Origin of the sequence: Paenarthrobacter sp. PAE-2, from assembly GCF_026013155.1 — a bacterium.
GTDB classification, from domain to species: domain Bacteria; phylum Actinomycetota; class Actinomycetes; order Actinomycetales; family Micrococcaceae; genus Arthrobacter; species Arthrobacter ureafaciens.
Genome location: NZ_JAPDNV010000011.1, coordinates 57,200 through 114,005, shown reverse-complemented (window position 1 = coordinate 114,005; position 56,806 = coordinate 57,200). Strand labels below are relative to the sequence as shown.

The following is a 56,806-nucleotide window of genomic DNA, read 5'->3' as shown; positions in this document are numbered from 1 at the left end:
AGGCATCGGTGTCCACCCATTCGACGATGCGCTCTACCTTTGCCTCCGGTCCCCCTTCCACGTAGGTGTCTTCGCGGACCAGGCGCGCTTTATCGGGCACCGATTGCGGCATTTCGGCCGTCCGGGTCCTCCGCGGCCACGGGCTGCTCCGGCTGCGGCTTGGGAATCAGTGCAACGGCGACCGCCGCCAGGACCGCGATACCTGCGAAGATGGCGAAGTTGGCTTCAAAGGGAAGTTTCGACCCGGCAATCCAGCCACCGATCAATGGTCCGGAGATGGCACCGAGACGGGCGAAGCTGAGGGCCCAGCCCGTGGCCGTACCGCGGACCTTCGCCGGGTAGTAGTCGGCGATGTAACCGGTGAGGACCAGCGACGTGGAGATGGAGCCGATGCCGGCGAAGGCCACGAACAGCAGGTTCACCACCATGGTGTTGGGGAACACCAGGAGCATGATGCCCAGGCCACCGAGGATGTAGAAGACCACCAGGATCAGCTTCTTGCCGTACTTGTCCGCAGCCCGGCCCAGGAGAAGGCCGCCGATTGCCGAGGCGAGGCTGAAGACCAGGAGGAAGGTCAGGGAGGAACCGAGGTCGTAGCCGGCCTTCTTCATGATGCTCGGAAGCCAGGTGTTCAGGCCGTAGACCAAAAGCAGGCCACAGAACAGCGAAATCCAGAAGAACACCGTGGAGCGGAGGTACCGCATGGAGAACATGGTGGTGATCGTCTTCCACCACGGGTCGGCGGCCTGGGCGGCAGTGGGTGCCACCGGGACGACGGGCTTGTAATCGGTGATCCCCAGTTTGGCGGCCAGGGCTTTTGCCTCGGATCCGCGACCCTTGGACTCCAGGTACTCCAGCGATTCCGGCAGGAACTTCCAGATCACCGGCAGCAGCACCACAGGGGCAGCGCCGATCGCGATGACCATCCGCCAACCACCCATGGGGAGGACGAGGAGCGCGGCAAGCGCAGCGGCCACGATCCCCAGCGAGTAGCCCGAGTACATGAGGCCGTAGTTGTAGGAGCGCTTGTTGGGTGCCGAGTATTCGATGGTCAAGGCTGCGGCAACGGGAATCACGCCGCCCATGCCGAGCCCTCCGACCAGGCGGAAGAACCCGAAGAGTTCCGGAGTCGGTGCCCAGGCGGCACCTGCCTGGGTGACGGTGAAGATGATCATGGAGGCGAGCAGCATCTTCTTGCGGCCCACCAGATCGCTCAGGGTGCCGATGAACAAGGCGCCGATCAGCATGCCGATCAGGGCGTAGGAACCCAAGCCGCCCAATGCCAGCGGGGAAAGGTTCCATTCCTTGTATTCGGCCAGTGCCGGGAGGACAGCTCCCAGCACGCCGACGTCGTAGCCTTCGGCGAGGATCGCCAGCCAGCAGCAGAAGAGCACTACGCCTGTGGTGCGCTTGGGCACGTTCCAGGTGTTGACGGGGGCGGCGGCCATGGCTACTTCACCAGGACCGATGCTGCAGCGGAAGCGGGCGTCCAGCGGAGGTGGCTGGTGGTTTCTTGGGCATCGGGCTCCTTCAAGAGAGATAGGCGGGGACGTACGGCATCGGTGCGTGAGCTCGGTGGCTTGCGGCGTCCGGCGCGGAATTGCGGAATCCACTGGGCGCCGGGGCCTTGGTATTCCTGCTCGGCTGCTGCGTGCAGGGTCCATTGGGGATCGTACAGGTGCGTGCGGCCAAGGGCGATGAGGTCGGCTCGGCCCGCAAGCAGGATCGAGTTCACGTCGTCGTAGCTGGAAATGGCGCCGACGGCGATCACTGCCACGCCTGCCGGAGCGGCGACTTCCTGCCGGATACGGTCGGCGAACGGGGTCTGGTAGCTGCGTCCGAAGGCGGGCTTTTCTTCCTTGGCCACCTGGCCGGTGGAGATGTCCAGGCCGGCAGCACCGTGGGCAACGAAGGCCCGGGCGATCTCCACCGAATCGTCGGAGGTGTTGCCGCCCTCGATCCAGTCGGTGGCGGAGATGCGCACGGTCAAAGGCTTGCCGGCAGGCCACGCCGCGCGAACGGCGTCGAATACTTCCAGCGGGAACCGCAGCCGGTTTTCCAGGCTGCCGCCGTATTCGTCGGTGCGCTGGTTGGAAACGGGCGACAGGAAGGAGGAGAGCAGGTAGCCGTGGGCTGCGTGGATCTCCAGGAGGTCGAAGCCGGCTTCGTCGGCCCGCTGCGTGGCAGCGACGAACTCGGCCTTGATGGCGTCCATCCCGGCACGGTCCAGTTCCACCGGGGTCTGGTTGTCGGGGCCGTACGGCAGGGCGGACGGCCCGACGGCGGTCCAGTTGCCGGACTCGAGCGGCTGGTCGATGCCCTCCCACATGAGCTTGGTGGAGCCCTTGCGGCCGGAGTGTCCCAGCTGGGCGCCGATTTTGGCGGTGGAGCGGGCGTGGACGAAGTCGACGATTTCCTTCCAGCTGTCCCGTTGCTCGTCGGTGTACAGGCCGCTGCAGCCCGGGGTGATGCGGCCGGTTTCGGAGACGCACACCATTTCGGTCATGACCAGTCCGGCGCCGCCCAGGGCCTTGGAGCCGAGGTGGACCTTGTGGAAATCGCCGGGGATGCCGTCCGTGGCGGAGTACATGTCCATCGGGGAGACGACGATGCGGTTCTTCAGTTCGAGTTCGCCAATACGGAACGGCTGGAACATGGCCGGGGCGACGTCGGTGAGCCCCTGGGACTCTGCGAAGTTGCGGTCCACGGCGTCGGCAAACTCAGGATCGCGCAGGCGCAGGTTTTCCTGGGTGATGCGCCGGCTGCGGGTGAGCAGGTTGAAGGCGAACTGCGTCGGGTCCTGGTCCTTGTACTGGCCGATGCGTTCGAACCACTCCAGCGAAGCCTGCGCGGCACGCTGCGTGGAAGCGACCACGGGTCGCCGCTCGGTTTCGTAGGCCTCCAGTGCCTCTGCCACCGTGGGGTGCTCGTGGAGGCAGGCAGCCAGGGCGAGGGAGTCCTCCATGGCCAGCTTGGTGCCGGAGCCAATGGAGAAGTGCGCCGTGTGGGCGGCATCGCCCACCAGGACCACGTTGCCCTTGCGCCAGCTCTGGTTGCGGACCGTGTTGAAGTTCAGCCACTTGGAGTTGTTGGAAAGGACCTCGTAGCCGGCGAGTTCCTCGGCGAAGATCTCACGGATCTTGGCGATGGCCTTCTCATCGGAAACACCCGGAGGGAAGACCTCGTTGGCGGTCTGATCGAAGCCCGCGGCGTGCCAGACGTCCTCATGCATCTCGACAATGAACGTGGAGCCTTCATCGGAGTACGGGTACCCGTGGATCTGCATGACGCCCCACTCGGTCTCCTTCACGAAGAACTTGAAGGCCTCAAACACCTGGTCCGTGCCGAGCCACATGTATTTATTGGTGCGGGGGTCCAGGTCCGGGCCGAACGCGTCAGCGTACTTGGCGCGGATCTGGGAGTTGACGCCATCGGCGGCCAGCACCAGGTCGTAGTTGGCCTCGAGCTCCTCGATGACGGGCGCCATGGTGCTGAAGCGGACGTCGACGTCGAGTTCGATGCAGCGGCGCTGGAGCAGTTCCAGCAGTTCCTTGCGGCTCATGGCGGCGAAACCCTGGCCGCCCACGGTGATCATTTCGCCGCGGAAGTGGATGTCGATGTCGGACCAGCGGGCGAACCGGCGGCTCATGTACTCGGCCACCACTGGGTCTGCGTTGCCGATTCCGCCCAAGGTTTCATCAGAGAATACGACGCCGAACCCGAAGGTGTCGGACGCGGCGTTCCGTTCCCAGAGGGTGATGTCATGGGACGGATCCAGTTGCTTCATCAATGCTGCGAAGTACAGGCCGCCCGGGCCGCCTCCGACGATTGCGATCTTCATGGTGTTTGCTCCTTCTACGCCTGGCTCTGGCCTGCGGCGGTGAGTTGTTGGGTGTTCCCCGCGGTGGAAACCCCTGAGGCGTCCTCTGCACGGACGCGATCGCGCAACTTGAAGTGCTGCAGCTTTCCACTGGGGTTCCGCGGCAGTTCGGTCACGAACCGGACGTCGCGCGGGTACTTGTAAGGGGCGATGGTGCGCTTGACGAAGTCCTGGATTTCCTTGCGCTTGCCGGCGTCGCCGGTGACGCCTTCACGCAGCACAACGAACGCGCAGACGATGCTGCCCCGCTGCTCATCCGGGATGCCGATGACTGCGTTCTCGACAACGTCAGGGTGCTGGTCAATGGCTGCTTCAACCTCGGGGCCGCCGATGTTGTACCCGGAGGAGACGATCATGTTGTCCGAGCGTGCCTGGTAGGTGAAGTACCCGTCCTCGTCCATGGAGAACGTGTCCCCCGTGACGTTCCAGCCGTTCACCACGTAGTTCAGCTGCCGCGGATCGTCCAGGTACCGGCAACCCGTGGGGCCGATGATGGCAAGGCGACCGGTCTGGCCGGGGCCAAGTTCCTTACCCTCTTGGTCCAGGATGGTGGCCCGGTAGCCCGGTACGGCTTTGCCCGTGGTGCCGGGGCGGATATCGTCCCCGGCCGCGGAGATGAAAACGTGCAGCATTTCCGTGGCACCGATTCCGTTGACCAGGCGCAGGCCGGTGGCCTCGTGAACGGCTTCCCAGGTTTCCTTGGACAGGTGCTCCCCCGCGGAGACGGCAACCCGGAGGCTCTTCAGGAGGTCGCCGCGGTTCTCCTTGAGGATCGCACGGTACGCGGTGGGGGCGGTGAACAGGACGGTTGCACCGGCCTCTGCTGCACGCTCGGCCAGTTCGACGGGCCCGGCTTTCTCGGTCAGCAGGGCCGACGCGCCGAACCGCAGCGGGAAGACCACGAGTCCGCCGAGGCCGAAAGTGAAAGCCAGCGGAGGCGAGCCGGCGAACACGTCATCCTCGGTAGGCTCCAGGATGTACCGGGCGAAGGTGTCCGCGTTGGCCAGGATGTCCCGGTGGAAATGCATGGTCACCTTGGGCACGCCCGTGGTGCCGGACGTCGGTCCCAGCAGGGCAACGTCGTCCGACGCGGTGTCCACTGCGGTGAACTCCCCGCTCTTGCGCAAGCAGCGGGAGGTGAGGTCGCCGTCGTCGTGCGTTTCCGTTTCAGCACCGTAGGTCAGGACGGTGACGTCCTCCCCTGCCGCGACCGCGAGTTCGTCCACGAACCGGTGATCCGAGATGGCGACCACCGGTTTGGTGAGCCCGATAATCGTGGCCACCTCGGTGGAGCGCAGCATGGGCATGGTGGTGACCACCACGGCGCCGGCCTTCAAGACACCGAGCCAGGCCGCGACGATCCACGGGTTGTTGGGTCCGCGCAGGAGCACCCGGTTGCCGGGGACCACACCGAGGTCCTCCGTGAGCACCTGGGCCACTTGGTTGGCGTGGGTCTGCAGCTCGCCGTAGGTCCAGACTTCGCCGTCGGGGGTACGGAGCGCCGGCCGCCCGGCACCGTACCGGGCGACGGCGTCGTCGATCAGTACGGCCGCGGCGTTGAGCCGTTCCGGGTAGTTCAGTTCGGGGAGGGTGAATTCGAACGCCGGCCAGGTATTGGCGGACGGCAGGTGGTCGCGGGTGAACGTGTCCACGTGGGCCGATGGCAACATGCTCATGGCCGTTCCTTTCAGTGGTGCGTCGTTGGGGCTGGGGTTGGTGGTGCGGGGGCTTATTACGCGCCCGCGCGGATCATGCCTTCCTGGGCGACGGTGGCCAGGAGCCGCCCTTGGCGGTCAAAGAAGCGGCCCATGGCGAGGCCGCGGTTGCTTTGGCCGGAGACGGCTTCCTGGGCGTAGAGCACCCAGTCGTCCACGCGTCCGTCGCGGTGGAACCACATGGAGTGGTCAAGGCTGGCGGTGGCGAGTCCGGGGCTGGACCAGTTGAGGCCGTTGACCCGGAGAAGCGGTTCCAGGATGGTGTAGTCGCAGACGTACGCGAGGGCGGTGCGCTGGAGGTTCGGGTCGTCGGGCAAGGCATCGAACGCCTTCACCCAGATCGCCTGCTGCGGAGCGGTGCCGCCTTCCAGCTGGACGTACAGCGGACCGGGAATGTGTCGCATGTCGAAGCTGCGCCCGGTTGCCCAGTACTCGGCTGCCTTGCCTTCCACGCCTGCCAGCGCATCTTCGGCTGTGCGCAGCGATTCAGGCTCGACGGCGGCAGGCGCCTCGGGCTGGAACCCGGGTCCGTCTTCGGGGACCTGGAACGATCCCATGGCAGCATAGACCGGCTTGCCGTTCTGGAAACCCCGCACGGTTCGGGTGGAGTAACCGCGGCCGTCCCGCAGCCGTTCCACCTCGTACCGGACGGTGGAACCGATATCCACGGGCCGCATGAAATAGCTGTGCATGGAATGCAACTGCCGGTCAGCGTCCACCGAGCGCATCATTGCGGCTGCGGCCTGGGCAACCATGTCCCCGCCATAGGCCTTGGGCCACGGCACGTACTGGGTGGTTGCCTCGTAGGCTTCATCGAAGACCTGCGCGTCCGTAGCGGTGAGGTCTACGGCGCGGAGGAAGGTTTCCGACGTCAGGGTTCCCGTGATCATGGTTATGCCCGGCGGTAGTCGGCGAGGGTCTCGTCCGGGACGTCGTCGAGGTTGACCACGAGGTTTTCCGGAGTGCGGGCGGTCAGCCACACAAGTTCCTCGGTGACCGACATGTTCGCCTCCACGTGGGGCATGAACGGGGGCACGAAGACCCAGTCGCCGGCCTTCATGTCGATGAACTCTGAGTAGTTTTCGCCGAAGTAGATCCGGCCGTGGCCGCGGAGGACGTAGCCGCCCGTTTCCGCTTCGCCGTGGTGGTGCGGGAGGGAACGGTAACCGGGAACGTTGGACACCTGGCCGAACCAGATCTTGGTTGCCGGGGTGTGCTGGATGCTGACGCCCGAAACACGGATGCAGTCACCGGACTGGGCCGTGTTGGTGTCCTCTTCTCCCGCGCGGGTGACGACAGGAACTACCTTGCCGTCCGCCTGGGCGTAGATGGAGTTGTCGCCTTCGAGGCGGTAGTCGGTGGTGGCCTGGCTCATGGAGTTCTCCTTCTGGGTTCTTTACAAGCTTCTGGGATTCAGGCTGTTGCAGTTCAGGCTGTTGCAGGGACGGGCGCGTGGATGCGGAACGTGTTCTCCAGCCGTCCGATCCCGTCGATTTCGGTGACCAGGGTGTCCCCGTCCTGCAGGAAGCGCGGCGGGTTCATGCCCATGCCCACTCCCCCTGGTGTCCCGGTGAGGACGAGGTCGCCGGGGCGAAGGACGGTGAATTGGGAAATGTAGGACAGCAGCTGCGCGGGACCGAAAACGAGCGTCCGGGTGTTGCCGTCCTGCACCAGCTCTCCGTTGACGTACCCGCGGACCTGGAATTCTTCACCGGTCTCGTCCGGGGTGACCATGACGGGCCCCACGGGAGTGGTGGCGTCCCAGGCCTTGCCTTGGAACCACTGCAGCGTCCGGCTCTGCCAGTCGCGCATGGACACGTCGTTGGCCACCGTGTACCCGGCGATCGCTTCGCGTGCCTGGTCAACGTCGGCCTGGTACAGCTCAGAACCGACGACGACGGCGAGCTCGGCTTCCCAGTCGACGCGGCCGCTGCCGCGGATCTCCACGGCGTCGTTTGCACCCAGGAGCGTGTCCGCGTACTTGGCGAACAGCGTGGGGTACTCGGGAAGCTCCCGGCCCATCTCCTGGATGTGGTCGCCATAGTTGAGCCCGCAGCAGATCACCTTGCCCGCATGGGGAAGAAGCGCTGCGAAGTCGGGTGCCGTCATGGCTTCCCCCTCCGCGGATTCCGCTAGGGCCCGCCAGTTTTCGAGGCCAAGGAATGCACCGACGTCACTGGCCGGAAGCGCCACGTAGGTGTCGTCGCCCGTAGCGAGTGCCGCCGTCGTACGTCCGCCGGAGGTTCGCAGGGTGGCAAGTTTCATGGATTCTGTCCCTTCGGGGTTTCGAGACGTGATGTGTCGACTTTTTTACGATCGTCACATATGCTCAACGTAGCACGGCGGAATTGATCTGCACAGGGGCTTTTCAGAAATTTTTGCGGCTGCCACAACGAGGAGGAACAGCATGGCGCACAAGACCATCAACCCGGAGTCATTGCCCAAACCATCAGGCTTCGCCCACGGCATTCTCGCCGGGAACGCCGTCTTCCTGGGCGGCCAGACCGCCTTGGACAAGGACATGAACATCGTCCCCGGCGGCATCGTCGAACAGTTCACCCAGGCGTTTTCGAACGTCCTCACCACCCTGCGGGAAGCCGGAGGGCAGCCCGAGGACCTGGTCAACGTCACCATCTACCTCACGGACGTGGACGACTACATGGCCAATGGCCGGGAGATCGGGCGTATCTGGCGGGAGATGGCCGGCTCGCAGTACCCTGCCATGGCAGGCATCGGCGTCACGCGCCTTTGGCAAAAAGAAGCAATGATCGAGATCCAGGCCATCGCCGTCATCGCCGACCGCTGAGGCACTGCACGGAAGATCCCGCACGACGGAAGATCCCGCACCACAAAGAGGATCCGGCAAGCCCTACGGCTTACCGGATCCTCTTTGTCGTGATTCAGGCCGCTTCGGCTTCTTCCACGAGGGACATCGCGTAGCTCTCGGCCATCGGCCCGATCAGGCGGTGAACGCCGAAGAAGATCCTGCGCGCCTCGGGACCCTGCCATCCAACCGGCAGGTACTCAAGGGGAAGCCCGGGATCCCGGTAGGGCAAACGCCGCCACAAGGTGAGCATCGGCACGTAGTAACGGAAGGCGTTCCGGCGCAGCTCCGGTGACGACGCAGCGAACGCCGCTCCGGGATCCTCGCCCACCAGCGCGGTCCATTCCTCCAGCGAACCGCCAAAGGTGTCCATGAACTGTGAAATCTGATTGCCCAAGGCCTCAAGATCCCACCATTGGGCCACCTTGGACCTCATGTCCGATTCCGAGGAGTAGTCGCCGGTGAAGAACTCCACATATTTGTCCAGCCCGCGGGCCTCGAGGCGCTGCTGCGCGCTTTCGCGCACCCCGGAAGGAGCAATCCACACTCCGGCTCCCATGGAGCCAAAACCGAGCCTGGTGAGCTCCGCACGCAATTGGTGGCGCCGTTCCCGCTTTGACTCGGGGACGGAGAATATGGCCAGGACCCACGGTGCGCCGGGATTGGCCCGGGCTGGAGCGAAGATGCGCTCGTCGCCTTCGCTGATCAGCTTCAGGGACGCGTCCGACAGCTCGTAACGGGCCAATCCCCCGCCCTTGACGCTGGCCAGCACGCCCTTGGCCTTGAGGCGGGAAACAGCAGATCGGACCGCAGGTGCGTCATGGCCGAGGTCGCCCAGCATCTGGATCAGGACGGAGATTGGCAGTTGCCCGCCTGCGCGGCGCCCGTAGAGACCATAGATGGTCAGGATGAGCTGCTGCTGGGGCAGCGCAGGTGCGGGAACCTCAATCACCGGAGTAGCTTTCGATTCTGTTGGGGCCGTGGTCCTCACCAGCATATTTCACACGCGCCGGTCTTGATGTTCAGTGGCCTTTGAACGCTTCCGCCAACCACCAGGCGCCTCCATCGGAAGCGATTTTAGCGTCGATCACCAAGGGCACATCCCGCGGCCCTGAAAGCCATTCCTCAACGCCGGCAAGGTCTCCGACGGTCCGGACCGTGATCGCTGCGGCGCCGTAGCCGCGGGCGATCGATGCAATGTCCACCGGCGGAAAACGCACGACGTCAAGGTCAGCGTCGTCCGCATCGAAGTGGTGCACCTCGGCGCCGTAGGCCGAATCGTTGTACACGACTGCCACGAGGGGAATGCGTTCCCTGACCAGGGTCTCCAATTCGGAGATTGCCATGAGGAACCCGCCATCGCCCGCGCCGAGGACCGGCAAGCGGTCCGGCCGGGCTTTGGCTGCTCCAATAGCCGTATAGAGGCCCAACCCGATCGACTGGAAGGCCTGCGTGAAGCAGAATCCGAACTCGTCCGGGACGGCGAGGTAAGCGCTGGGATAGCCCATGAAGTTACCGGAGTCGACCGAAACGATCCTGTCCGCGGGGAGGATTCCGTCCAACGCCCGGCTCAACACCCTGGGGTCAATGGCATCGGGCGTGGACAGGTCCTCCGTGCGTTCGGTGTTCCAGCGGGAGCGTTCGGCAATCTGCCGGGCCATGTCCGGGGTGCGCAGGCCAACCGCGTGGTATTGCGCCGACTGCAGCGTTGCAAGTACCGCAGCTGCGGTTTCCCCGCAGTCGCCGAGCACGCCAAGGTGGATGGGGCGGTTGGCGCCGAGGGCCCGGTCCTCCACGTCTACCTGGACCACCGTGGCCGCTTCCCCGATCAAGGACCCGTGCCGCATGGTCCACATGTTCAAGGCACACCCCCAGCCGACAATCAGGTCGGCGCCCGAAATGGTTTCGGCCGTGAACGGCGACGAAAAACCGCCGGAAATACCCAGGTTGTAAGGGTCGCCATGGAATAGCCCATGGGCGACGGCGGATGTCGCCACGAGTGCCCCTGACGCCTCCGCGAGGGCGGCAATTTCGGGACCGGCTCCGCGGGCGCCCCGACCGGCGACGAACACGGGCCGCTTTGCTTTGCGGATGAGAGCGGCGAGTTCCCCGGCAGCTGCCGCCGAGGGGGCAATGCGCTGGGGAAGGGGCAAGGGATCAACCTCGGCCAGTCCGTCCGGAACGGGTGCGGCCTGGATGTCCGTGGGAAGGGACAGGACCACCGTGCGGCGTTCATTGACGGCGGTCCTATAGGCGCGGACGGTGTCCGCGACAGCGCTGGCGGGTGAATGAATCCGCTCCGGCACAGCACCGACGCTCCGGGCCAACGCGTCCTGGTCAATCCTGAAGTTCGAGCCAATGGCGGAGCCTGCTGTGTCTGCCGTGACAACGATCATTGGCGTTCGACTCTTGGCCGCCTCTCCGATGCCGGTGGTGGCGTTGGTCAAACCGCACCCTTGGTGCGTGGAAACGACTCCTACCTTGCCGGACATGCGTCCATAGGCGTCGGCCATGGTTGCAGCGCCGCCCTCATGGCGGGCGGCGGTGTACGGAACACCCGCCCGGCGCAGCGCATTGGTCACCACGAAGTTTCCGCTGCCCACTACTCCAAAGACATGCCCGGCCCCAAGCCGGGCGAGCGTGTAGCCAACAAGCTCACTGACGTTCCGGGGTGCGGCCACTGGAAGGCCCACTGCTTGTGCGCCGTTCTCTTCCGGCCTGCTGGTCACAACAGTCATGGACTTTTCTCCTTTGAATAGCATGTGAAACTGGACAGCAAGTGGACTCCGGACAGGCGCCGGTCCGTGAAAGTCACCTCAGGCTGCGGCGCTGGCCCCTGATACGTATCCACTCAGGTTATAGTGCATTTTTTACGAGCGTCAATAGATCGACACATTTCCGGATGTGGAGTCTGACCCGGAACACCCGCAGCCCTCCGATACTGTGAACCCATGTTGATCAATGTTCCTGCCGCTGACGGCAGCGCCGAGGCCTTTGTCGCCCGACCGGTAACCGGGGACGGAGAATTTCCCGGCGTCATCTTCTACATGGACGCGTTCGGACTGCGCCCGCGCATCGAGGAAATGGCCCAACGCATTGCGGACTGGGGTTATGTTGTGCTGGCGCCGAATGTCTTCTACCGCGAAGGGACCATAGCCGACCTCGCGCCGGCCGGAGACATGAGGACCCAGGAGGGCCGAACGGCTGCGGGCAAGATCGCCTTCCCCCGCGTGGGCCGCTTGACATCGGCCAAGGCGGAGCCGGACATCGATGCATGGGTATCCGCGTTGGCCGGATTGGACGGCGTCAAGCCCGGGCCTATCGGAACCACGGGGTACTGCATGGGCGCCAGGTTGGCCGTCCGTACTGCCAACCTGCACCCACAAAAAGTGGCCGCCTGCGGAGGTTTCCATGGCGGTGGCCTGGCCACTGACGAGGCGGACAGTCCGCATTTGGGGTTGGTCAACGCCCGCGCCCGATTCGTGTTCGGCCACGCCGACAAGGACCCCAGCATGACTCCTGAGGCTGTGGCCCTCCTTGGGAAAGCCTTGGCGGATTCCGGACTTGAGGCGTCGAACGAGATCTATGAAGGGGCGCGGCACGGCTACACAATGGCGGACACGTCGGCCTTCCACGACGCGGCAACCGAGCGGCACTTCCAGGAGTTGCGGACCCTCCTCGACAGCACCCTCAAGCGCTAAGCCGTGCAGACAAAGGTCTTGGATACCGCGGCAGGCCTCGCGGACCGAATTCGCAGCCGTGCCGCCGATCGCCAAATCATCGGGATCGCCGGCCCTCCCGGGACCGGCAAGTCCACACTGGCCGGACGCCTCAGCCAACAGTTGGGCGACGCAAGTGTGGTCGTCCCCATGGACGGCTTCCACCTCGCCACCCCGCTCATCGACGGCACTCCGCTCCGCGACCGCAAGGGAGCCATCGACACTTTCGACGTCGGCGGGTTCCTTTCGCTCCTCGAGCGTCTCCGCCGCAACGACGAGGATGTCATCTATGCGCCGGCCTATCGCAGGGGGCTGGAGGAACCGATCGCCGCATCGATAGCCATAGCAAGCTCCGTCAAATACGTCCTTGTTGAGGGCAACTACCTTCTGGCCACCGAAGGCCGATGGGGCAAGGTGCGCACCTGCCTTGATGCGGCCTGGTTCGTCGAGACGCCTCCAGAGACTCGAATCCCGCGGCTCATCGAACGGCACATAGCGTCCGGCATGGACCCTGCCGCCGCTGAAGCGTGGGCCAACGGGCCCGATGAAACCAATGCGCAGTTCATCGAATCGACCAAGGCCGACGCCGACCTGATCATTCACTGGTCAGCATGATCTCCAGGGGGCGGATTGCTACTGGCAGAGCCGATCCATGGCCTCGAGCAAAGCTGACCTCATTTGGTCGCTCCAGAGTGCCCGCTCCCTTTCCACGTCAGGATCTTCGAAGGGCGTCGGGGCAGGCGGGGAAGCCACGGTCATCGTCGCTTGGTAGCGCCCGTCGGCGGAGCTAAGGGCAACGGTCTGGAAGTCGAATAAGTCGCCGCGTGCGAAATAGCGCGGAGCGCCCGTACAGTCCTCAGACCATTCGAACAACCCCAGACCGTAGGGGCCCACAACCGGCCTCTTCATCTCCGCCAAGGCGCCGGCTGAGATCAGGCGGCCCGTGAAAAGCCCGGCGAGGAAATCGTTGACGTCGGGTACGGACGAAACTACGCCATGCGACGGCGAACCCAGTTGTTCCTGGGTGACTCCCGCTTCCTCCCGATGCCCCTTGATGGTGACGTACCCCTTCACGAGGTCCGGGGCTGCGACCAGGGGGTCGTCCACCGTGGTTTTATCCAGACCCAGCGGCTCAACGACGTCGTTCCTCAGGACTTCGGCGAAAGGCTTGCCGCGCAGTTTTTCCAGGATAAGTCCCAGCGCTGCGTAGTTGGAATCCGAATAGCGGAACGAGCCCACCATCCTCGCTTCCCACGGCAAAGTGCTGGTGAGTTCCATGACGCGGTGCAGGGACAACCGCTGGTTGGACACCGGGACCAGGTCGTCAATGCCTTTGTACAAAGCCTCTCCGTACGACGGCATGCCTGAGGTATGGGAGAGCAGTTGCCGCAGGGTGATCGGGCCGGGCGGCTTCAGCCCGGCTTGAAAGGCTTCCAGCATGCCGTTGACCGGGTCCTCCAACCCGATGAGCCCTTCATCGACCAGTTTCAGCACCGATACGGCGGTCATGGTCTTCGTCACGCTGGCTACAGGAACCCTGTCGTCGGGCCGGGCGGGTTCTTTGCTGTCCAGGTCACGTACTCCGTACGATTTTGACCACTCCCCGCCCGGCCACCGGACCTCAGCCAGAACGGCTACGGCATCCTCATTCATGAAGGACGTCATGGCGTAGTCCAACGTATCCGTTGCCATGAGTGAACTCTGCGAGGGGGCCGGCTCCGGTTCGGAGCCCGTACACCCGGAAAGTATCAGCGCCATCAGGATGGCGGGAAGGACCAGCAAACGGGTCGGCGGTTTCATTGAAAGACCAGCCGTTCGAAGAACCAGTAATCAAAAGCAGTGCCAGGGCTCGACCCAGCGCCCATGGGCATAGTATCGCGCACGCCCGGGCTGTTGTCAGTACCCTCACACAAACTCAGGTGCGGCTGCTTCCCACGCCGGATTCCCGGCACCTGACAGCAGAAGAGTTGGCCCTCCGGAGGATCTCCTCAGCCACGAGGCGAAGTTTCTTATTGCGTGCGCTTGATGCTCGTTGGAGCGTTCTGAACGCTTCCTCCTGGGTGCATCGCTCCTGCATCATGATCATCCCGCATGCGGTGTCGATGACGGATCTGCTCCGCATGGCGGCATGCAGATCACTGATCCGGTCCGAGCCGGCGGCCGTCTTCAAGGCGATTTGCAGAGCTTGGTGGGCGGTGTGGTTGAATCTGTCGATGACCGGCGTGGCGTCTTCGGTGAAGGCGCCCGGCGTCGCCGCCAGGAAGACCATCAGAGCGCAGGCCCCGTCCCGGAAGGCGAAAGGGACAAGTAATGCACTTGCGTAGCCGGCCAAGGCCAAGGTCTTGCTGTGCAACGGCCAGCGTTGCTCCATCGCATCGGCCCCCACCAGGACGCGCGATCCCGTTGCCCAGGCTTCCAGGCAGGGACCGTCGTCCACAGTGTCGTGCTCTCCATCCATGAGCTGTGCCGCGATGGCAGTGCTGCCTGCCACGGCGGACGGACGTTTGGGGCGGCTCAGGGAAATCCCGCAGTCAACCGCAATGCCGGTTTCCCGCGAGGCGACCTGCGCAGCCACGTCGCATAGCCCCTGCGCGAAGTCCTGCAGGCCGTTGGCAGTAACCAGGAGGTCTTCGATCAGTTCCACGTCATCGACGCGCGGTTTATCGGCAGGCATGGAACCAATGTAGGAAAGCATCACCAGCTCTTCAATCAGCACCCCTGCTACCTGGCACCGTTACCTGGCACCGTTACCTCGCACCGCCACTTCGCACTGCTACTTCTCACCGGCACTTGCCGTTGGTGCCACCAACTTCCGTGCTGTGGCGAGACGCCTCACCTAGTTGGGCAATTCCAAACGGAACCCGCAGCGGCACCTCAGGACCGTGGTCCCCACGTTGACGCCCTCGTCCAGTTCCGGTTCCCTGGCGGGCATCGGGGCATGGATGTTCCTGACCCCGGTTCCCTCGACACGCATAGCCTCACCGCAATGGAAGTACTCCCCCGCAAACCGGAACAGTCCCTCCAAGGTCTTGGTGCGGTTCAGGATGGCAGCGACGTCGCGGAAGCGCGCCCGGTGCTGATAGCTCCCCTGGCAATGACGGCAGGCGTACTCCACCTCGACGTGAAGTTCACCCGGATGCGGAGGCAGGGACTCTATTGATTCGATCGCAACGTACTCGTTGGATCCGCAGTGCAGGCATCCCAAGGCCCGGGTTTCCTGGGTGAGCCGGTGAAGGCTCGGGCCGCTAATCCCATACATGATGGCTCCGTTGCTCGGCGGGCAGCTGGTCGATCCGGCAGGAAGACAACTCTCTATTCCAGTACTATGACACCAGTTATAAGGCGCCTTATCAATAGGTAGCCGTACGAAAATCGGTTCCCGTTCGCGAGCCTCTCAGACGAGCCAACGCCACCAGCGCGACCGCTCCGGTTCCGGTGTATATTCCGGCTCCGGTTCCTCGCCCAACGCCAGCGCCGCCTCAACAATGTCATCCGAAGTCAGGGTGACCACGGCCTCTCGGCCAAGCGCATCCAGGCTGTGCTCCGCGTCGAGTGACAGCCGCAGCGCCTGCCGATTGAGTGCCTGTTCAAAGAGTGTGCGGGCGAACCGCGCGTTGCCGGACTCCTCCCCCGTGCGGAGTCCGGAGAAAATCCGCCGAAGCATCTGGTCCGCACCCGGTTCCAGCATGTACTCGTGGTGCTCAAGCATCCGGTGGAAGATCATCTCCAGTTCATCGACGGAGTAATCAGGGAAGGTGATTTCGCGGGCGAACCGGGAGCGCAGTCCGGGGTTGGAGATCAGGAAGGATTCCATGAGCCGGGGATATCCGGCCACGATCACCACCAGCCGGTGGCGATGGTCTTCCATCCGTTTGAGCAGCACTTCTATGGCCTCGGGGCCGAAATCCATCCGGCCGTCCTCCGGGGCGAGCGCATATGCCTCGTCGATAAACAGGACCCCGTCCAGCGCCCGCCGAATCACCCGGTCCGTCTTGATGGCAGTCTCCCCGACGTATTGCCCTACCAGGCCCGAACGGTCCACTTCCACCAGATGGCCTTTCTGCAGCAGCCCCACCGCACGGTACATCTCGGCCAGGAGCCGCGCTACCGTCGTCTTACCCGTTCCGGGGTTGCCGAGGAACACCAGGTGCTGGGATGTGGCCACTTCAGGCAGTCCGTGGGCTTTGCGGCGTGCCTGGACCTGGAGCAGCGCGACGAGGGCCCGCACCTGCTCTTTTACCGTCTCCAGCCCGATCAGGGCGTCCAACTCCGCCTGCACTTCCGATAGCGGACGGGCAGGACCAGACCGTGGGCCGATGAGGTCCCCCATCAGGTCATCGACGCGTTCGGACCCGGTCAGCTTAAGCTGACTGGCCAAGTGACCAATGGTCTCCCGCAGGTCATCAAGCGGGTTGCGGCTGGTAGCCATAGCTCCACTGTAGCCCCAGGGGTTCCGGCCTCTCCGTCGCGGCGGGTCCGCGGGGTGAACCCAAGGCGGTCCTCACCTTCGTCGGCCCGGGGCTCCGTTTCTGGCTAGGCTGGGCAGATGGCGACAGTTATCCTCGTGCGGCACGGCCGCACCACGGCCAATGCCACCGGATTGTTGGCCGGCCGCGCAGCCGGTGTTGACTTGGACGAGATCGGACGCGGGCAGGCTGCCCTGACCGGGGAACGGCTCGCGGCGGTGCCGGTGGTGGGAGTGGTATCCAGCCCCCTTGAACGCTGCCTGCAAACAGCCCGGTTCATTCTTGACCGGCAAACAGGCAGTCCGTACGCACCGGTCGAGCCCGACCTGACGGAGTGCGATTACGGTCAATGGCAGGGCCGGGCCCTGTCCGACCTGGCCACCGAGAAACTGTGGCCCGTGGTGCAGACGCAACCATCCGCCGTCGTATTTCCCGGCGGTGAGGCCATGGCCGCCATGCAGGCCCGCTCAGTGGCGGCCATCCGGCGCCATGACGCAGCGTTCGAAGCCGAGCACGGGCCCGGAGCAGTATGGGTGGCCGTGAGCCACGGCGACGTCATCAAGTCCATCCTCGCCGACGCGTTGGGCATGCACCTTGACCTGTTTCAGCGGATCAGCGTGGGTCCGGCTTCCGTGTCGATAGTCAACTACGGTGCCAACCGGCCGAGCGTCCACGCGACCAACACGGAAGCCGGCGACCTGTCCTGGCTCTCGAGCGGCCTCCGTTCCGGCGACGCACCGGTGGGCGGCGGCGCAGGTGGGCAGACGCCCTGAGCCCGTGTGCCTAGAATACTGACATGCCTACGCGCGTTCACGAGTTTGCCTGGCCCGACCGGGTTGTCATCGGCACCATAGGACAACCCGGAGACCGCACGTTCTACCTGCAGGTGCGCGCAGGAACGCAGATTGTCAGCATTGCCCTCGAGAAGCAGCAGTCAGCCCAGCTTGCGGAGAAGATCGACGAAATCCTCGACCAGCTCCTCACGATCGATGGCAACCCCTTCAGCGTTCCCACCAGCACGCCGGTCGAACTGGTGGACAATGACCCGCTTGAGGACCCCCTGGAGCAATTCCGCACCGGCGCGATGAGCCTTGGTTGGGATCCGACCACGGCCCAGATAGTCCTGGAGGCTTACCCGATCAGTGACATCGACGGCGATGAGTCCGTTGACCTGGACGGCGCCGACGAACCGGAAATGCTGCTGGTGCGCATGCCTGTAGGCACCGCCCGTGCCTTCACCAAGCGCACCCGGGAAATCGTGGCGGCCGGACGTCCCTTGTGCACTATCTGCGGCTACCCCATTGATCCCGACGGGCACACCTGCACGCTTCCCGAGGCCTGATGCCAACACCGGACCTGGTCGCCGCAGAGCTGACGCTGACCGGCCGCATTACAACGGCCTCAAATGCCACCTTCCTGGGCAGCATCGACGACGTTGCCGTGGTCTATAAGCCGATAGCCGGCGAAAGCCCCCTCTGGGACTTTCCGCACGGCACCCTGGCCCACCGCGAGATGGCGTCCTTCCGGGTCTCCCAGGCCATGGGTTGGGACATCGTGCCGCGCACCTGGCTGCGCGACGGACCACTGGGCCGCGGGATGGTGCAGCTCTGGCAAGAGCAGGACCCCTCCCAGGATCCGGTGGACCTGAGGCCAAGCGATGACGTTCCGGAGGCCGGTTGGAAACAGGTCCTCGAGGGGCAGGACGACGACGGGCGGATAGTTGCCCTGGTCCACGAAGACTCACCTGCGCTCAGGCGCATGGCCGTGTTCGACGTCGTCGTCAACAACGCCGACCGCAAGGGCAACCACATTCTTGCCATGGCGAACGGGCATCGCCACGGCGTGGACCACGGACTGACGTTCCATACGGACCACAAGCTTCGCACCGTGCTTTGGGGGTGGCTCGGCGAGGCCTTGACCGCCGAAGAACGGGAAGGCATAGAGCGCGTCAGCGAAGGATTGCGCGGCGGGCTGGGCCGGGAGCTGGCAGAGCTGTTGAGCCCCGAAGAAGTCTCAGCCCTCGCGCTCCGTTGCGAACGCCTGCGTTCGGCTGGAAGGTTTCCGGCGCCGCGGGGCGGCATGCCGGCCGTGCCCTGGCCTTTGTTCTAAGGCCCTCTCCACTTCCATTCGTGGCTAGACTGGCCGGAAGCAGAGATCGTCGATTGCAGCACTGGAGGGGAAAATGTTCAGGCCGGATGCGCCCATCGAAGAAATCGAGCAGGACGTCGAGTCGATGATTGTTGAACTCGTGCATGAGCTGGGAAGTCTTGCAGAGGCAGATCCCAATCCCGTGGGCGCCGAAGAACGTGCCTATATCCAAGCCTTCTCCGATGCCCGGGCCAACAGCGACCGCAACCAAGCGGCCCTGTTGGCCACCGCCATCTCCCGCCCCAATCTGGCCGAATCACTTCTGTACTTGAACCGCAGGCTTGACCGTGAGGACCTTGCCCCGGACGAACCAGTAGGAATCATCGGGATCATCGTGCGGCTTGCCATGGACGGGCTCTGGGTCAGTGACATCCTCGATGACACACGCTTCAACCAACGGGAGCGCGAAAAGATTACGTCCCTTCTGACGGGCATGACCTACCTGACCGATGATCGCTTGAATGCTGTCCTGGCTGACATCGCCCCAGGCGGCGATGCCCCCGGGCAACCTAGATGATTCCGCCCCGTGCGCCAACGATCAGTTCCAGTGATCGCAGCACGGCAAACGGCACAATGCCGCTGGTACGCGGGTTTTGCGGCGATACCTGATTGCAGATTTCGAAGCGGTAGGTCCCGCTGTTCCCGGCGGCCTCGATCACGTGCGTGGTCAGCCGGGCAGCCGGGTCCACCCGCACGGACACATCCACGCCCCAGTCCGCTACGGCCAAAGCGACCGCCGCGGCCACATTGAGCGATTTCGGGAACAAGCGCGTGGCCTGGTCAGCAGGGCCTTGGTAGATTTCGAGCGGAACAGCGGTGTTCCGGATTCGATCGGCTTCCTTCTCATCCATCCATGGCTGCACCAGGGAAGCGGGCAGCTTGGTCGTCGTGATTTTGACGGCGTCATAACCCGTTGCCCGGGCTCCCGACGCCAACAGGTCCAAGCCACCGATGGAGCCGGGCGTCAGGAAGAGCCTGCCCGGACCGGCTGCGGACAAGCGGCCCGAAAGATCAGGGTCCGCCAGGGCTCCCAGCGATGTGGCCAGCAGATCGACACCCGCAGACAGCACAGTCTCGCCGTGTTCGGCAAGGGCTTCCTGGCCCGCGCATTCGACCATCACATCGCAACGGTCCAACGCCTCAGCCATGTCCAGGCGGGGCGCCGGAGCGTTTGGAACGGGACTGCGGCTGACGATGCCCTCCAGAGAGGCACCTGCGACTTTCCCTGCGGCAACATCCGCAGCCACCCGGGCCCCGATGGCCCCGTGTCCGATGATTCCGATTTTGCGGGCTACTGGCTTCATGCGTTTCCTTACTAGTGGGTTAGGTGGACATTCCCCCCCTAGGACCGCCTAGGCATTGGAAGGGATCTTGTCCTGGGAGGAAGCGTTGGGGTCATAGGCGACGATGGAGGCTTCGGCCTTCTTGAGCAAGAGGGCCAGTTGTTCAATCTCTTCGGCTGTGAGGCCGGAGAGCATGTTGCGCTGCGTTTCCAGATGCTTGGAAATCACCTCATCGATGAGCTTCTTGCCGTGCTCGGTGATCTGGGCGTAGACGACGCGGCGATCCTCTTTTGATCGAACGCGCTCGATGAGGTTCTGCTCCTCCATGCGGTCCAGGCGGAACGTGATCCCTCCCGTAGTCAGCATGGACGAACTTGCGAGCTCACCAGCGGTTTTGCGGTGGGGAGGCCCTGACCGGCGCAAATTTGCCAGGACGTCAAAGGACGCCAACGTGAGCCCATGCTCCTCGTAATTCGCGTCCTGCACGGCGCGCTGCCGGGCAACGAGGCTTTGCAGGCGGCCAAAAACTCCAATGGTCCTGGCATCGAGTTCGGGACGTTCGCGACGCCAGTCCTCGATGATCGCATCTACGGCATCCGGGTCGGTGGTTTGGGGCTCGGTGGTCATGTGCTCTCTCCTTAATTTCGTCTAAGCATCTTAACACTGAGCTTTCCAGTACTCCGGTGAAGCGCGCCCGTTCCCGCGAATGTCTTGCAGCGCTTTCCATTATATCTTAGTCTTGAGATAGTTAGAGCCGAGGAAGATCTACTTCCTGCAAGGCCCTTACGAAATCCGGCAATTCACCACCAGAGAGAGGTCCATCATGGGCGACGTTATCGCAAGCAAAATTCCGGAACTTGAGGAGCTGATTGACTCGTCCATCGCCTCCCGTGACAGTCGGGTAGTTGACTTCAATACGCTCAAGTTCCAGACCAAAATGGGTGAGAAGTTCCGTCGCGGCCAGGTCCGCTACATCGGTTCCGGGGCAACCGGTGACCACTCCAACGACAACAACATTCTCCAGGCAGAGCACTTCACCTTCTCCAACATGGTGCTGCCGGCCGGATGCGTTGGACCCGAACATACGCACCCGGACGTTGAAGAGGTGTTCTTCGTGCTCGAGGGGCAGGTGGAGTTCAGCGTGCACGACGTTGAAGACGGGAACAAGAAAGCTAGCCGCGTGCTCGGCTACCGCGATCTGATCCGCGTTCCGGCCGGTGTCCCCCGGAGTTTGCGGACCGTCAGCGATGACGACGCACTCATCTGCGTCATCATCGGCGCAAAGAAGCCGGAGATCCCCTTCTACCCGCCGACGTCGGAGATGTATGGCGTGACCCGTTAGCCCCCTGGGAGCCCGGGTACCGGCGATGGCCGGTACCCGGGTTTTTTCTTGCCGGAAAACTAATGCCCCGGGAAACGTCTGACACCGGGCGCCGGGCCAACAAAAGACCAAACGAAAAGAGCACAGGAAAGAGCCTGCAGCCCGGACCTGGTCGGGCTGCAGGCTCTTGCATACTGCCTCAATTGCGCGGCGGTTGAACCACGCAATCTACAGGCGCTACGCGGTTCCCTCTGCGAGAATGGCGGCCTGCTTCTGGGCATCGGCATCGTGGATGCGCCTGATCCTGGCCACGCCAAGGTCGTGCTGGTACAGGTGCTCATCCCTGTCGGCGTCGGCCGCCAGCGCCTCCAACAGTGCGCGGTCCTGTTCCAGGACCACCCAGTGCTTTTCCTCCAGTGTTGTCTTGTACATGAATCGCCAGACGTCCCGCTCCCAATCGGAGACGGTCCGGGTACGCCAGTGGAACACAGCGGAGGTATCCGCATCTATGGGAGTGGACATCCCGACGATGCCGAAGGAGCCGCCGGGACCGGCTGAATCGGCGTAAGGGATCTCCAGGTCCACGTAGTCCATGGCCTCGCGGCAGTACTCCACCCAGTCGAAGTTCTTGCCGCGCTGGTCCGTCTTCTCGAAGAAGAATCCGCGGTCCGTTTCGCGGATGCGGAAGCGGGCGCTCGTGTCTCCGCCAAACATTGAATGCGATTCACGGTGCAGGAACGCCCCGTGCATGGGATCCAGGACGTTGTCCATGTAGAACCGCCACGGGCTGTTCCACTCCGCGTAATTGGAGAACCAGGAAATATCGGGGTTGTCCAGGCGATCGGGCAACTTGAAGGGGGTAACCTCCGAGTCGGCGGTCAGTGGCATGAAAGCGAAGATCATGTCCGCGCCTTCCTCCACGGCCAGCGACGCAGTGACCGTTTTTCCCTCGAGCGCACAGCCGGGCATACCAGGAACCGAAACCACCGTTCCGTGTCCGTCCACCTGAACTCCGTGGTACTTGCATGCCACCCGGTCACCCAGGTGCTGGCCTACGGACAGGGGGGCGCTGCGGTGGGGGCAGCGATCCTCCAGCATCCGGATTTGTCCCCGGGCATCACGGAACAGCAGCCAATCCACGCCCAACCGCCGGACCTTGACCATATCCCCCTGGCCAACGAACCGGGATGGATAGATGGCGTACCAGCGGTCCCGCAGTCCTGTGGCGGCGAGTTCTGCGGCATCGAGCTGACGCCGGGTACCGACCACCGTTTTCGGCATGACCCTGCCGGCCCTTGCCCCGGTTGAAGTTGCAGTTGCAGTTGTCATTTCCTACTCTCCCAGTCGTCGCATTTCGGAACGGAATCGGGCTTCATCCCACGGCTGGCCGTCCGGGGCATTCAGCCCCAGGTTGTTCAACCCCGAAATGACCGCCGGAAGTTCGTGGCTGCCGCTGGCGAAAATTTCGGACAGGGCGCCCGCGAGCTTCAGCTCATAGGGGTTCGGCGGACCGACACGGGACTGGTTGGCATCAAGGTATTGCTCAGGCACGGGGTTCCTCCTGTAGTTGGGTGGGAAGTGTTTGCGAGACGGTGTGCAAGCCTTCAGCGATCTTCATGAACGACCTGCTCCACTCGTTGAACGAGGTGGATCGGCTTTGATGTGCCGGCACGGTGGCGTTGTCGATGATGACGAAGACACCGTTGCCAATGCCTCCTGCGATGCATTGGGCTATGGAAACATCGGCGTCGATGTCGGGTGCAGCGGCAATGACCAAGGACGGTGCGCGAACCTGCCGGAGCGCTGCCACGAAGCCGTCTGTGGACGTGTCCACCAGCGGGTCGCCAAGGATCATGCTCTTGACCTGTTCAGGATGCCGCGTGGCGAGGAGTATGGCACCGTAGGCGGCTGCTCCGTTGGCCAGGACATGCGCCGGGCCGGCCGTAGACTCCCGAAGAGCCAGAGAGGCCGCATGAACCCACGCGTCCAGTTGGCCAGGTGGTCCCCCGACGTCCAGGGCAAGACCCGTTTCAGGTTCCCAGGCACGGGCTCCCAACGTGTCCAGTTGATGCTCATCCCACTCCCCGGTCCCTGCGCCGCCGCGCAGACACACCACGTCATGCCGCGGTTCGGCCGCGTCGGGCCCAGGGCCGGCGTACGGGTCCGAATCAGTACTTGGGTTCATGTGCTCACCTGCTCTACTAGTGATCTGCGGTTGGAACGTGCACCGGAGGGACGAAGGCTCCGGGTGCAGGTTCCAAGGCGTTGACATCAATTTCGATGACCGCCGGCCCCCTGAGGGCCAGCGCCTCGGCCAAGGCCGGATCAAAGGTTCCCGGCCCGCCCACCCGCCGGAACGGCAGGTCCAATGACCGGGCCAACAAAGCAAAGTCCGGTGTATGCAGGTCGACTCCTGCCTCCGCGAAACCGTTGGCCCTCTGCATGTTGCGCAGCACCCCGTAGCCGGCGTCGTTGAAGACCAACACCACGCACCAGGCGCCGGAGCCGGCCAGGGAGGCAAGCTCGCCCAGGTGAACGGCGAGCCCGCCGTCCCCGGCAATGACTACGGTGGGAACTTCCGGGCGGGCGCACGCCGCCCCTATGCCCATGGCGAGTCCTTGGCCTATGCCGCCCCCGAGGGGAAAGATGTTGGTTTCGCGTGAGTACATTTCCAGCAGGCGGTTACCCCACTGGCTGGAGGGGATGGTGACGTCGCGGGCCACGACGGATCTGCGGTCCAGGCGTTCCCGGAGGCTGTGGCAGATCTCCGCGTAACCGCCAATGTAGGTGGTCAGCGCAGCGCGTACCTCGCGGCGTACGTCGTTAACCTTTTGCGTCCACCCGGAGTCGGGTGAATGGCTCGGCAACTGCTGGACGAGCGCATCCAGAATGGCGCGGGAGTCGCCCACCAGGGAGACGGTGGCCGGGTATACCCGTCCGACGGCGTCAGGGTTCAGGTCCAGCTGGATGTGGGTGGAGGGAATCTTCAATGAGTAATGCTGCGTCTCGTTGGAACGGAAATGCGTTCCAATACTGAGCAACAGGTCGGATTCCTCGAGGAGCCGGGTGCCGGCCGGAGTGGTCGCGAAGTTCCCGATGACAAGGTCGTCATCCTCCGGAACGACGCCCCGCCCGGAATTGCTGGTGAGCAGTCCCGCGCCAAGCCCGTGCAGCAGGGCAGCAAGTTCCTTACCGGCTCCGGCCGCTCCTCCCCCGGCCCAGATCAGGGGTCGCTTCGCACCTGCCAGGAGGCGGGCGGCTTCCGCGACGGCCAGGGTGTCGTACGCGGCGGCGGGCTTCACCCGGGCATCGACGGGGCGCTGATCGTCCGGATGAGCCAGGTACTGAAGGTCCGTAGGCCACTCGATGCTGGCCGGTGTGTGCGGGGCGGAAAGGAGGTGCGCGATCGCCTCCTCGAGGTCAGCCTCAGCATCCTTGCCGTTGAAGATGGTCCGGGCATACCCGGAGACGGCGTGGAGCATCTGGAGCTGGCGTGGTACCTCGTGGATCACTCCGCGGTTGCTGCCCATGAATTCGCTGTCGATCTGGCCGGTAATGTGCAGGACGCGGCTTCCCGCGGTGAGCGCCTCCACCATGGAACCAGCGGCGTTGCCGGCTCCCGTGCCCGTGCTGGTCAGGGCAACGCCGAACTTGCCGGACGCGCGGGCGTACCCGTCAGCGGCGTTGACGACCGCGGCCTCATGACGCATGGCGACGAAGTTCAGTTCCCTGTCCACAGCTTCAACGAGGGGCAGGTTGTGAATGCTGATAACGCCGAAAACGGTGTCGATGCCGTGGCGACGCAGCACACGGACCAGGACATCGCCTCCTGTTGGCCCCCTCGGGACGGTTGCTTCTTGTGTCAGTGACATTTCCGGTTCTCTTTCGTGGTGAACTTCCGTGGGCCGATGGGTTTCCGTTGCGGTGCGGGCTCTGGTTTCCCTGCGCCCTGCCTAGACATAGCGCCCAACGCCACCGCCGACGTCGATGGTCGCCCCAGTGGTGTAGCCGCTGTTGGGCGAGAGGAGACAGACAATATGGAACGCAACCTCCTCCGCTGTGCCGAAACGGCCCAGCTTGATGCCGCGGTCCCCGGCGATTTCCGCACTCCAGGCCTCGTAGTCGAGGTCGGTGCCGGCATTTTCGAAGCGTCGGCGCCACTGTCCCGTGTCCACCAGTCCCAGCAGGACCGAGTTCACGCGCGTGCCGTCCGTTGCCAGGTCTTCGGCAAGGGAATGGGTCAGGTTCAACAGCGCGGCGCGGGCGGCGGAGGTAGCGGCCAGGCGCAGCTCGGGCTGCCGGGCAAGAATGGCGTTGACGTTGACCACGGAGCCCTGGGCGGAGGCACTCAAGGCGATCCTGGCCGACCGCACCATGTTGAGGACGCCGAAGATCTTCAGCTCGAACTCATCGCGCAGTTGCTGGTCCGTGGTCTCCTGGAGTGTGGCCATGAGGGATCGTCCGGCGTTGCAGACCAGCCCGTCTATGGCGCCGAACCGATCCAGCGTTCCGGCGATGAAGGCGTTGGTGGCTTCCTGGTCCGTGACGTCGCACGAGGCAAGGTGGATGGAGTCTTTGTCCGCCCAGGAAAACTCGTCGAACGCCGCGGTCAGCCGGCCGAGGTCACGGGCACAGGCGGCAACCCGCGCACCTTCACTGAGCAAGTAGCGTGCGGTGGCAAGGCCGACGCCGGAACTCGCCCCGGTGACCACCACCGTGCGGTCCTTCAGTTGCAGGTCCATGTGTGGGACTCCTTGTCTAATGGCCGGCATAGTGTGCATTGGCCGGTTTTGTTGTGGCCGTGGTTGAGCTCATCAGTGGCCCATCACGAAGCCGCCATCCACCACGATGGTCTGGCCGGTGATGAACCCTGCGGCGTCGGAGAGCAGGAATTGGACCACTCCCGATACATCGTTGGGTTGTTGGTCCCTGGGCAGCACCCGGTTGTCTTCATAGAGCCGGTAGCGGGAGGCGGGCACTGATTCGGTGGCTTCCACCCGGGTCAACCCCGGGGCCACCGCGTTGACGCGGACACCCGATGGCCCTGCGTCGCGGGCCATGGACCGGGTCATGGCGAGCACGGCCCCTTTTGATCCGACGTAGTGGACCAGCCGTGGGCTTCCGTAGAGCGCTGCGTCCGAGGCGATGTTCACGATCGCGCCCGCCGGGGACTGGGCAAGCTGGGGGAAGAGGTGCTTGCTGACCAGCCAGGTCCCGTAGGCATTGACGGTCATCACCCTTTGGAAGAAGCCTTCCTCCAGCTCCCAGAAAGTATCGCCGCCGACGCCGTCGGCCAGTGCCGCGTTGTTGACCAGCGCATCCGCGCCGCCCAGCTGCCGGACCGCCGTCGCCAGGGCCTCCACCGAGGCCTTGTCAGCAATGTCGGTGACCACCGCCGTGACATCCAGGCCGCGTTCATGCAGTGTTGCGGCGGCCCGCTCCGCGAGGTCCGCGTTCTTCTCCGCGATGACTATCCGGTCTCCGGCACGTGCCAGTCGTTCGGCAATGTCGAAGCCCAGGCCACGCCCGGATCCCGTCACTACCACCAGGCGCGTCATTGGATGCCGTCCCAGAAAGCGAGGATGGCCGCCGACATCTCAAGGGGCTTCTCCTGCACTGCAGCGTGGCCCGCATTGGGGATAATGCACAGTTCGGCGCCTGGAATGTTTTCGGCGAGAATCCTCGATTCGGGCACGCCGGTGATCACATCATCCTGTCCGGCCAGCACGAGCGCCGGAACCCGCAACCCGGGCAGCAGTTCCGTCGTATCGCACTGCGCCATCATGGTGGCCGCTGACGCGAACCCGGACAAGCGGACGGAGGCCATATCCGCCCGGACAGCTTCGGCCACCCAGGCGGGGGCGGATGGAGAGACCAGCTTCGAGGCGCGCCGGGCTGCAATACTTTCAGGCCCGACGGCGGCCAGTTCAGGAACGCGGGCCAGCATGCGTTGCGCTGTGTCGTGCGTGGTTCCAGAACCCCGCGTACTGTCGGCCAGGACAATGGACCGCACTGCCTCCGGCGCCCTCGCGGCAACCGTGGTGGCAATGACCCCGCCCCACGATGTGCCAAAGAGGTGCGCCGGCCCAACGCCGAGGGTGGCCAGGATGTCCAGTACCACCGAAGGATGATCCAGGCCGTCGGTTGGAGCAGCGGACTCTCCGTAACCGGGCGCATCCCAGCAGAAGGTCTGGTAGCCGTGGGCACTGAGGAGCTGGGCCAGCGCACCACAGGACGACGCGGCTCCCCCGATGCCGTGCATCAGGAAGACGGGAATCCCTTCCCCGCGAACTACGAGGGAGACTCCGTGAACGGACTTTCGGCGCTCGGCAACAACGGGAATCGAAGCGGCGGTGGGCGCCGGCAACGAGCCGCTACGCATGGGCTTTTTCAGTGGCAGGGGCCTTAGCCGGGGAGAAATAGTCCTCACGGCCGGGGACCACCAGGGACCGGTAACCGCTGTCCGGAACGCCCGCCATGGCGCTTCGCACCGCGGTAGTCGGCGGCCCTGCAGTGCCCCATTGGTCGGACAGTTCGGGCGTTCGCTCCCACGTACGGCAGAGCCAGCTGTCCTCATCCACCTGGGCAACTTCGGAGGTGTATTCGCAAACCAGTCCCGCGGGGTCCGTGAAGTAGGAGAACGTATTGTCGCCGGGACCGTGCCGGCCCGGACCCCACTGCGGGGCAATGTTGTGCTGTTTCAGGTTGCCGATGCCGCGCATGAAGTGGTCAATGCTCTGCATCTCATAAGCTACGTGGTTGACCGACGTCCAAGGCGCCTGGTTGAAAGCGATTGCGTGGTGCTCGCTGTTGCACCGGAGGAAGGCCATCTGGTGCTCGGACCAGTCGGAAATCCGCATCCCCAGCACTTGGGTGTAGAACGCGGTGGCGCGGTCGATGTCCACGGTGTTAAGGACCACGTGGGCGATCTTGCGTGGAAGGGCGCGCCGGCCGGCCGGCTCCTGGCTGACCACTGCATGGACGTTCGCGGAAAGTTCCACGAGCCTGCCTTCCGGATCCACCAGGTGCAAGCCATATCCACCGGCAGCATCATCCAGGGGTCCGGGCTCACGGAAAAGCGGTATTCCCAGGGCAACGAGCTTGGTCGCCGCGGAATCGACGTCCTGCGGCGTGGCCAGGGCGAAGGAGACCCCGCCCAGGGCATTCTGCTCACCCGTTTCCAGCCTCAGGATGTGGTGTTCGGATCCGGTACCGCGGAGCCAGAATTTGTCTGTGTCCTCTTCTACCGTGGAGAGACCCCAGACTTGGTCATAGAAGTCCTTGGCCGGCCTGGTATCGGGTACTTTCAAGGACACAGAACGCAGCGAACGAAGATTGCAGACAGGCTCGCTTGAGAAAAAGTTCATGGGAATCAGCCTTCAGTCGGGGGTGTTCGTACTAGAGATCCAAAATCAGTTCCCGGGACCGGCAACGCGAGACGCAGATGAACATCGTCTTGTTCTCTGCCTGTTCAGCCGGGGAGAGCAGGAAGTCGCGGTGCTCGACGTCGCCGGCTACGACGCCGGTCTCACAGGTTCCGCAGATGCCCTCCGCACATGAACTGGGCACGAAGATGCCGGCGTCGTTCAGGGCGTCCAGGACTGAGATGTCAGGCCCAACGGCCACACGCTGGCTCGACCGTTGGCAGATGACGTCAAAGCTTGTGGCCTCGGTTTCCGGACCGGACACGACCTCCGGCGCCTTGAACCGCTCTATCCTCAATTGCGAATCGTCCGCCATGGCGCCGGCCACTGCCTGCATCAACGATTCAGGGCCGCAGGCATAAACCAATGCTTCAGGGGGAAGGGCACCAACCGCTTTGGGGAGATCCGCGTAGGCTCCCCCGGCTTCGTCCATGGCGTGGATGCTGATCCGGTGTGCGGGGAAGCCGGAGATTTCCGGGAGGAATGCCATGGTGGACCGGGACCGTCCCGTATACAGGAGGGACCAGTCAGCGCCTGCTGCTTCCAGGCGCCTCGCCATGGAAATGATCGGGGTGATGCCAATGCCTCCGGCCACCAACGCATACCGCTGCGCCTGCTCGAGCTCAAAGTTGTTGCGGGGACCTTCGACTGTGAGGAGCGTGCCCACTGGCAGTTCGTCATGGATCAGCCTGCTGCCACCGCGGGAATCGGTGGTCCGCAGCACTGCCACGGTCCAGGCGGAGGAATCGTTGGGGTCCGAGCACAGGGAGTATTCGCGCGTCAGCCCGTTGGGCAAGTGGAGGCTCAGGTGGGAGCCCGGAAGCCACTGCGGGAGTTCCGCCCCCTGGGGATCAACAAAGGTGATGCTGACAACTCCGTCCGCCTCCCACCGTTTCTGCTGCACCCTCAGCGTCAGTGCTTTGGGTTCCGCGGCGATGATCGCGGCCTGGTCTACTGTGCCAGCACCCGACGTCGGAACGTCTGCGGTGTCCTCGGGGATGGTTGTCCCACGGTTCTGTATGTCCACGCTCATGGTCCTCAACTCCTCCGATGCGCGATTGCTTCGATCTCCACCGACGCGCCGTAGGGCAGGGCTGCAACTTCAACGAACGAGCGCGCCGGGCGGGGAATCTCGAACAGCAGCTCGTAGTGCAGGTTTGCTTCGTCCCGCAGCGTTACGTCGGTGACGAAATAGGTGGTCTTGACGACGTCCTCCAAGGACATGCCGACTGATTCCAATCGTTCGGCCAGCCTCGCGCCTGCTGCGACGAGCGCCTCCGAGCGGCCCGGTACGGCTGTACCGCTCTCATCCACCGACAAGGCGCCGGAGACGAAGCCGAATCCGCCGGCCACGAAGGCCGGACTGTAGGGGTGAGCATTCATTGTTCTACCTTTCGGAAGCTGGTGATGCGGGCCGGCTCGCTTACTGGCCGGCCCATGGGATGGGTGCACCCGAGAGGTCCATATAGATGCTCTTCTGGCGCATGTAGGAACGAATGCCGTCGCGGCCCTTTTCGGTGCCCAGACCGCTTTCCTTAAGCCCGCTGAAGGGGGTCGAGATGCTGAATTGCTTATAGGTGTTGATCCACACGGTGCCGGCGGCAATGGCCCGCGCCAACCGCCAGGCCCGGCGGTAGTCGGCAGTCCAGATGCCACAGGCCAAGCCAAAGACGCTGTCGTTCGCCTGGGCGATGAGGTCCGCTTCGTCGTCGAATGGCAGGATGACGGCCACGGGGCCAAAGATTTCCTCCTGGCAGATGGCGTCCGAGTTGCTGACACCGGCAAGGATGGTGGGCTCATAGAACGCCCCGCCCTGCAACCTGGACTCCGTGGGGACAGCGCCTCCGCACAAAACCTGCGCACCGGCCGCCTTCGCTGCTTCGACCATGCCCGCAACGGTGTCGCGGTGTGCGAAGGCCACCAGGGGCCCGACCTGCGTGGACGGGTCTGTGCCCGGTCCGATCCGCAAGGCTTTTGCCCCTTTCACGAGCCTGTCCACCACATCGTCGTACACGGCGCGCTGGATGAAGACACGCGAGCCGGCGATGCAGCTCTGACCGCTTGAGGAGAAGATGCCGTAAAGCACTCCGGCCACAGCCTGGTCCACGTCGGCATCGGCGAAAATAACCGTGGGTGATTTTCCACCCAGTTCCAACGTGATGGGCATGATCTTTTCGGCCGCAATGTGGGCGAGTTGACGCCCTGTGGACGTGCCGCCCGTGAAGGAGATTTTTCCAACATCCGGGTGTTTGGCGATGGCGTCGCCAACTACCCGGCCAGGGCCCGGCAGGACCGACAGCAAACCGGCAGGAAGACCGGCCTGCTCACAAAGGCGGGCCAGCAGCAGCGAGACCCAGGGGGCCCACACCGGCGGCTTCACCACGACGGCGTTTCCTGCCGCGAGTGCCGGAGCCACCTTTTGCGCGTCACTGGCTATGGGCGAGTTCCACGGCGTGATGGCCCCCACCACCCCGATCGGCTCATAGGTGGACATGCTGAGGTAGTTGCCCCGCGGCGGCGTCAGGGCATCTTCCATGGTCTCCAAGGCAGCTGCCGTGAAACGGAAGGTTGCCGCCGCGCTCATGGCCAATGCCTTCGTTTCAACGAGGGTTTTCCCCGTATCCAGTGTCTGCAGTTCGGCGATCCTGTCAGCGTTGGCTTCGATCGCGGAGCTGATGCGGTGCAGGACTGCGGCGCGTTCGTGCGGGAGCCTCTTTGCCCACCCCGACGCTTTGACAGCGTCCAGGCCGGCGGCCACTGCGGCGTCCACATCGGCCGCCGTTGCTGCGTGGAGGGTGGCAAAAACTTCTGCCGTAGCGGGATTAACCGACTCGATCAGCGCACCACTGCCCCGGGTCCACACTCCGCCAACAAAGATCTCGTCCCGCGTATCAGGTCCGTTGCGAAGACCGGCCGTGCCGGGTGCCCGGGTTTCTTCCCGAGCGGACCGGGAGGGGTTCTCTGTAAGGCTGTCCGTACTCATCTTCGGGTTCCGTCCATTTGTGTGTATTGCCCACGGAGGGGTTTCAAGCGGGATGCCGCGAGCGGCTTTGCGCAAGTTACGTGAACTGCGTCATAGAAAAAGAATATCAGTCCTAAGATACTTTATGTCAAGATATTTTCGTTCTGATTGTTGCGCAGCGGCGGGAGCTGAAGTTCCTGCCCCACGCTGCAGGTAGAGGACGACGACGGCTGGCCGTCCGGGCTCGGCGCGAGAGCTGCGCGCTCCCCCGAACCCTTATGGATGGGGTCGGAAGTGAACGCCAAGGGCAGGCCGGAGGCTTGGTGCCGGGCCGCAATGACCTCCGCCATGATGGAGACTGCCGTTTCTTCCGGAGTGGAAGCCGAAAGGTCCAAGCCGATCGGCGAGCGGAGCCGCGCCAGCGACCGCTCCGTGTGGCCCAATGCCAGGAGCCTGCCCCTGCGGTCATTGGCAGTCCGGCGCGAACCCATCGCCCCGATGTACGCAAAACCTTCCCGAAGCGCCGCATCGAGGACCGGAACATCGAATTTCGCATCGTGCGTCAGGACGCAGATAGCGGCATCGGGCCCCAGCCGTCCCAGTGCGATTTCCTTTTGTAAGTAGCGCCCCGGTTGATCCACCACGACCTCGTGGGCTGACGGCAGTCGCTCGGGCGTGGCGAAAACGGCCCGGGCATCGCACACCGTGACGTGAAAGCCAAGAAAAGCGCCTAACCGGGCCAGGGAAGCGGAGAAGTCAACCGCCCCGAAAATCACCAGCCGGCGCGCAGGGCGGAACACCTCGATCAGCAAGGACAGGCGTTCGTCGCCGCCGGTAAAAGCAGGAAGAGTGACCGACGTCGATCTTCCGGAGGCTATGGCCTCCTGAACGGCGCTGTCTGCGGCCTGAACAACATCCCGCGCCAAGCCTGCACCGGCAAACAGCTGTGTGATGGCAGAACCCTGATGGACCAGCCAGGAGCGACCCAGCAGTCCAGGTGCGCCCTCAAAAATGGTGACCATGGCGCACGGTGAATTCTGCTCCAACGCCTTCTGCAAGGACGCAAAATGTGGGCAGGTGGCACGCTCGAATGCTTGCACGAAAATATCCACGCTGCCGCCGCACGTGAGGCCGATACTGAACCCGTCGTCGTCGGACATGCCAAAATGAAGCAGCTCCGGGACCCCGGTAGCGAGCACTGTGGCAGCCTGTTCGATCACGCTGGCCTCAATGCAGCCACCCGACACCGAGCCGATCGGCGACCCCTCGCCGGTGACCAGCATGGACGTACCGACTGCGCGTGGCGCTGATCCCTCGGTTCGGACCACCGTGGCCATCGCGACGCGCCGTCCGTCGGAAAACGCCCCGTTGAGCGCTTCCATCACTTCACGCATCGGCCTCGACCCTGCCTTGACGCGATTGCGCAGCCCGGATGCCGTTGTAGACCCGTTCCGGCGTCATGGGCAGCGACGTGAGCTGCGCCCCGGTGGCGTCGGCAATTGCCTGGGCAATCGCAGGAGCGATAGGCAGCATGCCCCCCTCGCCCATGCCCTTGGCTCCGAAGGGTCCAGCGCCATGGCCCTGTTCCTGGGTGATGGAGAAGAAGCGCTGCGGGATGTCCTCGGCCAACGGGACGCGGTAGAGGAGTGCTTCACCATTCAGCAGCTGGCCGTCGTCGTCATACCGCAGTTCCTCAAAGAGTGCCTGCGCGAGTCCGAAGACCGCTGCGCCTTCGTCTTGGCCCCGGCAACCAAGCTTGTTCACCACCTTGCCGGCGTCGCCACTGACGACCAGCTGCAGGACTTCCACCCGCCCGGTTTCGGGATCCACCTCAACTTCGGCAGCTGCCCAGCCGATCTCCCAAAACATGCACGGCGCCTCCAGCGGGGCGCGGCTGGAATTACGTACCTTGAAGTATCCGTCCCCGGTGAACTCGTAGCCTGTCCCGCCGAACCTGTCCATGATCAACGGCGGAAGATCATGCGTGGCACCGTCGGCATCAATGATGTGCCAGTCCTGAAGGCGGATCGATTCGCGATCCAACCGCAGCTGCTCGGCCGCTACGTCCAGCACTGAGCACTTCACGCGTTCAGCAGCCTGCAGGACCGCGTGACCCATGACGGCGATGCCCGATGAGGCATTGGTTCCCTGGTCGAAGGGGGTGTTATCGGTGTCGATGGCCGCATATTTAACCCGCTTCGGATCGCACGCCAGAGTCTCCGCCACAATCTGGCACAGCGCCGAATGGCCGCCCTGGCCCATTTCCACCAGGCCACAATTGAGGAAGACATCGCCGTTGGTGGCCACTTTGACCCGGGCCTGGGCGGGCTTGTTGACGCCGCCACCGTCCTTGATTCCTATGGCGACACCCATGCCACGGTTGGGTAAGCGGCTCCGGTCGCGATAGCCGATGGCGTCCGCTACGAGGTTCAAACCGTGCCTCAGGTCCGAATCGATGGGCGTTTCGCCCGGGACGAATTCCTCGCCCAGGCCCTTGGCATTCTTCAGCCGCAGTTCCAGGGGGTCGAATCCCAGCCGCTCAGCGATCAAGTCCACCTGGCGTTCACTGGCCCAGGTGGCCTGGGTCGCGCCGAAACCACGGTATGCGCCTGCCGGCACTGTATTGGTGATGACCGCCTGGCACACCGAATCGATCCGCTTCCAGCGGTAGGCCCCCGGCATCCGGTAACCGGCTTTTTCTGCCACCAACGGACTTGCATCCGCATAGGCACCGCCGTTGAGCAACACCCTGGACTGGCGGGCCACGAACTCCCCATCAGCCTTGAGTCCCGACTTAACCGTGAGGATTGCATCATGCTGGCTCAAGGTCAGGAAGACTTCCTCGGTGCTCATGCAGTAGCGCACGGGTTGGCCGCCGGACAACTGCGACAGGCGGACGGCGATAGCCTCGGTTTTTGGGCCGTTCTTGGCCCCGAAGCCTCCGCCCAGCAATGGGACGTTCACCCGGACATCGTTCTCCGGCACGCCAAAGACCCGCGCCAGCTCCCTCCGCATGGGGAACGGGCTCTGGGTGGAGGTCCATACCTCGATCTGCCCCGAGGTCGCTTCGGCCACGGTGACAAAGGGTTCCAGGTGCAGATGGTTCATCCGGGAGAACGTAAACGTGTCTTCAAAAACGTAGTCGCACTCTGCCCAGACGCCCTCGTCCCCCGTTTCGTAGCGGAACTCGTAACTCACGTTGTGCGCGGTATGTGGCGCACCGAAGGCGCCGTCCCCGTACGTTGGGGAGACGGCGAATGGCTGCTCCGGGAAAATGGCAGGTGCCGCGGCGTCCGTTGCTTCCTTGGCACCAAAAACAGCCGGCAACTGCTGGTACTCCACCTGAATCAAATCCAGGGCCGCGATGGCTGTGCGTTCATCCACGGCAGCAACTGCCGCAACGACGTCGCCAACGTAGCGGACCGAGTCCGTAGCGACGATGGGCTGGTCCTTGACGTAGGTACCGTAGGACTTCAAACCACCGATCTCCTCACGCGTGAGGACCGCAGTGACTCCGGCCAGCGCGCGGGCCGCCGAAGCATCGATGCCCAGGATCCGGGCATGTGCATGCGGGCTTCTGAGGACCTTGGCATGGAGCATTCCGGCCTTCTTGATGTCCACCGTGTAAAGTGCGCGTCCGGTGACCTTGGCGGTGCTGTCCAGGCGCGGGCGGTCGCGTCCCGCGATCGGCTCCCCTGCCTTGCCGGGAGTGGCTGTCCCGTTCATTCCGACGCCCGTTCCTGCTGCTCCGCGGCGGAGAGCTCTGCGGCACGTTCCACGGATTCCAGGATCATTTCGTATCCCGTGCACCTGCAGGTATTCGAACTGATCCATTCCCGGATCCGGTCCCGGTCCGGTTGTGGATCCTGCCGCAGCAGGCCAGTGGTCAGCATCAGCATGCCCGACGTACAGAACCCGCACTGGAAGCCGCCGCATTCCCTGAATGCCTGCTGCTGGGCACTCAACGTCCCATCCCGGCGGGCCAGGCCCTCCACCGTTTCAACCCGGGCACCCTCGACGTCGAAGGCAAACGTGGAACAGGCGGCTACCGGAAGGTCATTCACCAGGACAGTGCAGGCACCACAGACACTGCGCTCGCACGAGGCACGAACCCCTTGCTTCCCGCAGGCGTTGCGCAACACGTCCAGGACGGTCGCGCTGGTAGGAACACGATGCCTCTCGGGGCTTCCGTTCAGTTCGAATTCGAGATCGTGGGTAACGGGGTCGTGGCCGGGCACCGGCGATTCAAGGCTCATGGCTGGCTTCCTTTCCTTTGGTTTCCGGTTGCTTGGACGAGAAGACGGCGGCAAAGCACAGACGCCAGGTGCCGGCGGTAACTGATGGATCCGGCGTAGTCGGCCGCCTCCTCCGGGAGCTGCGCTGCGAGAATCTCTGCGACAGAGGCAGGGTCGAGGTCAGCTATTGCAGTTCCACCGGCGGGATGGGAGAGGTCGGCGTGGGAGGGGACGGTGTGGGTGAGGACATAGGGCCGCCTGTATTCGCTCCCGCAGACGGCGGTTACCGTAACGTCGCCACTGGCGTTGCTTCGCACGGCCATGGCCACTGTGCTGACCGGGCGCATGGTGCGTTCGTATCCGAACCACAGCAGGGATGCGGTGTCCACGCTGACGGCTGTCATGACACCAGGGCTCCTGCGCTCCCCCTCCCAGAGCTCCGCAACCGGGAGGGTTGCAAGGTCTCCGCCCTGAAAGTGCATGCGAGCCTGGAGGGCGGACAAAATGACCGGCATTTCATAGCGATACCGACGCGCAAGGAGGTTGCCTCCCAGGGTGCCGCGGTAACGGATCCGAACTGTTGCAATCGATCCCCAGGCCGCAGCCAGGGCCGGGAGGGAAGACACGATTTCCGGACTCCTGCTGCCTTCGTAGTGGCTGACCAAGGAACCGATCCGCAGAGTTCCGGCGTCGTTCGAGACAGCCCGCAGTTCCTTGATTCCCTGCAGGGAAATCAGCACCTGTGGCTCCAATCCTTCGCGGATTTGGGCCATGAGGTCCGAGCAGCCCGCCGCGATCACAGCGTGTGGGTGCTGCCGGACCAGTGCCTCAGCTTCTCCCAGTGAAGCAGGCCGATGCAGAACAAACGGTGGGAGGGCGGACTGGCTCTGGGCTATCAGGCCCGCCCCTAATTTCTGGCCTCGCATTGGTCAGCCTTCTTTCACTCTCGCCATGTAGGCGCTTTCCACGGACCTACCGCCGTGGTTGATTCCTGGTTTCGCAAACAACCGTCCCGGGTGGCCCGTTCGGGCCACCCGGAGCGGGCAGTTTCACTAGGCCGGGCGGTCGCCCTTCAGCGTGACCCGGTGCATCAGCCTGTAGTGCGGGTGGTAGTCGCCCACTGCGTAATGCTGGGTGGAACGGTTGTCCCAGATCACCAGGGAGTTGGGCTCCCACCGGAACCGGACCTGGTACTCGGGGGTCCGGGCGAGGTCCGTGAGCATGTTCCGCAGCGAGTCGCCCAGCTGCGTGGAAATACCCGTGAGGCGGGTGGTGAACAACGCGTTGACGTACACGAGCTTGCGGCCCGTTTCCGGATGCTTGCGCACCACGGGGTGGGTCATGGGCGGGTATTTGCGTCGCGTTTCCTCATAGCGTGCCTCGCCATCCGGGCCTTGCCGGACGACGCCGGTCAGTTCCTTTTCCCAGTCGTGCACTCCTTCAAGCCCGTCGATGACGTTCTTCACGTTCTCCGGCAGGGCGTCATAAGCCGCGGTCATACTTGCCCAGAGGGTGTCGCCGCCGCACGGGGGAATTTCCTGCGCATGGAGGCAGGTGGCGGAGTTCGGCGTAGCCTGCCACGTCAGGTCGGAGTGCCACACGTCTGTTCCAGCAGCCCGGCCCCGGGACTCCAACACCTCAATGTGCGGATAGCCCGGAAGCGATGGGAAGAATGCGCTGACTTCCTGGGGATCGCCGAAGACCTTGGCGAACTCAATCTGGTCGTCCGGGGTAATTTGCTGGTCACGGAGAAACAGCACTTGGTATTCAAGGAATGCTTCCCGGAGTTCCCGCCGGCACTCAGGAGTGATGCCCTCACGCAGGTCCAGCCCGTGGATGTAGGCTCCGATAGTCGGTGTCGCACGTTCCACAGTGAATGTCTTGAACTCTTGATCGTTGCCGCTCATGGTCGTTCCTTCCTTTTGTTTGGTCTGTTGCATTGAGCCCGTGTCCGTCAACGCTGACCGATCAGACGGGCTGCTTTTGTTGGGAAATCCTTTGGTGTCGACTCATTCCGAATAGGTGGGGGCAGCAAACTCCTGCACATTGCCGTCGCTGCCCTTCCCGGCCCGCAAGGCCTTGTTTCGGATGACGCGCCCCAGCGCCAACGCACAGGTGATCGAAACCGCTCCGGCGACGAAGACGTAAATGGAGGTGGAGACCGACGCTTTCGTCGCAGCAAACAAGGCACCGGCAATAAGGGGTGCAATGGCGCTGCCGAGGAGGTTGCCAAGCGTGGTTGCCAGGGACAACCCGCTGTAACGGACCTTGGCGTCAAAGGCCGTGGAGAAGTACGCAGGCGACAATGCCCACGGGATGTACACCGCGATGGTTGCGGCGAAGTAGCAAACGGCGATCAAGCCGTACGAGCCGCCGTCGAGGGCGAAGTAGAGCGGAAAGGCCACCACCACGATGAGTACAAGGCCCCACAGGTAAACCCGCTGTGCGCCGTATTTGTCCGCCATGGCACCTGCTGCCGGATTGACGAAGAAACCAACGGCCGAGGTGATGATCACCAGCACCAGCATGGAGGTCGAATCGAACTCCTCTGACTTACCGGCGTAGACGAAGTTGTATACGGTGATGAGGTAGAAGAAGATGCCCGGCACCAGGCTTGCGCCGGCTACAAGGAACACCTGCTTCGGGTGGGTTCGAAGTACTTCGATGACGGGCATGCGCACAACGCTGTGGTTAGCCTTGACTCGATCGAACTCCGGGCTTTCTGCCACCTTTACGCGGATGACCAGGCCGGTGATGACCAACACGGCACTCAGCATGAACGGAACCCGCCAGCCCCAGGCCATAAAGGCTTCCGGCGACATGGATTCCAGCGGAATGTACAAGGTCATGGCCAGGATGAGTCCCACAGCCACGCCTGCTTGCGGCCAGCTTCCAAAGAAAGCGCGCCGGCCCTGCGGGGAGTGCTCGGTAGCCATCAGCACGGCCCCGCCCCACTCTCCGCCGAGCGCAAACCCTTGGCAAAGCCGCAGGATCACCAGCAAGACGGGGGCAAACACACCTATGACGTCATAGGTCGGCAACAACCCGATGGCGACCGTGGCTATGCCCATGATCAGGATGGTGAGGACCATCATCGGCTTTCGGCCCGCCCTGTCACCGAAGTGGCCGAAGACGATGGCTCCTACGGGGCGGGCGACGAAGCCGGCGGCGAAGGTCGAGAACGCAAGCAGCGTGCCGGTTGTGGGGTCGAAGCCCGGGAAGAAGAGCTGGTTGAAAACAAGCACCGCCGCGGTGCTGTAGATAAAGAAGTCGTACCACTCGATGGTTGTGCCGATGAGGCTCGCGATGGCGACCTTTCTCGGAGAGCTGCCGCCCGATGGTTGTGGGACCACTGCACTCATATTGTGCCTCCAGGTAATTTTGCAAACAGTCGGCCCCGCTTTGCGTGGGCCCTGGTGATCAGGGCAGCCAAGGCACCTGTCTGAGAATGAGATCTGAAGTGATGCAAATTACTTCAGTGTTGATTATCTTATTGCTGAGATGTCTTGTGCGCAAGATCTCATTTTGGCAGTGGTGGAGCCCCCCGAGGGGCTTCCGGCGTGGTGCGGACTGGAACTGTTTGCTGTGGGCTAGTCCCTTCGGCAGATGCTCATGACGTGGCGCCTTGATCGGCAGCGGGCACCATGATTCCCCACGCGAGGTCCTCAAGGATGTCCTGAATGCCGCGGATGTCCCGCAGGAACGGCGTACGAACGACGCTGCTGATGACATGCAAAGCTGCTTTCACGCGGACTCTGACTACTTCTTGATCCGTACCCGGGTATGCGTCCTGGACCAATGAGGCGACGTCGGCGACATAGTCGTTCTGCGCCTCCAAAAGGTTCTGCAGGTCCCGTTCGGGAACGTGCTGGCGCTCGGAGACGGCCAGTTGCAGGAATTCCGGGCAGGACAGCGAGAAGGAAATGTGCGACGACAGGATGCGCTGGAGCGCCGCGGATGAATCCGCGGCTTCAGAGAGGGCGCGCGACAAGTCCATCCAACGGACTTCCGTGGCCCGGTAAAGCGCGGCAGCGAGCATTTCTGCCTTATTGCTGAAGTGACGGTAGATGCCGGGGCCGGCTATCCCGACGTCGGCGCCGATATCGTCAAGGCTGACCGCATCAAAACCGGACGTAGCGAACTGCCGGATTGCGGCAGCCAACAGAGCCTCGCGGCGGCTGCGCGGCACGGAGAGTGCCGCACCGGCTCGATGGTCCGATTCCTTGATCGGCGGCAATGGCATGTCGATCACAGTGCGGGCAAGCGTGGCGAGGTGGGTTTCTTCGTCCGCTTTCGAGAGCCGGTTCGGATGCCACGACACACTGACCATCACAGCGAACATCGCCCACGCCCGCAGATCGGCTTCTGCTGCGGGAAGCGCAGCAGTGCCGGACTGGAGCTTGCTGCTGATGGCGTACTTAGCGCCGCTGGCTATATCGAAGCGGACCGCAGGCGGCAGGTGGCGGGATTCCCGCTCCCACAGCACACCGTTCCCGCGATGCTCCAAAAGCGCCCGGCCGAGTGACAAGACCAACTGGTCAAGATCGCCGTCGGGCGCCTGGATGACGCTCTCCACAACAGGCTGGAGGTTCTCCGCCACGGCCTCCCGGAGCAGTTCGCCTTTGCCGGGGAAATGCCGGTACAGGGCCGACGGCTGCACAGAGACCGCCTTGGCCACATCGGTCATGCTGACTTGCGGATACCCCCGTTGCGCGAAGAGGTCCGCCGCCGCAGCGAGTATGAGGGCTCGGCGGTTGCGGGGCCGTGTACCGCGTTCCGGGGCTGTGGACGCTTTCTCCATATCTCAAGATTAATCAGATTCACTTATTGCGCAATAGCCCGCCGCGTGCCAAAGTTGAAGAACAAGCCACAGGAACTCGTCCGCATCCATGGATGCGAGTGAGTAAGCGGGCTTACTGCACATCGCCGCAGCGGGACCACCAGCTCTTCCCCGCAGCGCGAGCAGCACGGAAAGAACCTCGAAGGCCGAGGCAGATTCACTTACGGAACGTTGAGATGGTCGAAAACCGGGGCACAGCAACAACAGGCACCCTGGCGGCCCACCTGCCCGTGGACCCCAAGGAGCACAGGCCCCTGACCATCTCCTCGTGATATCCCCTTCGCCGCTCAAGCCAAGGGCGGCGTAAAGCCAAGGTCGCCGTTAGACACATAGAGCAACGTCCAGTGACAAAGGAGTCCCACATGAAACGACGTGCAGTACTCGCCGTGGCCGCACTCTGCGGCTTCGCAGCCCTGACTGGCTGCAGCAGCAGTGGGGGTGAGACTCCCAACGCGTACGCTGCCAGGACTGACATCCCTACCGCAGCCGCCATGGATCCGGCGATCCTTGAGGCAGCAAACAAGGAAGGCTCGCTGTTGGTTTACGGCGAAGCCAACGAGGCATCCATGAAGCCGGTACTGGCCGCCTTCCAAGACCAGTACCCGGACATAAAAACCAGTTACATCAGCCTCGGCGGAACCGAAAGCTTCCAGCGCTACCTCAACGAAAAGGCCACGGGCGGAAAGACCGCAGACGTCATTGTCAGCCTGCAAGGCGCTAACTTCCTGGACTTGGTCAAGCGGGGCGACATCCAGGACTTCACGCCTCCTGCCGCTGCGCCACTGCCGGACTTCGCGAAACTCGCCCCCGGCGTCTTCGCCATGGAACTCAATCCGGTCATGGCGCTGATCAACACCACCCTCCTGCCCGAGTCAGAGCAGCCCGATTCCCTCGAGGCGCTCGCCAGGATGTCCGGCGACCCTAAACTGGCGGGAAAGATCGTCACGTATGACGGCACCACGGAATTCGGCTACACGGTCAACCACGCGTACATCGCCAAAGCCGGAGAAGCGGGATGGAAGATCCTTGACCAGCTCGGACCGAACACCAAGGTGGAAGCCAGCGCAGGACCCATGTTCAACAAACTCCTGCAGGGCGAGTACACCATGTCCTACTTCCAGTCCGGTGCCACCAGGCCGCTGCTCACCGGCGCGACCGCCAAGGTACTGAACTACAGGTTCTTCAAGGACGGAACCCCCTTCATGCCCCGCGGCGCCGGAGCGACAACGGGTGGCAAGTCCCCCAACGCGGCAAAGGTGTTCGTCAATTTCCTCATTGACAAGGCCGGCCAGACAGCCGGTTGCACCGGCGGATTCGCGCCCTACCTGGACGGCGTGGACTGCCCGGTAAACCTCGCAAAGGTCACGGAGCAACTGGGCGCTGAAAACATCAACATCGCCACGTGGGATGAGGCCCTGATCAACGATTCGACGGCCTTTAAGAACCGTTGGAAAGAGGCATTCGGACGATGAGCAGCTCCACGCTCGCCGTACCCGGGACGCAGGAGCAGCCTCCCGGGTACGGACCCATCAAGCGGGCCTGGTTACCCGAAAAAGTCATCCACTACGGTGTCTGGTTGTTGACGGTCCTGCTGGTTCTCGGCCCGATCGTGCCGATTGTCTGGTCCTCACTCTGGTCCACACCCCTTTACGAGGGCGGTGGCAACGCCACCCTTGAGAACTTCGGCAAGCTTGCGGCAGACCCCCTGTGGTGGTCGGCAGTGGCCAACAGCCTGCAGTTCGCCGTTTTCACAACCATCGGGTCAGTGTTGGCGGGAACCACCGTCGCCCTATTGGTGGCACGGACCGACCTGCCGCTCCGGAAGCTCTACTCAGCTTTAATCGTCCTGCCCCTGGTCCTGCCCGGACTGGTGCTGATCGTTGGCTGGCAGTCGATGTGGTCGAAGAACGGATACGCCACCCACGTACTGGAGCAGTTCTCGCCTTTCAGTGTCCCCTTTGACCTCTACAGTGTTGCGGGAATGGTGGTCATGGGCACCGTCCTTGGCTCACCCGTGGTGTACCTCTTTGCCCGCGGGACCCTTTCCTCCGGTGACTCGACGCTGGAGGAAGCCGCCCGGTGCGCCGGCGCAGGTCCCCTCCGCGCCGTGCTCTCGGTGACGCTGCCCCTGCTGCGTCCGGCACTGCTGAACTCCGGTTTGCTGGTCTTTGCCCTGGCGTTGGAAACACTCGGGATTCCCCTCATCCTTGGCACGTCAAAAAACATCGACATGATGTCCACCTATCTCTACCGGCAATGGACGGGAAGTGCCGACGGCGGCGGCGGAGTCCTCCCTGCAGGTGCCGTCATGCTGCTGCTCGCCGTCACCTTGCTGCTGTTGCTGCGCAACCGGCTGGCCGGGGACCTGGCCCGTTTCACCACCACCGGCGGCAAGTCATCGAGGCCTGCCAACGTGGTCAAACTCGGCCCCCTGCGCTGGGTGCTGTCCGCCGTCGTCGGAATTGTCCTGGGCTCGGCGACCATCATTCCGCTGGGCGGCGTGATTCTCGCGTCGGTGACCGCGGTTCTGACGCCGGCAATCAACCCGTTCAGCCTCCTCACGCTTGACCATTTTTCGGCAATCCTGACCAACCCGCTGTACACCGGAGCCATCGGCAACAGCTTGCTGATCGCCACCGTTGGTGCCGCGATCGCCACAGCCTGCATCGCGGTCATCGCACTGGTCGCCCACCGCTCCACCTTCCGGTTCCGCGGATCCCTGGAACACATCGTGCTGTATCCCCGGGCCGTCCCGGGGATCATCACCGGCATGGCCTTCTTCTGGACTTTTGCGATCCTGGATCAATCAGGAACCTTCAGGGCCACACTCTGGGCCGTGGGAATCGCCTTCGGCGTCCGGGCCCTGGCCATGGGTTACGCCGCGTTCTACCCCTCACTTGCCGCACTGGGTGAGGACCTGGACCGGGCCGCACGCTCCGCAGGAGCGGATTGGTGGACCGCAATGCGAACCATCATCATCCGGCTCTTGAGACCGGCCATGGGGATTTCGTTCGTCCTGCTTTTTGTGGCCATGCTCAACGAAGCCGACGCCGCAGTCTTCCTGGTAACCCCGGAAACGCAGGTTCTGGGACTGGCCATGCTCCAAATTGCGGCCACAGGCCTCGGCGGCACCGTCGCCGCACTCGGAGTCATCCAACTCGTCATCACCGCAGCTGTCCTGGCCGCAGGACGCCTTCTGTTTGGAGTTCGCCCCAATGTCTGATTTGGTCATCACCAACCTCACCAAGAAGTTCGGCCACCTGACGGTCCTGGACAACGTATCGGTGACCGCTTCCGACGGGCAGATCCTGACCCTGTTGGGGCCCAGCGGTTGCGGGAAGTCAACAACACTGTGGTCTGTCGCAGGACTGCTCAGGCCCGACGGCGGCAGCATCGTCGCGGGCGACCGCACCTTGTTCGATCACGGCACGTCCGCTTTCCTGCCTCCGGAACGCCGGGACTGCGGCGTGGTCTTCCAGTCGTATGCCGTGTGGCCGCACATGAAGGTCCGCGACAATGTCGGCTACCCGCTGAAGCTGCGACGGTACAAATCCGATGCACTCCGCCGCCGCGTCGATGAAGTTCTTGAACTGGTGGACCTCGCCGATCAGGCAGACCGCTACCCGCACCAGCTCTCCGGCGGGCAGCAACAACGCGTCGCCTTGGCGCGTGCCCTGGCCTTCCCTCCCCGGCTGCTGCTGCTTGACGAGCCGTTTTCCAACCTTGATGCCAAGCTGCGGGAACGGACCCGCGACTGGTTGCTTCAGCTACAACGCAGGGTTGGCGTGACCACGGTGTTCGTGACCCACGACCAAGACGAAGCGCTGGCCATGAGCGACAAGATCGCGGTCATGTCGGCCGGCATGGTCCGGCAGATCGGCACGCCTGAGCAGATCTACAACGATCCCGCCGATATATTCGTGGCCGATTTCGTGGGCACCAGCAACCTGCTGGAGGGCACCGTCATCTCCCGGTCCAAGGGAGTCTTGACGATCAAGATCGACGGATTGGACCAAGCGATCCACGTGCCGTCGTCCTTGGATTCCGACGGCGTCGTGGTTGCCGTCCGGCCTGAGGCCCTGGCCTTGTTGCCCGACGACGCACCATCCGAGGGCTATGAAATGACGGTCAACGGCCCCGTCCTGGAGAGGTCCTATCACGGCCATCACTTCAGGTACAGGGTGGGGGTCGGCGAGCAGTCGCTGGTGGTGGAAACCCGCGACCGGACGGACTCGTCCCATGTACGCGTGGGCATCCCACGGGACGGCTATAAGTTGTTCCAACCCCGCACTGCCCCGGCAACCAAGGGCGCCCTGTGATTCCGGTCGGGTCCCCCCACCCGATCCGCATCGACCTTTTCAGCGACACGATTACCCGGCCTTCAGAGGCCATGCGGCAGGCCATGGCCCACGCCGAGGTGGGGGATGAACAAAAGGGTGAAGACCCGTCCACCAACGAACTCGTTGCCCTGGCCCGGGAACTGCTGGGCAAGGAAGAAGCGGTCTTCCTGCCATCAGGGACCATGTGCAACCAGATCTCCTACGCCCTGCACTGCCGCCCGGGCGACGCGATCCTCGTTGACGATAACGCGCACTCGCTCTGCCACGAGGAAACCGGGGCACCAGCCTTGGCCGGAGCCTTGTTTAGGCCCATCAAAGCTGATCGCGGTGTTTTCTCCGCTGACCAGCTCACAGCGGCCCTCCGCCCCGAGGGCAGGTCGATGGCCCGGAATGCCGTGCTCTCCATTGAGCAGCCTTCCAACCTCGGTGGCGGCACTTGCTGGTCCCTGGAGGGCATCACATCCGTGACCGCGATAGCACGGGCGCATCGGATCAAGACCCACATGGACGGCGCCCGCCTGCTCAATGCGGTAGTCGCCACCGGAGTGTCAGCCCGCGATTTCTGTGCCCCGTTCGACTCGGTCTGGCTGGATCTCAGCAAGGGACTGGGCGCTCCCGTGGGAGCAGTGCTGGCAGGAGACGCGGATTTCATCAGCGAAGCCTGGCGCTTGAAACAACGGTGGGGTGGCTCCATGCGCCAATCCGGCATCGTGGCTGCGGCCGGCACCTTTGCCCTCCGCAACAACGTGGACAGGCTGGCTGACGACCACGCCAACGCCCACCTCCTGGCCGAGCTCCTGGCCGGCCACCGCCACATCTCGATCGACCCCACCTCGGTTCAGACCAACATTGTTCTCTTTGACCTGGTGGACTGCCCCGTCACCGCCCCGGTGCTGGTGGAGCGCCTGCTCCGGAAGTGCGGGGTTCGAATGGGCGCTTTTGGCCCGTCCACGATCCGTGCCGTCACCCACCTCGATGTGGACACCGCAGGTGTACGCCTCGCCGCCGAGGCCCTCTGCGAATTGCTGGACGAAACCTACTCAATGCACGTGAGCAAGAAGGAGCTCCTGACATGACCACCACCATTGACGTGACGGACCGGCCCCTGCCGTTCAGCGCCGCGCGGGCTGCCCGGCGAGGTGACGAAGTCACCGTATTGCTCAACGCGCGTGTTGTTGATCCCGGGACGGGCACATCCTCCTCCCCCAGCGACGTGTGGCTCCAGGCGGGGCAGATTTCCCGTGTCACCCCTGCGGGCCGGGTACCCCGCGCAGGGAATGTGCTTGACCTCAGGGGAAACTTCGTGGCTCCCGGGATGATGGATGCCCACGTCCATCTGGCCTTCGACGGCGGTGACGACCCCAAGGCCACCCACCAGGCCAGCAACGATGAAGAAATTATTGCCCAGGTTGTGGCGAACGCACGCATTGCGCTCCGGGCCGGTATCACCACAGTTCGCGACTGCGGAACGCCCAGGCGGCTTCTCGCTCCCATGCGGGCAGCACTGGGCATGGCATCGGACGTCGCCACGGTGGTTCACTGTGGTGCTCCGCTCTGCAGAGTCGGCGGGCACGCCCACGACATGGGCGGAGAAGTACGGACCCGGCACGACGTCCACACCCTTATCGCTGAACAGCACGCGGCCGGTGCCACCTGGATCAAGCTCATGGCCAGCGGCGGCGGATTCACGCCCGGGACCAGTCCCAGCGTCTTTGAGTTCGATCCCGTGCTTCTCCGGGAGGCAGTGGTGATCGCCGGTTCCTACGGCATGAAGACCGCAGCGCACGCACACGCCAGTTCCTCCATGGCCGCCTGCATTGACGCCGGCGTCCATACGCTGGAACATGCCTCGATGCTGGGGCCCGACGAACGATGCTCCCCCGATCCCGGGCTCTTGCGCAGGGCGGCCGATGCCGGCATCCACATTGTGCCCACCGTCATAGCGGCGGACATTGTCTCGCGGCAATTGCAGGAGGGACGCCAGGTATTGGCCAACCCGCTTGACCGCAACGTGGTGGCAAGGCTCGAATCGCGGTTCACCAACGTGACGGAGTTCCTCCACTCGGGCGTGTCCATCGTGGCGGGGACGGACGCGGGCCCTGCGCACGTCACCTTCGACCTCCTTGCCCGCGAGCTGGAGCGCTACGTTGCTGCCGGCCTCACAGCACAGCATGCGCTGAAATCCGCGACCACTGAAGCCGCCTCCATGCTGGGGTTGGAGTCGCAAGTAGGACGCGTCCGACCCGGTTTGTGGGCCGACCTCATCTTTACGTCGGCAGACCCCCTGCAAGACATCACCACCCTCCAAACGCCCCTTGGAGTACTCAAGCGCGGACTGTTGATCGCGCACTAAGCAGCGGCGTTACCCCACAACTTTGGCGGCCCGTCTCCGCGGGCATCCGCCATACCCCCTGTCCCACCGACACCCCCAGTAAGGCATCGTATGAATCTGATCCCAGTCAGCGACCCCCCGGCCAGCACCGCAGCCCCGACGCTTTCCACCCCTGAATTGGAGGCCCTTGCCGCGATAGAACGCCGGGTGCTGTGGCTTGCGACCTCAATCATCCATCACGCCAACAGGGTGCGGCCCAACCCTTCCGGCATCAAGGTTGGCGGCCACCAGGCCTCGAGTGCCTCCATGGCCACGATCATGACCTCGCTGTGGTTCGGGCAACTCCGCGCGGAGGACCGTGTCTCAGTGAAGCCCCACGCCTCGCCGGTGCTCCACAGCATCAACTATCTGCTGGGCAGCCTCGACGAAAAGTACCTCACCACGCTGCGTGAGTTCGGGGGCCTGCAAAGCTACCCCAGCCGCGCCAAGGATCCGGATCCCGTCGACTACTCCACGGGTTCCGTCGGCATCGGGGCTACCGCGCCCATTTGGGGTGCCATCTCGCGGCGGTACATCGAAACGGTGAGCGGTGGGGCTGCGAACGGCGGGGCTGTGAGCGGCACACCGGGCCGGGGGCGCCAGTACTCGCTGGTCGGCGACGCGGAGCTCGACGAGGGCGCCATCTGGGAAGCCGTCCTGGACTCGAATGTTGCGGATCTGGGGGAAATCGTCTGGATTGTTGACCTCAACAGGCAGTCCCTTGACCGGGTGGTGCCGAACGTGGCCGCAGGCAAAATCGAGCGCCTGTTCGAGGCTGCCGGCTGGCAGGTCATCACCGTGCGTTTCGGCCACCTGCTGGAAAGCCTCCTGGCCCGGCACGGCGGCGGCGCGCTGCGGAAGCGCATTCTCGACATGTCCAACCCGGAATACCAGCGGCTGCTGCGCTGCTCCCCCGAGGAAGTTCGACGTCGGCTCCCTGGCGGGGGCGCCGACGCTGCGGTTATCGCGGAGCTGATGTCCGGCGTCGACGACCACACCCTGGCCCTGGCCATCAGGAACCTCGGCGGTCACGACCTCGCCGCCCTCCGCGAGGCTTACTCCCGGATCGATGACACCCGGCCTACCGTGATCATCGCCTACACCATCAAAGGCAACGGGCTGCCTACCGAAGGCCATCCACAGAACCATTCCTCGCTGCTCACGGTGGACCAGTACCGGCAGCTCGCGGACGCCATGGGTGAGGACCCCGATGCACCCTGGGGTCGTTTCGAACCCGACAGCACCGAGGGGAGACTGGTAAGGACCACTGCAGAAGCCCTGCGGCGCGTCGCTGAACCTGCAACAGCGCCGCCCGCCGTCCCGGTGGACTTCGGCAGGACGCCGTCGGGCACGGCAACCACGCAGGCAGCCTTGGGCCGAACCTTACTTGACGTCAACCGTGCGGCACCTGCCGTCGCGCGCAGGCTCGTGACCGTCAGCCCGGACGTCAGTTCCAGCACCAACCTTGCCGGCTGGGTGAACAAGGTAGGCGTGTGGTCGGCAGAAGAACGGACCAACTGGTTCAGCGACGACGCCGAGACCGTCATGCACTGGCACGAAAAACCCACCGGCCAGCACATAGAGCTTGGCATCGCCGAAGTGAACCTCGTGAGCCTCCTGGGCGAACTCGGCGCAACCTGGAGCCGCTGGGGACAGCCGTTGTTCCCCATTGGCGTACTCTACGACCCGTTCGTGGAGCGGGCCCTGGAACCGTGGTCCTACGGCATCTATGCCGGCGGGCAATCCATTCTGGTCGGCACCCCGTCCGGGGTGACGCTGGCCCCCGAAGGCGGGGCACACCAATCCATCAAGACGCCGTCCATCGGCTTGGAACAGCCCAACTGCACCAGCTACGAGCCCGCTTTCGCCATCGACGTGGAATGGACGCTGCTGGCGTCCATGTCCCAACTGGGGCGCCCCGGCGGCAAATCCGCCTATCTGCGGCTCTCCACGAAACCCGTCGACCAGCAATTGGCAGCCGTACCGGCCGATCCCGCCGCCCGCGAGCGCCGCCGTCGTCAAGCAGTGGCCGGCGGCTACCTCCTGCGGGCTGCCCCTGCCCCGGCGGCGACCATCGCCGCCATGGGCGCCATGGTGCCGGACGCGCTTGCCGCCGCCGAGCGCCTGGCCGCACAGGGCACCGCCGTCGACGTCGTCTGCGTCACCAGCCCGGGCCTGCTTTATGAAGCCCTGCAAGGCCGCAACGGACAAAACCCGGACGCACCAACCTGGATCCTGGACCAGATCCTGCCCGCTGAGCGGGCAGTCCCCATGGTGACCGTGCTTGATGGCCACCCCCACACCCTCGCGTTCCTCGCTGGCGTGCACCAGGTCAAGAGCCGCAACCTCGGCGTGGACGCTTTCGGCCAGGCGGGCGCCGTCGACGACGTCTACCGCTACCACGGGATCGACACCGACAGCATGGTCCGTGCTGTCCTGGACCTCGTGCAGTGACAACCGGCCCGGCGGCTAGGTCCCGCAGAAGGTGCGGTAGGGACCGAAGCCGTCGGGTGCCGGTTCAGCGAACCGTCCAAAGCCCGGCCGTTCCAGCCAGGGCGAGGTGACGGCCTCAAGCAACGCAGTAACCGGGCCGGTGTCCCCGCCGCTCGCTGCCGATAGGGCCTCCTCCACCAGGTGGTTCCGTGGGATGTAGGCGGGGTTGACCTTATCCATGGCGTCAGCGTCCGGTTTCGCTGCCTGCCACGAAGCAAGCCAGCGATCAAAACGAGGCAGGTCCAGGACCATACCGCGGGCGGGTGCGGCATTGCCCCGGGCCGCTTGGCCAAGCTTCCGGAAAAACGACGTGTAGTCTGCGCCTGCCTCCTGGACAATAGCCAGCAGTTCATCGACCAGTGCTGAACCGTCTTCCCCTGACGTGGTGTGGGAGAGTCCGATCTTCTTCAGCATGCCTTCCGTCCACGCGGCACTGTATTGGGAGCGGAATCCTTCCAGGGCTTCGACAGCCATGGCAACGCCCCGCTCCTGGTCCGGGTGGATCAGGGGCAGCAGCGATTCAGCGAACCGGGCAAGGTTCCATTCAGCCACCGGAGGCTGGTTCCGGTACGCATAGCGGCCCGTTTCATCGATGGAGCTGAAGACCGTGCCGGGGTCGAAGCCTTCCATGAAGGCACACGGGCCGTAATCAATGGTTTCGCCTGAGATGGTCATATTGTCGGTGTTCATCACCCCGTGGATGAAGCCCACCAGCATCCACTGGGCAACAAGAGATGCTTGGGCGGTTATAACGTTCTTGAGCAAGGCAAGGTAGGGATTGTCTTCCTCGCCGGCCGCGGGGTGGTGGCGATGGATGGCGTGATCGGCCAAGCGGCGGAGAAGATCCATGTCATTGGTGTTGCGGGCATACTGGAAAGTCCCCACCCTCAGGTGACTGCCGGCCACCCGTGCAAGGACTGCTCCGGGCTGCACGGACTCCCGCTGTACGCGAGCGCCTGTTGCGACCACTGCCAGGGACCTGGTGGTGGGAATGCCCAGTGCGTGCATGGCCTCGCTGACGATGTACTCGCGCAGCATCGGACCCATAACGGCCCGCCCGTCACCGTTCCGGGCGAAAGGGGTCCGCCCCGAACCCTTCAAGTGCAGGTCACGGATCCGCCCTTCGACGTCGGTGAGCTCCCCCAGCAGCAACGCCCTGCCGTCACCTAGCCGGGGCGAATACCAGCCGAATTGGTGCCCCGCGTAAGCCTGCGCTACCGGCGCCGCACCTGCAGGGACGGCGCCGCCCAGCAGCAACCGGACACCTTCCTCGCTCCGCAGGAACGCGGTGTCCAGGCCGAGCTCCCCCGCCAGTTCCTCGTTGAGTACCACCAGCTGCGGGGCAGGTGCCTGCTCCGCCCGCCACGGCACGGACAATTCCGGGAACTCCGTGGCAAAGAGGTTTCCGAGGACCACTGTCGGCTGCGCAAATGCACTCATGCTCCCATGCTATCCGCCGCATCCCAAACTAATCAGGATGCTTATTTCCCGTGAAGCTTTCAGTCGCCGCAAGAGGCTAAGCGGCCGTTGGGGCATCAGTCGATCCGTTGGCGGCCCAGGCCCGCATAGATGTGGGGTCGCTTGGAGCGAAGGAACAACGCGTAGGCAATTCCGCCAAGGAAGAGGGCAAAGGTGAACGTCATGAAGATGATGGTGAGGAGCTGCGATCCCCCGATGAGATCGGGGTAATTAGCTATGGCCAGATACGTGATCGTGCCCAGGAACAGGACGCTGATGACAGGTGCAACCACCGTCTTCCACACTGATTCCCGTGCGAAGCTGCGCCGCCTGACAAAATACACGAGCACGGCGAAACTCGTAATGAACATGAGAAGCAGCACCGCGAAAGTTCCGCTGCCGCTGGCGATGGGGTAAAGAACGTCCGGGGCGACACCCAGGACGGTAAAGAGGATGATTGCCGCGGCCCAAACGATGCCTACTGCTACGGCGGAAACATACGGCGACTTATGGCGCCGGTGGACCCGGCCCAGGAACGACGGCAAGGCGCGATCCGATGCCAAGGCGAAGCTATACCTCGCGGCAATGTTCTGAATGGACAACATGCACGCAAGCACTGAGGTGATCAGAAGCAGAACCGCGATGTCCGCAAAGATTCTGCCGACAAGTCCGGTGACGGCATCGCTGAACAAGTTGACTGTATTGCTCTCAGCTTCGCCCTGGACTTTCTCCGGCCCAAGAAACGCGATGAACGCCCACGCTGCTACTGCGTAGAAGAGACCGATGCCTGCTACCGCCAGGTACGTGGCGCGGGAGATGGTCTTATCCGGATCCTTGACCTCATCCCTGTAGATGACAGTGGCTTCGAAACCGAAGAAGTTTCCCACGGCAAACAACAACGCCAGTCCCAAGGTGGCGTCCGTGATCGATGGCAGGGCAAATCCAACACTCTGGACGGTCTCGAAGCCATTGGCGGAGAACGAGGCGATGTCGAAAACAATGATGACGGCTGCCTCGAGCAGCATCACGATGGTGAGCAGCTTCGCCGACAAATCAATGCGGTTATAGGCCAGTAACGTGGTGACAGCCGTTATTGCCAGCGCATACCAGTACCAGGCGATGTCCGGGCCACCAAGGGTGCTGGCCACGAATCCTTGCAGCGTCACCCCGAAGAAGGATGGGGCGAAGAATCCGATGAAGATATAACCGACCAGCGCCAGGAACGCACCACCCAGGCCCGCAGGCTTCCCCAGGCCCGCAGTGACGAAGGAATAGAAACCACCCGGCCCTTGGACGCTGCGGCTCATCTTGACGAAACCCACAGAGAAGATCAGCAGCATGAGCGTCACGCCGATGTAGATCGCCGGTGCCGTTTGGCCGCTGAACATCAGCAGGACGGGGAGGGTACCGGCTACGGTAGCCAAGGGCGAAGAGAAGGCCAGCACGTTCATTGCGAGCTCGCCGACTCCCATGTTGCCGCTGAGCCGGTTTTCCTTGTTCTGACGCGTCACCTTTGGCACGTCAAGCGAGGTGTTGTTCATGTAATCCTCATCACTGGATGTTCAATGCTGAATGAGAGTATCGACTGGCCTCCAGCCGATGCTGTGCCGGATCGGGACACCCTTGCCGTTAACAGCCCGGCAATGGCAGGGGTGCCGTCCGGGCCCGGATCCGCGTCGGGGTTTAGTGCGCGGCGGCGGCAACCATCCGGCCAGGAGCCGGCTCCCGGCTTCCGACGTCAAGAATCGAACGGGTCAACTCGACGGCGTGGTCTGAAAGGCGTTCCAGCTCGGCTTCGGTTCCGTTCCACGCGGACCATCGTTGTGCTCCATCGAGCACCGTGAAGACCGCCTTGATGCCTTCAGCGGTGATGCTCCTTCCCATTTCTTCCGCCGCCGCGCCGTACATGCGTTCATGCAGCTCCAGCCACGAATAGGCTTCTTCACGCGCATCCGGGTCCAGGAATGGCGCCACCTTGTCCCTGGCAACCAGGAAGTTCCAGAGATCGGCTTCAGGCCGCCGCAGCTGCTGGGCAAAATGGAAGCGCACAAGCACCTCCCAGTATTCCTCGGGACTCCTCGAGGGCAGGGCGGCGTCGAGCAGGTCATGGGCGAATCTGTACGTGAACCAGCGGAGTGACTCGGCGACAATCTCGTCCTTGCCGTGGGGAAAGCTCGAATAGAGGCTCGGAGCCTTCACGCCAAGCTCGTGGCTCAAGGTGCGCATTGACACTGATTCGAAGCCGTGTTCCGTGGCCAGGCGAAGAAAGGCGGCCAGCGTACGGCGGCGGGCAGGAGATTCGGCGGACCAATCCCGGCGGGACAGAAACTTCTTGATGGCGGCGTTTGCCTGCTCACGCGGCGATTGACTCATTGCTTCCTCAGGATGGGATGGCTGTCCCTAGAGTCTAACTAACGGTCGTTAGGCAGGGAAGGGGATTTTTCGCCCCGCTAAGTGCCCGGTGTTGGCCATGGCGAGGCGTCGCTGATGTCGCGCCCTTGCGCCATGTCCGGAAGGATCCGGTGGACGAGCTTCCCGGAGCGCTTCAGGTGAAGGTCAGTCCGCTCACCAAGATCGGTTTCGTTGAAGCGTGCCGATGCCCGCAACCATTCGGCGTGCCGTCCTTCTGCGAGCTTCCTGTTCATCATCGAGATCAACTCTCAAAAATAAGGGGGTTGTTGGGTCTCTTCAAGCATCCATCCCCTGCCAACGCACCAACCGTGTCAGTTTGGGACACCCGCGGCTGCGCGCCGCCCGGTCATCATGAACCAGGCACCTACCCCGCTTCGCGGGACGGTCCGGGATCCAACGCCACCGCCAAATGGAGGCTGGAGCGATTGGAATCAAGCTGCGAGACCTGCATGGCGCAGCTGAACCCGTCTGTCAGGACCAGCGCCCCGCCGCCGGCTGCCAGCGCCGGCCCAAGGGAGTGCCGGGCTACCTGCATGGACACGTCGAAGTGTTCAGCCTCAAAGCCAAAGTTGCCGGCAACTCCGCAGCATGAGGACGACTCCACGAGCTCCGGCACACCCCAGGCACGGAGAACGCGCTTCTGGGCGCCGGAGCCGAACACGGCGTGCTCATGGCAGTGGGTTTGCAGTACGGTCGTATCCGGCGCTGGCACGGTGGGCCTCCAGCCGCGTGACATGGCTTCATCAAGGGCGACGGAGAACGAGCGGACCCGGGCAGCTACCCGCGCAGCCGCCGCCCCGCCCACCATCTTGGGACCCTCGTCACGGATGGTGGCCGCGCAGCTCGGTTCCAGGACCACGATGGGCCGGTCCGTGCCGTCGTCGAGCCTGGTAATCAGCCGTGCCAGCCGGCGTCGCGCCCCGTCACGTTGACCAGTGGAGATCCACGTCAGGCCACAGCAGGCGTCCGGGGTGCAGCCCACGGAGGTGCCCGAGTCGCGCAGCACCCGGGCAGCGGCCGGGACTACTTCGGGTCGGAAGGCGCGGGTGAAGCTGTCGATGAACAGGAGGAGGTCGGCATTGTCCGTGAAGCGTGCCTCACGGACCCGGCGCCGGATCCGGCCCCGCTTCGCGAAGTCCGGGAGCCGGCGTCGTGCACTGACGCCCAGCCACTCACCAACGAGGCGGAAGGGGCGGACAGCGGTTCCCGCGTTGGCGATCGGCGCGATGCGCGTCAGAAACGGAAGCCAGCGCGGCAGCCAACCGATGGAGTAGTGCGTGAACGGCCTGATCTTGCCGCGGTAATGTTCATCCACCAGTTGGGATTTTGCTTCGGCGATGTCCACTCCCGTGGGACAGTCGGCGGAACACGCTTTGCACGACAAACAGAGGTCCAGGGCCTCGCGGACTTCGGGGCTGGACCAGCCGTCATGGCTGGTTCCCTTGGCCCGCACCAGTTCCTGCAGAACCCTTGCCCGTCCCCGCGTGGAGTCCTTCTCGTCCTTGGTGGCGCGGTAGCTGGGGCACATGAACCCTCCGGACGTCGCCCGGCAGCGCCCCACCCCGATGCATGCGTGCGTGTTGCCCACGAACGGGCTCACCACCGGGAGCAGTTCACGGTTTCCTGCAGAATGCACGACGGCGGTACCCGGCGCCGCGTCGGGCTCGCCGTGGCCGGGGCCGGGTTGGGCAACACCCGCCAAGGCAAGCGATGCGGCGAAGGGTTCGGGGTCCACGATGATTCCGGGATTGAGGATCCCTGCAGGGTCCCATTGGTGCTTGAAAGCTTTGAAGATGCCAAGCATTGCCGGTGTGTACATCACCTCCAGCAGTTCGCTGCGTGCGCGACCGTCGCCATGTTCTCCGGACAGTGATCCGCCGTGGGCCACCACGAGCTTGGCCGCCTCCCGGGTGAATTCCTCGAACGTTTGACGTCCGTTGTCGCTGCGGAGATCGTAATCGAGGCGCATGTGGACGCAGCCGGCGCCGAAGTGTCCGTACATGAAAGCGGTGTAGCCGTACCTCTCCACGAGGGGCAGCAACTCCGCGAGGTAGTCCGCCAATCGATCCGGGGCAACGGCGGAGTCTTCCCAGCCCGGCCATGTTTGGATCCCGTCAATCCGGCGGGATGACAGCCCTGCCCCGTCTTCACGGACGCGCCAGAGCTTAGCCCGCTCCAGGGGTTCGGTGACCAGGGCATGATCGAGGATCCTGCCGTCGGCGGCGAGTTTGGCCAGCAGCCGCTCACAAGCAGCCGAGGCCTGCTGAATCGTGTCCCCGGGGAATTCGACCATCAGGAACGCCTTGCCCTGCGGCAGGGAGTCAACGCTGCCGGCACCATGCCTGTGGCGCATAATGTCCACAATTGACGCGTCCAGGCCTTCGATGGCGCTTGGCTTGGCGGCGAGGATGGTCATCACGTCGCGGGCGGAATCTATGGTGTTCGCATAACCGAGGCACAGCAGCGCTGTTGTGCGCGGCTTGGGAACCAGGCGCACCTTGGCCCTGACCACGATGGCGCAAGTGCCTTCGCTGCCGGCCATGGCAGCGGCAACATCCATGCCGTTTTCGGGCAACAGGTGTCCCAAATGGTAACCCGAGACCTGCCTCGGGATGTTTCCCAGTTCTACCCGGAGTGCAGCCAGGTTGGCCTGGGCGAGCTCCTTCAACCCGTGGAGCAGCTCTGCTGCCCGGGCAACGGAGTGCCCGTCCCGGTGATCAACGGCGCATAGGAAGTTCCGCCCGGCGCGCAGGTAGGCACCGTCAGCCGTGACGAGCTCCACCTCCTCGACGTGCTGCGTCATGCGTCCATAGGCCACTGAGTGGTTGCCGCAGGCGTCGTTGCCAATCGAACCGCCCACGGTGGCCCGGGTCATGGATGAGGGATCGGGGGCAAAGGTCAACATGCCTTCCGTG

52 protein-coding genes (2 of these 52 cut by a window edge) are annotated in these 56,806 nt (G+C 63.8%); 14 read left to right on the top strand and 38 right to left on the bottom strand.

From position 1 onward, the window contains the following. The 7 genes in view from OCL88_RS09540 to OCL88_RS09510 are tightly spaced (at most 56 nt apart) and all read right to left on the bottom strand, a layout consistent with a single transcriptional unit that may run on beyond the window. A protein-coding gene (locus OCL88_RS09540; RefSeq protein WP_264962348.1) for an acyl-CoA thioesterase crosses the window boundary here: on the bottom strand, positions 1 to 112 show its beginning. Its footprint begins 359 nt before the window's first position; the window shows 112 of its 471 coding nt (coding positions 1-112); its start codon is at positions 110 to 112; its stop codon lies off the left edge, out of view. Next, positions 90 to 1,448: an MFS transporter gene (locus OCL88_RS09535; protein WP_069696503.1), complete on the bottom strand. Its 1,359-nt coding sequence runs from the start codon at positions 1,446 to 1,448 to the stop codon at positions 90 to 92. The genes OCL88_RS09540 and OCL88_RS09535 overlap by 23 nt, the downstream gene beginning before the upstream one ends. 2 nt (positions 1,449 to 1,450) lie before the next feature. Then, positions 1,451 to 3,841: a bifunctional salicylyl-CoA 5-hydroxylase/oxidoreductase gene (locus OCL88_RS09530; RefSeq protein ID WP_264962347.1), complete on the bottom strand. Its 2,391-nt coding sequence runs from the start codon at positions 3,839 to 3,841 to the stop codon at positions 1,451 to 1,453. A gap of 14 nt (positions 3,842 to 3,855) precedes the next feature. Further along, entirely contained in the window at positions 3,856 to 5,556 is a 1,701-nt protein-coding gene (locus OCL88_RS09525) for an AMP-binding protein (protein ID WP_264962346.1), read from the bottom strand. Positions 5,557 to 5,612: 56 nt separating this feature from the next. Continuing rightward, positions 5,613 to 6,485, bottom strand: a complete 873-nt coding sequence (locus OCL88_RS09520; RefSeq protein WP_264962345.1) for an acyl-CoA thioesterase — start codon at positions 6,483 to 6,485, stop codon at positions 5,613 to 5,615. Between the two features lie 2 nt (positions 6,486 to 6,487). Further along, a complete protein-coding gene (locus tag OCL88_RS09515; protein WP_062096795.1) occupies positions 6,488 to 6,970 on the bottom strand; it encodes a cupin domain-containing protein in 483 nt (160 codons plus the stop codon). A gap of 53 nt (positions 6,971 to 7,023) precedes the next feature. Further along, a complete protein-coding gene (locus OCL88_RS09510; protein WP_264962344.1) occupies positions 7,024 to 7,860 on the bottom strand; it encodes a fumarylacetoacetate hydrolase family protein in 837 nt (278 codons plus the stop codon). A 142-nt stretch (positions 7,861 to 8,002) separates the two neighbouring features. On the opposite strand from OCL88_RS09510, the gene OCL88_RS09505 reads away from it, so the two are divergent. Continuing rightward, positions 8,003 to 8,401 carry a RidA family protein gene (locus tag OCL88_RS09505; RefSeq protein ID WP_021472237.1) on the top strand — a complete coding sequence of 133 codons (399 nt, stop codon included), beginning with the start codon at positions 8,003 to 8,005 and terminating at the stop codon, positions 8,399 to 8,401. Positions 8,402 to 8,495: 94 nt separating this feature from the next. Here OCL88_RS09505 and OCL88_RS09500 read toward each other — a convergent pair whose 3' ends face one another. Both OCL88_RS09500 and OCL88_RS09495 read right to left on the bottom strand, forming a co-directional pair. Continuing rightward, the gene (locus OCL88_RS09500) at positions 8,496 to 9,371 is read right to left on the bottom strand and encodes a PaaX family transcriptional regulator C-terminal domain-containing protein (protein ID WP_264962343.1); all 876 of its coding nucleotides are present in this window, start codon (positions 9,369 to 9,371) and stop codon (positions 8,496 to 8,498) included. A 70-nt stretch (positions 9,372 to 9,441) separates the two neighbouring features. Continuing rightward, positions 9,442 to 11,157, bottom strand: coding sequence for a thiamine pyrophosphate-binding protein (locus tag OCL88_RS09495; RefSeq protein WP_264962342.1), 1,716 nt, complete (start codon positions 11,155 to 11,157; stop codon positions 9,442 to 9,444). A 213-nt stretch (positions 11,158 to 11,370) separates the two neighbouring features. Between OCL88_RS09495 and OCL88_RS09490 the strand changes: the two genes are divergently transcribed. Then, positions 11,371 to 12,120: a dienelactone hydrolase family protein gene (locus OCL88_RS09490; RefSeq protein WP_264962341.1), complete on the top strand. Its 750-nt coding sequence runs from the start codon at positions 11,371 to 11,373 to the stop codon at positions 12,118 to 12,120. Positions 12,121 to 12,138: 18 nt separating this feature from the next. Then, on the top strand, positions 12,139 to 12,753 hold the full coding sequence (locus OCL88_RS09485; protein ID WP_264962340.1) for a nucleoside/nucleotide kinase family protein: 615 nt from the start codon (positions 12,139 to 12,141) through the stop codon (positions 12,751 to 12,753). Positions 12,754 to 12,771: 18 nt separating this feature from the next. Here OCL88_RS09485 and OCL88_RS09480 read toward each other — a convergent pair whose 3' ends face one another. The 4 genes from OCL88_RS09480 to OCL88_RS09465 form a co-directional block, all read right to left on the bottom strand. Continuing rightward, a complete protein-coding gene (locus tag OCL88_RS09480; RefSeq protein WP_264962339.1) occupies positions 12,772 to 13,830 on the bottom strand; it encodes a serine hydrolase domain-containing protein in 1,059 nt (352 codons plus the stop codon). Between the two features lie 223 nt (positions 13,831 to 14,053). Beyond that, the gene (locus tag OCL88_RS09475) at positions 14,054 to 14,854 is read right to left on the bottom strand and encodes a GAF and ANTAR domain-containing protein (protein ID WP_264962338.1); all 801 of its coding nucleotides are present in this window, start codon (positions 14,852 to 14,854) and stop codon (positions 14,054 to 14,056) included. Between the two features lie 120 nt (positions 14,855 to 14,974). Then, positions 14,975 to 15,397: a hypothetical protein gene (locus OCL88_RS09470; RefSeq protein WP_264962337.1), complete on the bottom strand. Its 423-nt coding sequence runs from the start codon at positions 15,395 to 15,397 to the stop codon at positions 14,975 to 14,977. A 135-nt stretch (positions 15,398 to 15,532) separates the two neighbouring features. Further along, positions 15,533 to 16,567: an AAA family ATPase gene (locus OCL88_RS09465; RefSeq protein ID WP_264962336.1), complete on the bottom strand. Its 1,035-nt coding sequence runs from the start codon at positions 16,565 to 16,567 to the stop codon at positions 15,533 to 15,535. Positions 16,568 to 16,684: 117 nt separating this feature from the next. On the opposite strand from OCL88_RS09465, the gene OCL88_RS09460 reads away from it, so the two are divergent. The 4 genes from OCL88_RS09460 (at position 16,685) to OCL88_RS09445 (ending at position 19,269) form a co-directional block, all read left to right on the top strand. Further along, on the top strand, positions 16,685 to 17,377 hold the full coding sequence (locus OCL88_RS09460) for an MSMEG_4193 family putative phosphomutase (protein WP_264962335.1): 693 nt from the start codon (positions 16,685 to 16,687) through the stop codon (positions 17,375 to 17,377). A gap of 23 nt (positions 17,378 to 17,400) precedes the next feature. Next, complete coding sequence (locus OCL88_RS09455) at positions 17,401 to 17,946, top strand: DUF3090 domain-containing protein (protein ID WP_264962334.1); 546 nt, start codon at positions 17,401 to 17,403, stop codon at positions 17,944 to 17,946. Beyond that, on the top strand, positions 17,946 to 18,713 hold the full coding sequence (locus tag OCL88_RS09450; RefSeq protein ID WP_264962333.1) for an SCO1664 family protein: 768 nt from the start codon (positions 17,946 to 17,948) through the stop codon (positions 18,711 to 18,713). The genes OCL88_RS09455 and OCL88_RS09450 overlap by 1 nt, the downstream gene beginning before the upstream one ends. A gap of 73 nt (positions 18,714 to 18,786) precedes the next feature. After that, positions 18,787 to 19,269: a TetR family transcriptional regulator gene (locus OCL88_RS09445; RefSeq protein WP_264962332.1), complete on the top strand. Its 483-nt coding sequence runs from the start codon at positions 18,787 to 18,789 to the stop codon at positions 19,267 to 19,269. Here the strand turns inward: OCL88_RS09445 and OCL88_RS09440 are convergent. Next, the gene (locus OCL88_RS09440) at positions 19,262 to 20,056 is read right to left on the bottom strand and encodes an aspartate dehydrogenase domain-containing protein (protein WP_264962331.1); all 795 of its coding nucleotides are present in this window, start codon (positions 20,054 to 20,056) and stop codon (positions 19,262 to 19,264) included. The two genes, OCL88_RS09445 and OCL88_RS09440, sit on opposite strands and share 8 nt — an antisense overlap. A gap of 48 nt (positions 20,057 to 20,104) precedes the next feature. After that, positions 20,105 to 20,662, bottom strand: coding sequence for a MarR family winged helix-turn-helix transcriptional regulator (locus OCL88_RS09435; RefSeq protein WP_264962330.1), 558 nt, complete (start codon positions 20,660 to 20,662; stop codon positions 20,105 to 20,107). A 196-nt stretch (positions 20,663 to 20,858) separates the two neighbouring features. Between OCL88_RS09435 and OCL88_RS09430 the strand changes: the two genes are divergently transcribed. Continuing rightward, a complete protein-coding gene (locus OCL88_RS09430) occupies positions 20,859 to 21,377 on the top strand; it encodes a cupin domain-containing protein (RefSeq protein WP_062096783.1) in 519 nt (172 codons plus the stop codon). Between the two features lie 216 nt (positions 21,378 to 21,593). Here the strand turns inward: OCL88_RS09430 and OCL88_RS09425 are convergent, their stop codons facing one another. The 18 genes from OCL88_RS09425 to OCL88_RS09340 form a co-directional block, all read right to left on the bottom strand. Further along, positions 21,594 to 22,685, bottom strand: a complete 1,092-nt coding sequence (locus OCL88_RS09425) for a Rieske 2Fe-2S domain-containing protein (RefSeq protein WP_264962329.1) — start codon at positions 22,683 to 22,685, stop codon at positions 21,594 to 21,596. Between the two features lie 3 nt (positions 22,686 to 22,688). Further along, positions 22,689 to 22,907, bottom strand: a complete 219-nt coding sequence (locus OCL88_RS09420; protein WP_021472218.1) for a recombinase-like helix-turn-helix domain-containing protein — start codon at positions 22,905 to 22,907, stop codon at positions 22,689 to 22,691. After that, the gene (locus OCL88_RS09415; RefSeq protein WP_264962328.1) at positions 22,900 to 23,541 is read right to left on the bottom strand and encodes an alpha/beta fold hydrolase; all 642 of its coding nucleotides are present in this window, start codon (positions 23,539 to 23,541) and stop codon (positions 22,900 to 22,902) included. The genes OCL88_RS09420 and OCL88_RS09415 overlap by 8 nt, the downstream gene beginning before the upstream one ends. A 16-nt stretch (positions 23,542 to 23,557) precedes the next feature. Next, entirely contained in the window at positions 23,558 to 25,228 is a 1,671-nt protein-coding gene (locus tag OCL88_RS09410; protein ID WP_264962327.1) for a thiamine pyrophosphate-binding protein, read from the bottom strand. A gap of 81 nt (positions 25,229 to 25,309) precedes the next feature. Further along, positions 25,310 to 26,098 (bottom strand): SDR family oxidoreductase, encoded by a 789-nt coding sequence (locus OCL88_RS09405; protein ID WP_264962326.1) that lies wholly within the window; start codon positions 26,096 to 26,098, stop codon positions 25,310 to 25,312. Between the two features lie 72 nt (positions 26,099 to 26,170). Further along, positions 26,171 to 26,914, bottom strand: coding sequence for an SDR family oxidoreductase (locus tag OCL88_RS09400; RefSeq protein ID WP_021472214.1), 744 nt, complete (start codon positions 26,912 to 26,914; stop codon positions 26,171 to 26,173). Then, positions 26,911 to 27,738, bottom strand: coding sequence for an alpha/beta fold hydrolase (locus OCL88_RS09395; RefSeq protein WP_166188026.1), 828 nt, complete (start codon positions 27,736 to 27,738; stop codon positions 26,911 to 26,913). Before OCL88_RS09395 ends, OCL88_RS09400 begins: the two co-directional genes overlap by 4 nt. Beyond that, complete coding sequence (locus OCL88_RS09390) at positions 27,731 to 28,723, bottom strand: VOC family protein (protein ID WP_264962325.1); 993 nt, start codon at positions 28,721 to 28,723, stop codon at positions 27,731 to 27,733. The genes OCL88_RS09395 and OCL88_RS09390 overlap by 8 nt, the downstream gene beginning before the upstream one ends. Before the next feature lie 31 nt (positions 28,724 to 28,754). Then, complete coding sequence (locus OCL88_RS09385) at positions 28,755 to 29,813, bottom strand: PDR/VanB family oxidoreductase (RefSeq protein ID WP_264962324.1); 1,059 nt, start codon at positions 29,811 to 29,813, stop codon at positions 28,755 to 28,757. Between the two features lie 5 nt (positions 29,814 to 29,818). Then, complete coding sequence (locus OCL88_RS09380) at positions 29,819 to 30,163, bottom strand: RidA family protein (protein WP_166188017.1); 345 nt, start codon at positions 30,161 to 30,163, stop codon at positions 29,819 to 29,821. A 40-nt stretch (positions 30,164 to 30,203) separates the two neighbouring features. After that, positions 30,204 to 31,763, bottom strand: coding sequence for an aldehyde dehydrogenase (locus OCL88_RS09375; protein WP_264962323.1), 1,560 nt, complete (start codon positions 31,761 to 31,763; stop codon positions 30,204 to 30,206). A gap of 122 nt (positions 31,764 to 31,885) precedes the next feature. After that, the gene (locus OCL88_RS09370) at positions 31,886 to 33,136 is read right to left on the bottom strand and encodes an XdhC family protein (protein WP_264962322.1); all 1,251 of its coding nucleotides are present in this window, start codon (positions 33,134 to 33,136) and stop codon (positions 31,886 to 31,888) included. Beyond that, a complete protein-coding gene (locus OCL88_RS09365; protein WP_264962321.1) occupies positions 33,129 to 35,468 on the bottom strand; it encodes a xanthine dehydrogenase family protein molybdopterin-binding subunit in 2,340 nt (779 codons plus the stop codon). The genes OCL88_RS09370 and OCL88_RS09365 overlap by 8 nt, the downstream gene beginning before the upstream one ends. Next, positions 35,465 to 35,998, bottom strand: a complete 534-nt coding sequence (locus tag OCL88_RS09360) for a (2Fe-2S)-binding protein (protein WP_166188009.1) — start codon at positions 35,996 to 35,998, stop codon at positions 35,465 to 35,467. Before OCL88_RS09360 ends, OCL88_RS09365 begins: the two co-directional genes overlap by 4 nt. Then, entirely contained in the window at positions 35,995 to 36,903 is a 909-nt protein-coding gene (locus OCL88_RS09355) for an FAD binding domain-containing protein (protein WP_264962320.1), read from the bottom strand. The genes OCL88_RS09360 and OCL88_RS09355 overlap by 4 nt, the downstream gene beginning before the upstream one ends. 126 nt (positions 36,904 to 37,029) lie before the next feature. Continuing rightward, positions 37,030 to 37,884 carry a TauD/TfdA dioxygenase family protein gene (locus OCL88_RS09350; RefSeq protein ID WP_062096780.1) on the bottom strand — a complete coding sequence of 285 codons (855 nt, stop codon included), beginning with the start codon at positions 37,882 to 37,884 and terminating at the stop codon, positions 37,030 to 37,032. Positions 37,885 to 37,986: 102 nt separating this feature from the next. Then, positions 37,987 to 39,339 carry an MFS transporter gene (locus OCL88_RS09345; protein WP_264962319.1) on the bottom strand — a complete coding sequence of 451 codons (1,353 nt, stop codon included), beginning with the start codon at positions 39,337 to 39,339 and terminating at the stop codon, positions 37,987 to 37,989. Between the two features lie 248 nt (positions 39,340 to 39,587). Continuing rightward, a complete protein-coding gene (locus OCL88_RS09340; RefSeq protein ID WP_264962318.1) occupies positions 39,588 to 40,778 on the bottom strand; it encodes a TetR/AcrR family transcriptional regulator in 1,191 nt (396 codons plus the stop codon). 401 nt (positions 40,779 to 41,179) lie between these two features. Between OCL88_RS09340 and OCL88_RS09335 the strand changes: the two genes are divergently transcribed. From OCL88_RS09335 to OCL88_RS09310, 6 genes are all read left to right on the top strand, one after another. Then, on the top strand, positions 41,180 to 42,289 hold the full coding sequence (locus OCL88_RS09335) for an ABC transporter substrate-binding protein (protein WP_236593304.1): 1,110 nt from the start codon (positions 41,180 to 41,182) through the stop codon (positions 42,287 to 42,289). Then, the gene (locus OCL88_RS09330) at positions 42,286 to 44,040 is read left to right on the top strand and encodes an ABC transporter permease (protein WP_264962317.1); all 1,755 of its coding nucleotides are present in this window, start codon (positions 42,286 to 42,288) and stop codon (positions 44,038 to 44,040) included. The genes OCL88_RS09335 and OCL88_RS09330 overlap by 4 nt, the downstream gene beginning before the upstream one ends. Next, the gene (locus OCL88_RS09325) at positions 44,033 to 45,136 is read left to right on the top strand and encodes an ABC transporter ATP-binding protein (RefSeq protein WP_264962316.1); all 1,104 of its coding nucleotides are present in this window, start codon (positions 44,033 to 44,035) and stop codon (positions 45,134 to 45,136) included. The genes OCL88_RS09330 and OCL88_RS09325 overlap by 8 nt, the downstream gene beginning before the upstream one ends. Continuing rightward, positions 45,133 to 46,233 carry a threonine aldolase family protein gene (locus tag OCL88_RS09320; RefSeq protein ID WP_264962315.1) on the top strand — a complete coding sequence of 367 codons (1,101 nt, stop codon included), beginning with the start codon at positions 45,133 to 45,135 and terminating at the stop codon, positions 46,231 to 46,233. Before OCL88_RS09325 ends, OCL88_RS09320 begins: the two co-directional genes overlap by 4 nt. Continuing rightward, a complete protein-coding gene (locus tag OCL88_RS09315) occupies positions 46,230 to 47,510 on the top strand; it encodes an amidohydrolase family protein (RefSeq protein WP_264962314.1) in 1,281 nt (426 codons plus the stop codon). The genes OCL88_RS09320 and OCL88_RS09315 overlap by 4 nt, the downstream gene beginning before the upstream one ends. Before the next feature lie 90 nt (positions 47,511 to 47,600). Next, positions 47,601 to 49,982, top strand: coding sequence for a transketolase-like TK C-terminal-containing protein (locus OCL88_RS09310; RefSeq protein WP_264962313.1), 2,382 nt, complete (start codon positions 47,601 to 47,603; stop codon positions 49,980 to 49,982). 15 nt (positions 49,983 to 49,997) lie between these two features. Here the strand turns inward: OCL88_RS09310 and OCL88_RS09305 are convergent, their stop codons facing one another. From OCL88_RS09305 to OCL88_RS09285, 5 genes are all read right to left on the bottom strand, one after another. Beyond that, positions 49,998 to 51,461: a protein adenylyltransferase SelO gene (locus OCL88_RS09305; RefSeq protein WP_264962312.1), complete on the bottom strand. Its 1,464-nt coding sequence runs from the start codon at positions 51,459 to 51,461 to the stop codon at positions 49,998 to 50,000. Between the two features lie 95 nt (positions 51,462 to 51,556). Continuing rightward, positions 51,557 to 53,020, bottom strand: coding sequence for an APC family permease (locus OCL88_RS09300; protein ID WP_264962311.1), 1,464 nt, complete (start codon positions 53,018 to 53,020; stop codon positions 51,557 to 51,559). 142 nt (positions 53,021 to 53,162) lie between these two features. Beyond that, a complete protein-coding gene (locus OCL88_RS09295) occupies positions 53,163 to 53,852 on the bottom strand; it encodes a TetR/AcrR family transcriptional regulator (protein ID WP_264962310.1) in 690 nt (229 codons plus the stop codon). A 77-nt stretch (positions 53,853 to 53,929) separates the two neighbouring features. Next, positions 53,930 to 54,127, bottom strand: coding sequence for a hypothetical protein (locus tag OCL88_RS09290; RefSeq protein WP_264962309.1), 198 nt, complete (start codon positions 54,125 to 54,127; stop codon positions 53,930 to 53,932). A gap of 128 nt (positions 54,128 to 54,255) precedes the next feature. Next, positions 54,256 to 56,806 carry the 3' portion of an FAD-binding and (Fe-S)-binding domain-containing protein gene (locus OCL88_RS09285; RefSeq protein ID WP_264962308.1) on the bottom strand. It continues 401 nt past the right edge of the window, so only the last 2,551 of its 2,952 coding nucleotides appear in the window; its start codon lies off the right edge, out of view; it ends in the stop codon at positions 54,256 to 54,258.

Bases quoted from the DNA above. Each gene is read 5' to 3' on its own strand.
- OCL88_RS09535 (WP_069696503.1), bottom strand. From the start codon at position 1,448: ATGGCCGCCGCCCCCGTCAACACCTGGAACGTGCCCAAGCGCACCACA.
- OCL88_RS09530 (WP_264962347.1), bottom strand. From the start codon at position 3,841: ATGAAGATCGCAATCGTCGGAGGCGGCCCGGGCGGCCTGTACTTCGCA.
- OCL88_RS09525 (WP_264962346.1), bottom strand. From the start codon at position 5,556: ATGAGCATGTTGCCATCGGCCCACGTGGACACGTTCACCCGCGACCAC.
- OCL88_RS09520 (WP_264962345.1), bottom strand. From the start codon at position 6,485: ATGATCACGGGAACCCTGACGTCGGAAACCTTCCTCCGCGCCGTAGAC.
- OCL88_RS09515 (WP_062096795.1), bottom strand. From the start codon at position 6,970: ATGAGCCAGGCCACCACCGACTACCGCCTCGAAGGCGACAACTCCATC.
- OCL88_RS09510 (WP_264962344.1), bottom strand. From the start codon at position 7,860: ATGAAACTTGCCACCCTGCGAACCTCCGGCGGACGTACGACGGCGGCA.
- OCL88_RS09505 (WP_021472237.1), top strand. From the start codon at position 8,003: ATGGCGCACAAGACCATCAACCCGGAGTCATTGCCCAAACCATCAGGC.
- OCL88_RS09495 (WP_264962342.1), bottom strand. From the start codon at position 11,157: ATGACTGTTGTGACCAGCAGGCCGGAAGAGAACGGCGCACAAGCAGTG.
- OCL88_RS09490 (WP_264962341.1), top strand. From the start codon at position 11,371: ATGTTGATCAATGTTCCTGCCGCTGACGGCAGCGCCGAGGCCTTTGTC.
- OCL88_RS09480 (WP_264962339.1), bottom strand. From the start codon at position 13,830: ATGGCAACGGATACGTTGGACTACGCCATGACGTCCTTCATGAATGAG.
- OCL88_RS09470 (WP_264962337.1), bottom strand. From the start codon at position 15,397: ATGTATGGGATTAGCGGCCCGAGCCTTCACCGGCTCACCCAGGAAACC.
- OCL88_RS09465 (WP_264962336.1), bottom strand. From the start codon at position 16,567: ATGGCTACCAGCCGCAACCCGCTTGATGACCTGCGGGAGACCATTGGT.
- OCL88_RS09460 (WP_264962335.1), top strand. From the start codon at position 16,685: ATGGCGACAGTTATCCTCGTGCGGCACGGCCGCACCACGGCCAATGCC.
- OCL88_RS09455 (WP_264962334.1), top strand. From the start codon at position 17,401: ATGCCTACGCGCGTTCACGAGTTTGCCTGGCCCGACCGGGTTGTCATC.
- OCL88_RS09450 (WP_264962333.1), top strand. From the start codon at position 17,946: ATGCCAACACCGGACCTGGTCGCCGCAGAGCTGACGCTGACCGGCCGC.
- OCL88_RS09445 (WP_264962332.1), top strand. From the start codon at position 18,787: ATGTTCAGGCCGGATGCGCCCATCGAAGAAATCGAGCAGGACGTCGAG.
- OCL88_RS09440 (WP_264962331.1), bottom strand. From the start codon at position 20,056: ATGAAGCCAGTAGCCCGCAAAATCGGAATCATCGGACACGGGGCCATC.
- OCL88_RS09435 (WP_264962330.1), bottom strand. From the start codon at position 20,662: ATGACCACCGAGCCCCAAACCACCGACCCGGATGCCGTAGATGCGATC.
- OCL88_RS09430 (WP_062096783.1), top strand. From the start codon at position 20,859: ATGGGCGACGTTATCGCAAGCAAAATTCCGGAACTTGAGGAGCTGATT.
- OCL88_RS09425 (WP_264962329.1), bottom strand. From the start codon at position 22,685: ATGACAACTGCAACTGCAACTTCAACCGGGGCAAGGGCCGGCAGGGTC.
- OCL88_RS09415 (WP_264962328.1), bottom strand. From the start codon at position 23,541: ATGAACCCAAGTACTGATTCGGACCCGTACGCCGGCCCTGGGCCCGAC.
- OCL88_RS09410 (WP_264962327.1), bottom strand. From the start codon at position 25,228: ATGTCACTGACACAAGAAGCAACCGTCCCGAGGGGGCCAACAGGAGGC.
- OCL88_RS09405 (WP_264962326.1), bottom strand. From the start codon at position 26,098: ATGGACCTGCAACTGAAGGACCGCACGGTGGTGGTCACCGGGGCGAGT.
- OCL88_RS09400 (WP_021472214.1), bottom strand. From the start codon at position 26,914: ATGACGCGCCTGGTGGTAGTGACGGGATCCGGGCGTGGCCTGGGCTTC.
- OCL88_RS09395 (WP_166188026.1), bottom strand. From the start codon at position 27,738: ATGCGTAGCGGCTCGTTGCCGGCGCCCACCGCCGCTTCGATTCCCGTT.
- OCL88_RS09390 (WP_264962325.1), bottom strand. From the start codon at position 28,723: ATGAACTTTTTCTCAAGCGAGCCTGTCTGCAATCTTCGTTCGCTGCGT.
- OCL88_RS09385 (WP_264962324.1), bottom strand. From the start codon at position 29,813: ATGAGCGTGGACATACAGAACCGTGGGACAACCATCCCCGAGGACACC.
- OCL88_RS09380 (WP_166188017.1), bottom strand. From the start codon at position 30,163: ATGAATGCTCACCCCTACAGTCCGGCCTTCGTGGCCGGCGGATTCGGC.
- OCL88_RS09375 (WP_264962323.1), bottom strand. From the start codon at position 31,763: ATGAGTACGGACAGCCTTACAGAGAACCCCTCCCGGTCCGCTCGGGAA.
- OCL88_RS09370 (WP_264962322.1), bottom strand. From the start codon at position 33,136: ATGCGTGAAGTGATGGAAGCGCTCAACGGGGCGTTTTCCGACGGACGG.
- OCL88_RS09365 (WP_264962321.1), bottom strand. From the start codon at position 35,468: ATGAACGGGACAGCCACTCCCGGCAAGGCAGGGGAGCCGATCGCGGGA.
- OCL88_RS09360 (WP_166188009.1), bottom strand. From the start codon at position 35,998: ATGAGCCTTGAATCGCCGGTGCCCGGCCACGACCCCGTTACCCACGAT.
- OCL88_RS09355 (WP_264962320.1), bottom strand. From the start codon at position 36,903: ATGCGAGGCCAGAAATTAGGGGCGGGCCTGATAGCCCAGAGCCAGTCC.
- OCL88_RS09350 (WP_062096780.1), bottom strand. From the start codon at position 37,884: ATGAGCGGCAACGATCAAGAGTTCAAGACATTCACTGTGGAACGTGCG.
- OCL88_RS09345 (WP_264962319.1), bottom strand. From the start codon at position 39,339: ATGAGTGCAGTGGTCCCACAACCATCGGGCGGCAGCTCTCCGAGAAAG.
- OCL88_RS09340 (WP_264962318.1), bottom strand. From the start codon at position 40,778: ATGGAGAAAGCGTCCACAGCCCCGGAACGCGGTACACGGCCCCGCAAC.
- OCL88_RS09335 (WP_236593304.1), top strand. From the start codon at position 41,180: ATGAAACGACGTGCAGTACTCGCCGTGGCCGCACTCTGCGGCTTCGCA.
- OCL88_RS09330 (WP_264962317.1), top strand. From the start codon at position 42,286: ATGAGCAGCTCCACGCTCGCCGTACCCGGGACGCAGGAGCAGCCTCCC.
- OCL88_RS09325 (WP_264962316.1), top strand. From the start codon at position 44,033: ATGTCTGATTTGGTCATCACCAACCTCACCAAGAAGTTCGGCCACCTG.
- OCL88_RS09315 (WP_264962314.1), top strand. From the start codon at position 46,230: ATGACCACCACCATTGACGTGACGGACCGGCCCCTGCCGTTCAGCGCC.
- OCL88_RS09310 (WP_264962313.1), top strand. From the start codon at position 47,601: ATGAATCTGATCCCAGTCAGCGACCCCCCGGCCAGCACCGCAGCCCCG.
- OCL88_RS09305 (WP_264962312.1), bottom strand. From the start codon at position 51,461: ATGAGTGCATTTGCGCAGCCGACAGTGGTCCTCGGAAACCTCTTTGCC.
- OCL88_RS09300 (WP_264962311.1), bottom strand. From the start codon at position 53,020: ATGAACAACACCTCGCTTGACGTGCCAAAGGTGACGCGTCAGAACAAG.
- OCL88_RS09295 (WP_264962310.1), bottom strand. From the start codon at position 53,852: ATGAGTCAATCGCCGCGTGAGCAGGCAAACGCCGCCATCAAGAAGTTT.
- OCL88_RS09290 (WP_264962309.1), bottom strand. From the start codon at position 54,127: ATGATGAACAGGAAGCTCGCAGAAGGACGGCACGCCGAATGGTTGCGG.